Annotated in this window: 49 protein-coding genes and 2 tRNA genes (1 of these 51 running past the window's edge); 13 read left to right on the forward strand and 38 right to left on the reverse strand. The window is 64.1% G+C overall.

The annotated features are described in order from the left end of the window. The 4 genes in view from tuf to rpsL are tightly spaced (at most 39 nt apart) and all read right to left on the reverse strand, a layout consistent with a single transcriptional unit that may run on beyond the window. Nucleotides 1-997, reverse strand: the 5' portion of a protein-coding gene (tuf, locus tag IC762_RS22005) for an elongation factor Tu (RefSeq protein WP_195784322.1). Its footprint begins 194 nt before the window's first position; only the first 997 of its 1,191 coding nucleotides appear in the window; its start codon is at nucleotides 995-997; the stop codon falls past the left edge of the window. Nucleotides 998-1,036: 39 nt separating this feature from the next. Then, nucleotides 1,037-3,109 (reverse strand): elongation factor G, encoded by a 2,073-nt coding sequence (gene fusA, locus IC762_RS22010; RefSeq protein WP_195784323.1) that lies wholly within the window; start codon nucleotides 3,107-3,109, stop codon nucleotides 1,037-1,039. A gap of 29 nt (nucleotides 3,110-3,138) precedes the next feature. Further along, nucleotides 3,139-3,609, reverse strand: coding sequence for a 30S ribosomal protein S7 (gene rpsG, locus IC762_RS22015; RefSeq protein WP_195784324.1), 471 nt, complete (start codon nucleotides 3,607-3,609; stop codon nucleotides 3,139-3,141). 15 nt (nucleotides 3,610-3,624) lie between these two features. Further along, entirely contained in the window at nucleotides 3,625-3,996 is a 372-nt protein-coding gene (rpsL, locus tag IC762_RS22020) for a 30S ribosomal protein S12 (RefSeq protein ID WP_028168167.1), read from the reverse strand. A 685-nt stretch (nucleotides 3,997-4,681) separates the two neighbouring features. On the opposite strand from rpsL, the gene IC762_RS22025 reads away from it, so the two are divergent. Then, a complete protein-coding gene (locus tag IC762_RS22025) occupies nucleotides 4,682-5,896 on the forward strand; it encodes an FAD-dependent oxidoreductase (RefSeq protein ID WP_195784325.1) in 1,215 nt (404 codons plus the stop codon). 30 nt (nucleotides 5,897-5,926) lie between these two features. Here the strand turns inward: IC762_RS22025 and IC762_RS22030 are convergent, their stop codons facing one another. The 13 genes from IC762_RS22030 to IC762_RS22090 form a co-directional block, all read right to left on the reverse strand. Next, on the reverse strand, nucleotides 5,927-8,017 hold the full coding sequence (locus IC762_RS22030) for an ABC transporter ATP-binding protein (protein WP_195784326.1): 2,091 nt from the start codon (nucleotides 8,015-8,017) through the stop codon (nucleotides 5,927-5,929). A 185-nt stretch (nucleotides 8,018-8,202) separates the two neighbouring features. After that, nucleotides 8,203-10,263 (reverse strand): FAD-dependent oxidoreductase, encoded by a 2,061-nt coding sequence (locus IC762_RS22035; RefSeq protein ID WP_195784327.1) that lies wholly within the window; start codon nucleotides 10,261-10,263, stop codon nucleotides 8,203-8,205. A 179-nt stretch (nucleotides 10,264-10,442) separates the two neighbouring features. After that, a complete protein-coding gene (rpoC, locus tag IC762_RS22040; RefSeq protein WP_195784328.1) occupies nucleotides 10,443-14,645 on the reverse strand; it encodes a DNA-directed RNA polymerase subunit beta' in 4,203 nt (1,400 codons plus the stop codon). Nucleotides 14,646-14,769: 124 nt separating this feature from the next. After that, complete coding sequence (gene rpoB / locus IC762_RS22045) at nucleotides 14,770-18,888, reverse strand: DNA-directed RNA polymerase subunit beta (protein ID WP_195784329.1); 4,119 nt, start codon at nucleotides 18,886-18,888, stop codon at nucleotides 14,770-14,772. A gap of 441 nt (nucleotides 18,889-19,329) precedes the next feature. Continuing rightward, the gene (gene rplL / locus IC762_RS22050; protein ID WP_195784330.1) at nucleotides 19,330-19,707 is read right to left on the reverse strand and encodes a 50S ribosomal protein L7/L12; all 378 of its coding nucleotides are present in this window, start codon (nucleotides 19,705-19,707) and stop codon (nucleotides 19,330-19,332) included. Nucleotides 19,708-19,760: 53 nt separating this feature from the next. After that, entirely contained in the window at nucleotides 19,761-20,279 is a 519-nt protein-coding gene (rplJ, locus tag IC762_RS22055; RefSeq protein ID WP_195784331.1) for a 50S ribosomal protein L10, read from the reverse strand. A gap of 565 nt (nucleotides 20,280-20,844) precedes the next feature. Then, on the reverse strand, nucleotides 20,845-21,798 hold the full coding sequence (locus IC762_RS22060; protein WP_195784332.1) for a 2-hydroxyacid dehydrogenase: 954 nt from the start codon (nucleotides 21,796-21,798) through the stop codon (nucleotides 20,845-20,847). 95 nt (nucleotides 21,799-21,893) lie between these two features. After that, complete coding sequence (rplA, locus tag IC762_RS22065; RefSeq protein ID WP_195784333.1) at nucleotides 21,894-22,586, reverse strand: 50S ribosomal protein L1; 693 nt, start codon at nucleotides 22,584-22,586, stop codon at nucleotides 21,894-21,896. Between the two features lie 6 nt (nucleotides 22,587-22,592). Then, nucleotides 22,593-23,021, reverse strand: coding sequence for a 50S ribosomal protein L11 (gene rplK / locus IC762_RS22070; RefSeq protein WP_065748151.1), 429 nt, complete (start codon nucleotides 23,019-23,021; stop codon nucleotides 22,593-22,595). Between the two features lie 131 nt (nucleotides 23,022-23,152). After that, complete coding sequence (gene nusG / locus IC762_RS22075; RefSeq protein ID WP_195790233.1) at nucleotides 23,153-23,686, reverse strand: transcription termination/antitermination protein NusG; 534 nt, start codon at nucleotides 23,684-23,686, stop codon at nucleotides 23,153-23,155. A 20-nt stretch (nucleotides 23,687-23,706) separates the two neighbouring features. Then, nucleotides 23,707-23,898 carry a preprotein translocase subunit SecE gene (gene secE, locus IC762_RS22080; RefSeq protein WP_195784334.1) on the reverse strand — a complete coding sequence of 64 codons (192 nt, stop codon included), beginning with the start codon at nucleotides 23,896-23,898 and terminating at the stop codon, nucleotides 23,707-23,709. 369 nt (nucleotides 23,899-24,267) lie between these two features. Further along, on the reverse strand, nucleotides 24,268-25,557 hold the full coding sequence (locus IC762_RS22085; protein ID WP_246801148.1) for an ATP-binding protein: 1,290 nt from the start codon (nucleotides 25,555-25,557) through the stop codon (nucleotides 24,268-24,270). Between the two features lie 47 nt (nucleotides 25,558-25,604). Next, nucleotides 25,605-26,351, reverse strand: a complete 747-nt coding sequence (locus tag IC762_RS22090) for a response regulator (RefSeq protein ID WP_195784336.1) — start codon at nucleotides 26,349-26,351, stop codon at nucleotides 25,605-25,607. Nucleotides 26,352-26,698: 347 nt separating this feature from the next. On the opposite strand from IC762_RS22090, the gene IC762_RS22095 reads away from it, so the two are divergent. Further along, nucleotides 26,699-27,463 (forward strand): DUF3313 domain-containing protein, encoded by a 765-nt coding sequence (locus tag IC762_RS22095; RefSeq protein WP_433995845.1) that lies wholly within the window; start codon nucleotides 26,699-26,701, stop codon nucleotides 27,461-27,463. Between the two features lie 6 nt (nucleotides 27,464-27,469). Here the strand turns inward: IC762_RS22095 and IC762_RS22100 are convergent, their stop codons facing one another. Continuing rightward, nucleotides 27,470-29,083, reverse strand: a complete 1,614-nt coding sequence (locus IC762_RS22100; protein WP_195784338.1) for an acyl-CoA synthetase — start codon at nucleotides 29,081-29,083, stop codon at nucleotides 27,470-27,472. 116 nt (nucleotides 29,084-29,199) lie between these two features. Here IC762_RS22100 and IC762_RS22105 point away from each other — a divergent pair, with 116 nt between their 5' ends. Together IC762_RS22105 and IC762_RS22110 are read left to right on the forward strand one after the other, a co-directional pair. Then, complete coding sequence (locus tag IC762_RS22105; RefSeq protein WP_195784339.1) at nucleotides 29,200-30,405, forward strand: ABC transporter substrate-binding protein; 1,206 nt, start codon at nucleotides 29,200-29,202, stop codon at nucleotides 30,403-30,405. A 153-nt stretch (nucleotides 30,406-30,558) separates the two neighbouring features. Beyond that, on the forward strand, nucleotides 30,559-30,900 hold the full coding sequence (locus IC762_RS22110; RefSeq protein ID WP_195784340.1) for a hypothetical protein: 342 nt from the start codon (nucleotides 30,559-30,561) through the stop codon (nucleotides 30,898-30,900). 55 nt (nucleotides 30,901-30,955) lie between these two features. Here IC762_RS22110 and IC762_RS22115 read toward each other — a convergent pair. Further along, nucleotides 30,956-31,031 (reverse strand) — tRNA-Trp (locus IC762_RS22115). Nucleotides 31,032-31,124: 93 nt separating this feature from the next. Next, nucleotides 31,125-31,736: a DUF6778 family protein gene (locus IC762_RS22120; RefSeq protein ID WP_246801150.1), complete on the reverse strand. Its 612-nt coding sequence runs from the start codon at nucleotides 31,734-31,736 to the stop codon at nucleotides 31,125-31,127. 216 nt (nucleotides 31,737-31,952) lie between these two features. On the opposite strand from IC762_RS22120, the gene IC762_RS22125 reads away from it, so the two are divergent. Then, complete coding sequence (locus tag IC762_RS22125) at nucleotides 31,953-33,176, forward strand: serine hydrolase domain-containing protein (RefSeq protein WP_195784341.1); 1,224 nt, start codon at nucleotides 31,953-31,955, stop codon at nucleotides 33,174-33,176. 61 nt (nucleotides 33,177-33,237) lie between these two features. Here IC762_RS22125 and IC762_RS22130 read toward each other — a convergent pair whose 3' ends face one another. Continuing rightward, nucleotides 33,238-34,005, reverse strand: coding sequence for an SDR family NAD(P)-dependent oxidoreductase (locus IC762_RS22130; protein WP_195784342.1), 768 nt, complete (start codon nucleotides 34,003-34,005; stop codon nucleotides 33,238-33,240). Nucleotides 34,006-34,057: 52 nt separating this feature from the next. Beyond that, nucleotides 34,058-34,753: a histidine phosphatase family protein gene (locus IC762_RS22135; protein WP_195784343.1), complete on the reverse strand. Its 696-nt coding sequence runs from the start codon at nucleotides 34,751-34,753 to the stop codon at nucleotides 34,058-34,060. A gap of 152 nt (nucleotides 34,754-34,905) precedes the next feature. Between IC762_RS22135 and IC762_RS22140 the strand changes: the two genes are divergently transcribed. Next, a complete protein-coding gene (locus IC762_RS22140; RefSeq protein ID WP_195784344.1) occupies nucleotides 34,906-35,691 on the forward strand; it encodes an SDR family NAD(P)-dependent oxidoreductase in 786 nt (261 codons plus the stop codon). A 740-nt stretch (nucleotides 35,692-36,431) separates the two neighbouring features. After that, nucleotides 36,432-37,604: an acetylornithine deacetylase gene (gene argE, locus IC762_RS22145; RefSeq protein WP_195784345.1), complete on the forward strand. Its 1,173-nt coding sequence runs from the start codon at nucleotides 36,432-36,434 to the stop codon at nucleotides 37,602-37,604. Nucleotides 37,605-37,701: 97 nt separating this feature from the next. On the opposite strand, the gene IC762_RS22150 is transcribed toward argE, so the two are convergent. Then, nucleotides 37,702-38,580, reverse strand: coding sequence for a DMT family transporter (locus IC762_RS22150; protein WP_349629723.1), 879 nt, complete (start codon nucleotides 38,578-38,580; stop codon nucleotides 37,702-37,704). Nucleotides 38,581-38,831: 251 nt separating this feature from the next. Between IC762_RS22150 and IC762_RS22155 the strand changes: the two genes are divergently transcribed. After that, nucleotides 38,832-40,169 (forward strand): hypothetical protein, encoded by a 1,338-nt coding sequence (locus IC762_RS22155; protein WP_195784347.1) that lies wholly within the window; start codon nucleotides 38,832-38,834, stop codon nucleotides 40,167-40,169. A gap of 148 nt (nucleotides 40,170-40,317) precedes the next feature. Here IC762_RS22155 and IC762_RS22160 read toward each other — a convergent pair whose 3' ends face one another. Both IC762_RS22160 and IC762_RS22165 read right to left on the reverse strand, forming a co-directional pair. Next, nucleotides 40,318-41,376: a phosphotransferase family protein gene (locus IC762_RS22160; RefSeq protein WP_195784348.1), complete on the reverse strand. Its 1,059-nt coding sequence runs from the start codon at nucleotides 41,374-41,376 to the stop codon at nucleotides 40,318-40,320. Between the two features lie 133 nt (nucleotides 41,377-41,509). Further along, nucleotides 41,510-42,742, reverse strand: a complete 1,233-nt coding sequence (locus IC762_RS22165) for an acyl-CoA dehydrogenase family protein (RefSeq protein WP_195784349.1) — start codon at nucleotides 42,740-42,742, stop codon at nucleotides 41,510-41,512. A gap of 207 nt (nucleotides 42,743-42,949) precedes the next feature. Here IC762_RS22165 and IC762_RS22170 point away from each other — a divergent pair, with 207 nt between their 5' ends. Continuing rightward, nucleotides 42,950-43,645, forward strand: coding sequence for a TetR/AcrR family transcriptional regulator (locus IC762_RS22170; protein WP_195784350.1), 696 nt, complete (start codon nucleotides 42,950-42,952; stop codon nucleotides 43,643-43,645). 14 nt (nucleotides 43,646-43,659) lie between these two features. Here IC762_RS22170 and IC762_RS22175 read toward each other — a convergent pair whose 3' ends face one another. The 3 genes from IC762_RS22175 to IC762_RS22185 all read right to left on the reverse strand — a co-directional run bounded on the left by IC762_RS22175 (nucleotide 43,660) and on the right by IC762_RS22185 (nucleotide 46,798). After that, nucleotides 43,660-44,055 carry a RidA family protein gene (locus IC762_RS22175; RefSeq protein ID WP_195784351.1) on the reverse strand — a complete coding sequence of 132 codons (396 nt, stop codon included), beginning with the start codon at nucleotides 44,053-44,055 and terminating at the stop codon, nucleotides 43,660-43,662. 256 nt (nucleotides 44,056-44,311) lie between these two features. After that, nucleotides 44,312-45,538, reverse strand: coding sequence for a CaiB/BaiF CoA transferase family protein (locus IC762_RS22180; RefSeq protein ID WP_195784352.1), 1,227 nt, complete (start codon nucleotides 45,536-45,538; stop codon nucleotides 44,312-44,314). 162 nt (nucleotides 45,539-45,700) lie between these two features. Then, nucleotides 45,701-46,798 (reverse strand): acyltransferase family protein, encoded by a 1,098-nt coding sequence (locus tag IC762_RS22185; RefSeq protein WP_195784353.1) that lies wholly within the window; start codon nucleotides 46,796-46,798, stop codon nucleotides 45,701-45,703. A gap of 367 nt (nucleotides 46,799-47,165) precedes the next feature. Here IC762_RS22185 and IC762_RS22190 point away from each other — a divergent pair, with 367 nt between their 5' ends. Then, nucleotides 47,166-47,603: a hypothetical protein gene (locus IC762_RS22190; protein ID WP_195784354.1), complete on the forward strand. Its 438-nt coding sequence runs from the start codon at nucleotides 47,166-47,168 to the stop codon at nucleotides 47,601-47,603. A 9-nt stretch (nucleotides 47,604-47,612) separates the two neighbouring features. Here IC762_RS22190 and IC762_RS22195 read toward each other — a convergent pair whose 3' ends face one another. The 4 genes from IC762_RS22195 to IC762_RS35330 form a co-directional block, all read right to left on the reverse strand. Further along, nucleotides 47,613-48,239 (reverse strand): hypothetical protein, encoded by a 627-nt coding sequence (locus IC762_RS22195; protein WP_195784355.1) that lies wholly within the window; start codon nucleotides 48,237-48,239, stop codon nucleotides 47,613-47,615. After that, nucleotides 48,236-48,742: a c-type cytochrome gene (locus IC762_RS22200; protein WP_246801680.1), complete on the reverse strand. Its 507-nt coding sequence runs from the start codon at nucleotides 48,740-48,742 to the stop codon at nucleotides 48,236-48,238. Before IC762_RS22200 ends, IC762_RS22195 begins: the two co-directional genes overlap by 4 nt. A 116-nt stretch (nucleotides 48,743-48,858) precedes the next feature. Beyond that, entirely contained in the window at nucleotides 48,859-50,631 is a 1,773-nt protein-coding gene (locus IC762_RS22205) for a PQQ-dependent dehydrogenase, methanol/ethanol family (protein WP_246801153.1), read from the reverse strand. A gap of 124 nt (nucleotides 50,632-50,755) precedes the next feature. Further along, the gene (locus IC762_RS35330; protein WP_246801154.1) at nucleotides 50,756-51,508 is read right to left on the reverse strand and encodes a copper chaperone PCu(A)C; all 753 of its coding nucleotides are present in this window, start codon (nucleotides 51,506-51,508) and stop codon (nucleotides 50,756-50,758) included. Between IC762_RS35330 and IC762_RS22215 the strand changes: the two genes are divergently transcribed. Further along, nucleotides 51,492-52,487 (forward strand): phosphotransferase, encoded by a 996-nt coding sequence (locus IC762_RS22215; protein WP_195784357.1) that lies wholly within the window; start codon nucleotides 51,492-51,494, stop codon nucleotides 52,485-52,487. The two genes, IC762_RS35330 and IC762_RS22215, sit on opposite strands and share 17 nt — an antisense overlap. Nucleotides 52,488-52,543: 56 nt before the next feature. Here IC762_RS22215 and IC762_RS22220 read toward each other — a convergent pair whose 3' ends face one another. Next, the gene (locus tag IC762_RS22220) at nucleotides 52,544-53,254 is read right to left on the reverse strand and encodes an NUDIX hydrolase (RefSeq protein WP_195784358.1); all 711 of its coding nucleotides are present in this window, start codon (nucleotides 53,252-53,254) and stop codon (nucleotides 52,544-52,546) included. 122 nt (nucleotides 53,255-53,376) lie between these two features. Here IC762_RS22220 and IC762_RS22225 point away from each other — a divergent pair, with 122 nt between their 5' ends. After that, nucleotides 53,377-54,423 (forward strand): SPFH domain-containing protein, encoded by a 1,047-nt coding sequence (locus IC762_RS22225; protein ID WP_195784359.1) that lies wholly within the window; start codon nucleotides 53,377-53,379, stop codon nucleotides 54,421-54,423. Continuing rightward, a complete protein-coding gene (locus IC762_RS22230) occupies nucleotides 54,407-55,342 on the forward strand; it encodes a sugar kinase (RefSeq protein WP_195784360.1) in 936 nt (311 codons plus the stop codon). Before IC762_RS22225 ends, IC762_RS22230 begins: the two co-directional genes overlap by 17 nt. Nucleotides 55,343-55,355: 13 nt before the next feature. Here the strand turns inward: IC762_RS22230 and IC762_RS22235 are convergent, their stop codons facing one another. From IC762_RS22235 to IC762_RS22255, 5 genes are all read right to left on the reverse strand, one after another. Continuing rightward, entirely contained in the window at nucleotides 55,356-55,538 is a 183-nt protein-coding gene (locus IC762_RS22235) for a hypothetical protein (protein WP_195784361.1), read from the reverse strand. A 92-nt stretch (nucleotides 55,539-55,630) separates the two neighbouring features. Next, the gene (gene plsY, locus IC762_RS22240) at nucleotides 55,631-56,311 is read right to left on the reverse strand and encodes a glycerol-3-phosphate 1-O-acyltransferase PlsY (RefSeq protein WP_195784362.1); all 681 of its coding nucleotides are present in this window, start codon (nucleotides 56,309-56,311) and stop codon (nucleotides 55,631-55,633) included. 53 nt (nucleotides 56,312-56,364) lie between these two features. After that, the gene (locus tag IC762_RS22245; protein WP_195784363.1) at nucleotides 56,365-56,898 is read right to left on the reverse strand and encodes a GNAT family N-acetyltransferase; all 534 of its coding nucleotides are present in this window, start codon (nucleotides 56,896-56,898) and stop codon (nucleotides 56,365-56,367) included. An 88-nt stretch (nucleotides 56,899-56,986) separates the two neighbouring features. Continuing rightward, complete coding sequence (locus IC762_RS22250; RefSeq protein ID WP_246801156.1) at nucleotides 56,987-57,397, reverse strand: DUF6314 family protein; 411 nt, start codon at nucleotides 57,395-57,397, stop codon at nucleotides 56,987-56,989. 101 nt (nucleotides 57,398-57,498) lie between these two features. Beyond that, nucleotides 57,499-57,572 (reverse strand) — tRNA-Gly (locus IC762_RS22255). Nucleotides 57,573-57,671: the final 99 nt, after the last annotated feature.

The following is a 57,671-nucleotide window of genomic DNA, read 5'->3' on the forward strand; positions in this document are numbered from 1 at the left end:
ACTGCGGACGATAGTTCGTGAAGAACGGGGTGTGACGGCCACCCTCTTCCTTGGTGAGGATGTAGGCCTCAGCCTTGAACTTGGTGTGCGGCTTGACCGAGCCGGGCTTGCACAGCACCTGGCCGCGCTCGACTTCCTCGCGCTTGGTGCCGCGGAGCAGCGCACCGATGTTGTCGCCGGCCTGGCCCTGATCGAGCAACTTGCGGAACATTTCGACGCCGGTGACGATGGTCTTCTGGGTGGCGCGGATACCGACGATCTCGATTTCCTCACCGACCTTGACGATGCCGCGCTCGACACGGCCGGTGACGACGGTGCCGCGGCCCGAGATCGAGAACACGTCTTCCACCGGCATCAGGAACGGCTGGTCGATCGGACGCTCCGGCTGCGGAATGTACGAATCGACGTTCTTCATCAGCTCGAGGATGGCGTCGTGGCCGAGCGCCTTGTCCTTGTCTTCGAGGGCGGCCAGCGCCGAACCCTTGATGATCGGAATGTCGTCGCCCGGGAACTCGTACTTCGAGAGCAGCTCGCGGACTTCCATCTCGACGAGCTCGAGCAGCTCCGGATCGTCGACCATGTCGCACTTGTTGAGGAACACGACGAGCGCGGGCACGCCGACCTGGCGGGCGAGCAGGATGTGCTCGCGGGTCTGCGGCATCGGGCCGTCAGCGGCCGACACGACCAGGATCGCGCCGTCCATCTGGGCAGCGCCGGTGATCATGTTCTTGACGTAGTCGGCGTGGCCGGGGCAGTCGACGTGGGCATAGTGACGGTTGGTGGTCTCGTACTCGACGTGAGCGGTCGAGATCGTGATGCCGCGCGCCTTCTCTTCCGGCGCCTTGTCGATCTGGTCGTAGGCGGTGAACGTCGCGCCGCCGGTTTCTGCGAGCACCTTGGTGATCGCTGCGGTCAGCGAGGTCTTGCCATGGTCGACGTGACCGATGGTGCCGATGTTGCAGTGCGGTTTGTTACGCTCGAATTTAGCTTTGGCCATTTGACTCTCCGTTCAGTCGTTGATTTTCGTCAACGACAATCAGGCAAACTTCTTCTGGACTTCAGCCGACACGTTCGCCGGAGCTTCGGCGTAGTGATCGAACTGCATGGTGAAGGTCGCGCGACCCTGGCTCATCGAGCGCAGGTTGTTCACGTAACCGAACATGTTCATGAGCGGCACCATCGCGTTGATGACGTTGGCGTTGCCGCGCATGTCTTGGCCCTGGATCTGGCCGCGCCGGGAATTCAGGTCGCCGATGACCGAACCGGTGTAGTCTTCCGGGGTCACCACCTCGACCTTCATGATCGGCTCGAGCAGAACGGACTTGCCCTTCGTCAGCGCTTCGCGGAACGCGGCGCGCGACGCGATTTCGAACGCGAGTGCCGACGAGTCGACGTCGTGATACTTGCCGTCGACCAATTGCACCTTGACGTCCACCACCGGGAAGCCGGCAACGACGCCGGAACCCATCACGCTGTTGAGGCCCTTTTCGACGCCGGGGATGTATTCCTTCGGCACCGCACCGCCGACGATCTTCGATTCGAACTCATAGCCCTTGCCGGGCTCGTTCGGCTCGACGACGATCGACACTTCGGCGAACTGGCCGGTACCGCCGGTCTGCTTCTTGTGCGTGTACTTGACTTCGGCCTTCTTGGTCACGCGCTCGCGGAACGCCACCTGCGGCGCGCCGATGTTGGCATCGACCTTGTAGGTGCGACGGAGAATGTCGACCTTGATGTCGAGATGGAGTTCGCCCATGCCCTTGAGGATGGTCTGGCCGGACTCCTGATCGGTCGACACGCGGAACGACGGATCTTCCGCGGCCAGCTTGGCCAGCGCGACGCCGAGCTTTTCCTGGTCGGCCTTCGACTTCGGCTCGATCGCGATCTCGATCACCGGCTCCGGGAATTCCATCTTTTCCAGGATGACCTGCTTGTCGGGATCGCACAGCGTGTCACCGGTGCGCGCTTCCTTCAGGCCCGCCAGCGCGACGATGTCGCCGGCATAGGCTTCCTTGATGTCTTCGCGGTTGTTCGCATGCATCAACAGCATGCGGCCGATGCGCTCTTTCTTCTCGCGGGTCGAGTTGACGACGCCGGTGCCCGAGACGAGAACGCCCGAATAGATGCGGCAGAACGTGATGGTGCCGACGAACGGGTCGTCCATGATCTTGAACGCGAGCAGCGCCAGCGGCTCCTTGTCGTCCGCCTTGCGCACGACTTCGTTGCCATCGTCATCGGTGCCCTTGATCGCGGGCACGTCGATCGGCGACGGCAGGTAGTCGACGACGGCGTCGAGCAGCGGCTGCACGCCCTTGTTCTTGAACGCCGAGCCACACAGCACGGGATAGAAGGCGCCAGTCAGAACCGCCTTGCGGATCAACCGCTTCAGCGTCGCCTCATCGGGCTCCTTGCCATCGAGGAAGGCGGCCAGAGCATCGTCGTCGAGCTCGACGGCGGCTTCCACCATCTTCTCGCGATACTCCTTGGCCTGCTCGACCATGTCTTCCGGGATGTCGACATAATCGAACTTCGCGCCGAGCGATTCGTCGTTCCAGATGATGCCCTTCATGACGACGAGGTCGACGAGGCCCTTGAAGTTGTTCTCGGCACCGATCGGAAGCTGGATCGCAATCGGCTTGGCGCCGAGGCGGTCGACGATGTCGGACAGGCACTTGAAGAAATCGGCGCCGGTCTTGTCCATCTTGTTGGCGAAGACGATGCGCGGCACCTTGTACTTGTCGCCCTGGCGCCAGACGGTCTCGGTCTGCGGCTCGACGCCCTGGTTGGAGTCGAGAACGCACACGGCACCGTCGAGCACGCGCAGCGAACGCTCGACTTCAATGGTGAAGTCGACGTGGCCGGGGGTGTCGATGATGTTCAGGCGCTTGCCGTTCCAGAACGCGGTCGTGGCAGCCGACGTGATCGTGATGCCACGCTCCTGCTCCTGCTCCATCCAGTCCATCGTCGCGGCACCTTCGTGCACTTCGCCGATCTTGTGGCTCTTGCCGGTGTAATAGAGGATGCGCTCGGTGGTCGTGGTCTTGCCGGCATCGATATGCGCCATGATACCGAAGTTGCGGTAATTCTCTATGGCATGAACGCGGGGCATGGGCTGTTCCTTGGATCCGTTGGTCGCCGTTACCAGCGATAGTGCGAGAAGGCGCGGTTGGCTTCCGCCATCCGGTGCACGTCTTCACGCTTCTTGACGGCGTTGCCACGGTTGTTCGACGCATCGAGCAGCTCGGCCGAGAGACGCTCCGTCATGGTCTTCTCGTTGCGATCGCGCGCAGCGGTGATCAGCCAGCGCAGGCCGAGCGCCTGACGGCGCACCGAGCGGACTTCCACCGGCACCTGGTAGGTCGCGCCGCCGACGCGGCGGGAACGCACCTCGATGGTCGGCATCACATTCTCGAGCGCCTGCTCGAACACGCCGAGCGGGTTCTGCTTGGTCTTGGACTCGATGATACCGAGCGCGCCATAGACGATGCTCTCGGCGGCAGACTTCTTGCCGTCGTACATGATAGAATTCATGAACTTCGTAATGATGACGTTCCCGAACTTCGGATCCGGGTTCACTTCACGCTTTTCAGCAGAATGGCGACGAGACATCTTTGCTGTTCCCGCTTACTTCGGACGCTTCGCGCCGTACTTCGAACGACGCTGCTTACGGTTCTTGACGCCCTGGGTATCCAGCACGCCGCGGAGGATGTGGTAGCGCACGCCGGGCAAGTCCTTGACGCGGCCGCCACGGATCATCACCACCGAGTGTTCCTGAAGGTTGTGGCCTTCACCCGGGATGTAGCCGATCACCTCGAAACCGTTGGTCAGGCGCACCTTGGCGACCTTACGAAGCGCCGAGTTCGGCTTCTTCGGGGTCGTGGTGTAGACGCGCGTGCACACGCCGCGCTTCTGCGGCGACTGCTGCAGCGCCGGCACCTTCTTGCGCGACTTCTGCACTTCCCGTGGTTTTGCGATCAGCTGGTTGATCGTCGGCATGTAGCCTTCACCCTTTAGTTCGCGCGGAACCTTGAGTGGTCCCGCCAATTCTTCTCGGGAAGAACCGTCCCGTACGGCCCGCTCGGCGCGGAACAAATACCCGCGCAAAGCGAAATCGCGCCAACCACTCATCGCTGAGCGGAAAGCGCTTCGACGCCACAGAGGACCGCGATCCCGAACCGATCAGCGTTCGCTGTTCAGTCCGTCACCGAGGTCATGCATCCGAACCCACTCTCAAGAGCATTTGCTCAAGAGAACCAGTATCGTCCTGGCATTGCCTAGCTATAAGCGACAGCGTTTGAGCGGCATTCGTCGAGGTTGGTGCCCGTCCGGCTGAAAAACGCCTTCGGGTGTTCCGTTCCGACGCTGGCGTTGCTCACCGCCTGTCGTTAAGTGCGCGCCTTGTATAATCGAGAGATAGTGAAGTCAAGCAAAACGACAAGCAAAGAAACGCTTCTGGCGCTTGCGGATTCTGCATTTCTCGATCGTTCGACGCAGAGCGATTTATGACAACCGGCCTGCCCTCTGCAACCTCCTGACGCGGCCGAATCGGAGATATTATATCCGGGTAAAATAAGAATAGAAACAACTCTCCCCAGCTTCGTCGTTAAGGCATTGACCAAAACTAAGCCTTTGTTTGCCATTCGCGGGGCAAAAAATGGGGTCAAAGGTGCGGAAATCCCTGATGCGGTACACGGACATCGCGATCATCGGCGGAGGTCTGGCGGGCTCGACCGCCGCCGCGATGCTCGGGCGCGCCGGCGTCCCGACCCTGCTGATCGACCCGCACCAGGTCTATCCGTTCGATTTCCGGGTCGAGAAGATCGGCGGCGACCTGCAGCTCGATCGATTCGCACGGACCGGCCTTGCCGAATCCGTGCTGCGCTCCGCGACGCTGGATGGCGAGAACTGGATCGCGCGATTCGGCTATCTGCTCGACCGCCAGCCCAGCCGCCAATACGGCATCATGTATGACGCGCTGATCGGCGCGATCAGGGCCGAGATGTCGGGACCGGCCGAGTTCATCTGCGACAAGGTCGTCAATGTCGCCACCGACTTCGATCGGCAGCGGCTGGTGCTCGCCAGCGGCGAGGAGATCTCGGCGCGGCTTCTGGTGCTCGCCAACGGATTGAACGTCGGGCTGCGGCGAATGCTCGGCATCGAGCGGCTGGTGACCAGCGCCTGCCACTCGATCTCGATCGGCTTCGACCTCGTGCCGGTCGGACGCCCGACCTTCCCGTTCGCGGCCATGACCTATTTCTCGGAGCGGCCGAGCGACCTGATCCCCTACATCACGCTGTTTCCGATCGACGGCCGGATGCGCGCCAACCTCTTCACCTACCGCGCCGCCGACGACCCCTGGCTGCGCGCGATGCGGCGCAACCCTGTCGAGACGCTGAACGCGGCACTGCCGCGGCTGCGCCGGATCACCGGCGAGTTCGGCGTCGCCGGCGAGATCAAGATCCGGCCTGCCGACGTCTATGTCTCGACCGGCTATCGGCAGCCCGGCGTCGTGCTGGTCGGCGATGCCTTCGCCAGCACCTGCCCGGTTACCGGCACCGGCACCGACAAGGTGTTCACCGACGTGGCCCAGCTCTGCAACGTCCACATCCCGGCCTGGCTGGCGAGCGAAGGCATGGGCTTGGACAAGATCGCGGCGTTCTACGACGACCCGGTGAAAACCGCCTGCGACGCCTGGTCGAGGGACAAGGCGTTCAACTTCCGCAAGGTCTCGATCGACAAGGGGCTGTACTGGGAGGCCCAGCGCTGGGCGCGCTTCTTCGGCTATCTCGGCCAAGGCTTGCTGCGCAAGGTTCGCAACCGGCCGGCGCCGCCCCCACCCACGCGTCCGGCCAGCCATTTTAGGCGGGCGCCACACGCAACCGACCGGGCGGCGTGATCGGACGCTGAGCTCTGCGACGAGGCTGGATCACGCCTCGTCTTCATCCTCGTCTCCCTCCTCCTCGTCGTCCTCATCCTCTTCGTCGTCTTCCTCCTCGTCATCCTCATCATCGTCGTCCGCATCGGACGCATCATGCAGGCCCTGGTCGTCCCAGAGCTTGCGATAGACGCCGTTCAGGGCGAGCAACTCGGCGTGGGAGCCGCGCTCGATCGCCCGGCCGCCCGAGATCACGATGATTTCGTCCATCTCGACCACCGAGGTCAGGCGGTGTGTCGACCAGATCATGGTGCGTCCCTCCGCGACCCTGAGCAGCGTGCGGTTGATCGCGGCTTCCGTGGTCTGGTCGAGCGCCGAGGTCGCCTCGTCGAGCAGCAGCACCGACGGATTGCGGATGATCGCGCGCGCGATCGCAATGCGCTGGCGCTGGCCGCCCGACAGCGTGTCGCCGCGCTCGCCGACCGGCGTGTCGTATTTCTGCGGCAGGCCCATGATGAAGCGGTGGATCTCGGCCTTCTTCGCGGCGTCCACGACCTCGGCGTCGTCAGCGCCCTCCTTGCCGAGCCGGATGTTCTCGCGGATCGACATGTTGAACAGCATGTTCTCCTGGAACACGACCGCCATGTTCGCCCGCAGCGATTCCCGCGTCACCCGGCGAATGTCGACGCCGTCGATGGCGACGCGGCCTTCGTCCGGCACGTAGAGCCGCAGGATCAGGTTGATCAGCGTGCTCTTGCCGGAGCCGGAGGGTCCAACAACCGCGATGCTCTTGCCGGCATCGAGCTTGAGGCTGAGATTGTCGAGCACCGGCGTCTGCGCACCTTCGTACTGGAAGGTGACGCGCTCGAATGAGATGTCGTGGCTGATCCGCGGCAGGTCGGGGGCGCCGGGACGGTCGGCGCCGCGGGTCGGCTCGTCGAGCAGTTCCTGGATATGGTGCACCGCTGCCGCGGCCGAGATCGACACCGGGATGAAATGCATGACGTGGGCGATGTTGTACGACACCTCCCAGAACGCGCTCTCGAAGGTGACGAAGGTGCCGACCGTGATCTGCCCCTTGGTCGCGAGGTAGGCGCCGATCGCCAGCACCACGAGGTGCAGCAACAGCACCGAGATGGTGACGGTGCGCTCCACCATGGTCGACAGGAACATGGCGGAGGCGGCCTTGGCCCGCACGTCGCGGTTGCGCAGGGTGAACCAGCCGAGCGCGCGGCGCTGCAGGTTGAACGCCTTCACCACCGCCTGCGCCGCGACATTCTCGGTCACAGTGCCGAGCAGCGCGGCTTCGTTCTGTTTCTGCTCGTAGTTCGCCTGCACCGCCTTCGGGGTCAGGATGCGCGGACCGATCAGCGTGATCGGAAACACCAACAGCGCGACCGCGGCGAGCTGCCAGTTCAGGAACAGCATCAGGATGATGCCGGCGATCAATTCCAGGAACGGCAGCGCGGCGCTGTTGGCGAAGATCTTGACGGCCCCCTCGAACGCCGAGAGGTCGATCGAGAAGCGCGACAGGATCTCGCCGCGCCTGGTGCGGGCGAAATAGGCCGACGGCAGGTTCTGGACATGCTCGAAGATCCGGGTCCGCACGTCTGCGATGATGCCGGCGGCAAGCCGGGCATCCCAGCGCTCGTACCAGACCGCGATGATCGAGGTGACGATGCCGGCGACCGCGAGCACGCCGAGGATGATGTAGAGCGCACCGAAATCCTCCTCGCCGAGCGCATCGTCGATCAGGAATTTCAGGCTGAGCGGCATGATGACGTTGAACAACGTCTCGACCACGACACCGAAGGCGACGCAGGCGAGCACGGTTCGGTAGCTCGCCAGATACGGCCTGACGAAGGCAAAGAACGTCGAGAGCGCGCCGGCGGCTTCCTTGGCGGTGAAGACGACGAGGTCCTCGTCGTCATCATCGTCGAGATCGAGCTCGTCGTCCTCATCATCCTCGTCGTCATCATCGGCAGGCGCGGCTTGCGGCTTCGCAGCGGCGGGTGGCTTCGATGATTGGGCAGGCGCAGGCGATCCGGTTGCCGAGAGCTTCTTCTTCAGCTCGGGATCGTCGGCAGCAAGCTTCGGATCGTCAGATGCTGGAGGCTCAGATGCAGGAGGCTTGGACGCCATGAAACCAACCGTTGCTCCACGGCCGGCATGACCGCAAATCGCAGCGTGCGCTGCGGCGGCGATCCTATGCGATCAGGATGAATTCGGCAAAGCGTTTGCAGCCACTGGTGCCGTTTGCGATCGGTGGATTCGGACGGACCACTTCGCAGCTTGACGGTTTGTTGACACGACGCGCGGCGCGCCGGCTAATCGTCGTCGGCGTCGTCGACCTTGTCGAAGAAGGAATAGCGTAGGCTCTCGGAGTCCGCGTACCACTGCCCCGGTCCCTTGTTGGCGGCCAAGGTCAGCGCCCACAGCGCATCGGTGCAGTCGCGGCGGTTCATCGCCAGGTCGAAGCCGCTGTTGAAGAACAACTCCGACCACTCCCACCAGGTGCCGAGCTTCTTCACCCCGCGCAGCAGGTCGTAGCGGTCGATTACGCCGGGTGCCATGTCCGAGGTCACCGACGCGAACACCAGGCCGGTCTTGGCCACGCGGTTGATCTCGCGCACCGCGCGCGCGACCTGCTTCTCGCCGAGATGGCACAGCGACGTCTCGTAGACGAAGTCGAACTCATCGGCCCTGAACGGCATGTCGACGATCGAGCCGAGCTTGTTGTACTTCTTCAGCGCCTTCGGCGTCTTGCCGTGGATATAGCGGTTGTTCTCGATGCCCCAGGCATCGATGCCGCGCTCGCGCAGCGCGCCGACCAGCTCGCCGCTGGCCGAGCCGGCGACCAGCAGCTTGTAGCCCTTGGCCCTGCCCCACACCGTCTTGATCAGGTCGGTCAGATAGGCCGGGTCGGTGAAGTTATGCCAGGTTTCGCGGTACGGACCCGTGCCGCGGTAGTTCTCGAAATAGCCGCGGTCGATCTTGTCGGACAGCTCGCCGGTCTCCTGCGCGCGGGCGCGGCGCAGCCGCATCATCTCGGTGACGACGATGTCGGTCGCGGCATCGGAGGAATCGAGCAGCCCGTTCAGCGTCGAATCGAACAGATAGTCGCCGACCACGACGAGGCCCGGATGCTGCTTCGGCTCGGGGCGATGATTGGTCATGACGTCGCGCACCGGCAGGCCGCCCGGCAGCGCGTTGACCGACGACAACCAGCGGTGGATCTTGCCTTCGAGGAAATGCGCGCGGGCATTGCCGAGCGAAGCCGGCAGCGACTTGATCGCGGCGTCGATCAGCTCCTGGTCGGAGAGATTGGCGAAGGCGAGCGCGTCGGAGCCCGCGATCAGCCAGTTCAGCACGCCGTGCTTGCCGACGTCGTGGCGCGCGCCCTCATTGTAGACGCAGCAGCCGCCGAACGCTTCCGACATGAACCAGGCGCCCGGGATCTTGGCACCCCAGAATGGCGCGTCGAACAGGATCGAGACCCGCAGATAGTGCGCGGGACGATCGAAATAGGCGACGTGCTTGACCATCGACTTGCGCAGCTCTTCGCCGTCCCAGCGCAGCGTCGCGAGCCAGGAGTGCGGCAGGCAGACCAGCACGAGATCGAAGTCGCGCGTCTCCGGCCCCTTGCCGTTCATCATGTTGAGCTGGTAACGGCCATCATCGGTCTTGCCGACCTTGAGGACGCGATGGTTGAGCTGGATGTCGGCGTCGACTTCCGAGCGCAGGCACTCGATCAGTTGCTCGTTGCCGTTCTGGATCGAGTACAGGCCGATATAGCCTTCGACGTCCATCACGAAGTTCTTCAGCGCGTTGAGGCCATTGGTGTTGTGCGGCTCGGTCGCGATGTCGGAGCGCGCCATCACCTTGAAGAAGCGCTTGGCGGTTTCGTCCTTGACCTCCTCGTCGAGCACCTGCTCGGCGGTCTTGTAGGACCACGGATGCTCGTTGTCGTGAGCGCCGACGCCCTCGTAATACTCGATCGGCGTCACCATGCCACTGCAGCGCTTGCGGAACGTCTCGATCGCAGTCGCGGTCGCGGCGCCGTATTTGCGGCGCATGCCCGGTACGTCGGCGAGCAGCTCACCGTCGAGCTGCACCTGCTCGGCGTCCATCGGAATCGTCTGCAGTCCGAAATGCTGGATCAGTTCGCGCAACGGATCGGGGCCGGTCATCGAGTAGTCGTAGATCTCGGCGACGCCGGCTTCATACATCGCGGGCGCGGTCTCGAATTTGCGCGTGACGATCTTGCCGCCGAGCCGGTTCGACGCCTCGAAGATCGTAACGCGGCAGAGATCGCCGAGCTTACGCTTCAAATACCAGGCGCTCATCAGCCCCCCGGGGCCGCCGCCAACGATTGCCAAGTCAAGCATATGAATTCCGTCGTCTCCGGCACTGTGATGCGGCCGGTCTAAGTCACCCTAGCAAAAGCACTTTTGCGCCTGAAGGAAAGATGAACAAAGCGCGTCCCTGCATCGCAGCAAGCAAACAAAGCAGCAAAAAGGCCGGCACAACGCCGGCCTTTCGCCATTTACCGTAGTCTTGCGGATGCCTATTCCGCGGGCGGCAGCGCCAGCGGCTCCGCCTCCGGGGCCGTAGGCACGATCGCCGCCTGCTGCTTCTCGCGCTCGTCGAGGATCAGCTTGTCGCGCTTCATTGCGACCTCGCGAATCCGCGCCATCGAGGCGCCGGTGCCAGCCGGGATCAGACGGCCGACAATGACGTTCTCCTTGAGGCCCTCGAGCGGGTCCACCTTGCCGTTGACGGCGGCTTCGGTCAGCACGCGGGTGGTCTCCTGGAACGACGCCGCCGAGAAGAAGGAGCGGGTCTGCAGGCTCGCCTTGGTGATGCCGAGCAGAACCGGCGTCCCCGTGGCGGGCTTCTTGCCCTCCTCCTTGGCTTTGACGTTGAGCGCGTCGAACTCGATCTTGTCGACCTGCTCGCCCGAGATCATGTCGGTGTCGCCCTGATCGGTGATCTCGACCTTCTGCAGCATCTGACGAACAATCACCTCGATGTGCTTGTCGTTGATGAGCACGCCCTGCAACCGGTAGACCTCCTGGATTTCGTTGACCAGATAGGCAGCGAGTTCCTCGATGCCCTTGATCGCCAGGATGTCGTGCGGCGCCGGATTGCCTTCGACGATGAAATCGCCCTTTTCGACGATGTCGCCGTCCTGCAGATGGATGTGCTTGCCCTTCGGGATCAGGTACTCGCGCGGCTCCTCGGTCTTGTCCATCGGCTCGATCGAGATGCGGCGCTTGTTCTTGTAGTCGCGGCCGAAGCGGATCGTGCCTGCGGTTTCCGCGATGATCGCCGCGTCCTTCGGCTTGCGGGCCTCGAACAGTTCCGCCACCCGCGGCAGACCGCCGGTGATGTCACGCGTCTTGGCGCTCTCGGTCGAGATACGCGCCAGGATGTCGCCCGGCATCACCTTCGTATTGGTATCGACCGACAGAATGGCATCGACCGACAGCATGTAGCGGGCGTCGCCGCCACGCGCGAGCTTCATGATCTTGCCGTCCTTGCCCTTGACCACGATGGCCGGACGCAGATCCGCACCACCGCGCGTCGAGCGCCAGTCGATGACCACGCGCTTGGCGATACCGGTCGATTCGTCGAGCGTTTCCGAGATCGACTGGCCCTCGACCAGATCCTCGAAGCCGATCGAACCCTCGACTTCGGTGAGCACCGGGCGGGTATAGGGATCCCACTCGGCGATACGCTGGCCGCGCTTGACCGAGTCGCCCTCGTCGACGTGCATCCGCGAACCGTACTGGATACGGTGGGTTGCACGCTCGGTGCCGTCGGCATCGACGATCGCAACCACCATGTTGCGCACCATCGCGACCAGATGGCCCTCGCTGTTGCGGGCGATGGCCTTGTTCCTGATCACGATCTTGCCGTCGAAGTTCGACTCGACGAACGACTGTTCGTTGAGCTGCGCCGCACCGCCGATGTGGAACGTACGCATCGTCAACTGCGTGCCGGGCTCGCCGATCGACTGCGCCGCGATGACGCCGACGGCCTCACCGTGGTTGACCGGAGTGCCGCGGGCCAGATCGCGGCCGTAGCACATGCCGCAGATGCCGTTGACGAGCTCGCAGGTCAGTGCCGAGCGGATCTTGACCTCCTGGACCCCGGCCTGCTGGATCATGTCGACATGGCTCTCCTCCATCAGCGTGTCGCGCTTGACGATCACGTTGTTGGTGGCGGGATCGCGCACGTCGTCACACACGGTACGGCCGAGAATGCGCGAGCCGAGCGAGGCGACCACGGTGCCGGCATCGATGATGGCACGCATCTTGATGCCGAGCTTGGTGCCGCAATCGGACTGCGTGATGATGCAGTCCTGTGCGACGTCGACCAGACGGCGGGTCAGGTAGCCGGAGTTCGCGGTCTTCAACGCGGTGTCCGCCAGGCCCTTGCGGGCGCCGTGGGTCGAGTTGAAGTACTCGAGCACCGACAGGCCTTCCTTGAAGTTCGAGATGATCGGCGTCTCGATGATCTCGCCCGACGGCTTGGCCATCAGGCCGCGCATGCCGGCGAGCTGGCGCATCTGCGCCGGCGAACCGCGCGCACCGGAGTGCGCCATCATGTAGATCGAGTTGATGTCGGCATCGGCTCCGCTCGCCGTCTTCTTGGTGGCGGAGATCTCCTTCATCATCGCCTTGGCGATTTCTTCCGTGGCCTTCGACCAGGCGTCGACGACCTTGTTGTACTTCTCGCCATGGGTGATCAGGCCGTCATTGTACTGCTGCTCGAAATCCTTCGCCAGCGTACGGGTCTGATCGACGATCTTCCACTTGCCGTGCGGCACCACCATGTCGTCCTTGCCGAACGAGATGCCGGCCTTGAACGCGTTGTAGAAGCCGAGCGCCATGATGCGGTCGCAGAAGATCACCGTCTCCTTCTGGCCGCAGTGGCGGTAGACCTGGTCGATGACGCCGGAGATCTCACGCTTGGTCATCAGCTTGTTGATGATGTCGTAGGAGATCTTGCCGCTCTTCGGCAGCAGATTGCCGAGCATGACGCGGCCCGCGGTGGTTTCGATCCAGCGCTTGCCCTTCTTGCCGTCCTCGCCGATGCCCTCCCACCGGTACTTGATCTTGGTGTGGAGGTGGATGACCTTCGAGTGCAGCGCGTGCTCGAGCTCGGCCATGTCGCCGAAGATCTTGCCCTCGCCGGGCAGGCCTTCACGCATGATCGAGACGTAGTAGAGGCCGAGCACGATGTCCTGCGACGGCACGATGATCGGCTGGCCGTTCGCCGGATGCAGGATGTTGTTGGTCGACATCATCAGCACGCGCGCTTCCAGCTGCGCTTCCAGCGACAGCGGAACGTGCACGGCCATCTGGTCGCCGTCGAAGTCGGCGTTGAAGGCGGCGCAGACCAGCGGATGCAGCTGGATCGCCTTGCCCTCGATCAAGACCGGCTCGAATGCCTGGATGCCGAGGCGATGCAGCGTCGGCGCGCGGTTGAGCAGCACCGGATGCTCGCGGATCACCTCGTCGAGGATATCCCAGACCTCCGGACGCTCCTTCTCGACCAGCTTCTTGGCCTGCTTCACCGTGGTGGACAGGCCCTTGGCGTCGAGCCGCGAGTAGATGAACGGCTTGAACAGCTCGAGCGCCATCTTCTTCGGCAGGCCGCACTGATGCAGGCGCAGCTCGGGACCGACCACGATCACCGAACGGCCCGAATAGTCGACGCGCTTGCCGAGCAGGTTCTGGCGGAACCGGCCCTGCTTGCCCTTCAGCATGTCGGCGAGCGACTTCAAAGGCCTCTTGTTGGCACCCGTGATGACGCGGCCGCGGCGGCCGTTGTCGAACAGCGCGTCAACGGCCTCCTGCAGCATGCGCTTTTCGTTGCGGATGATGATGTCGGGCGCACGCAGCTCCATCAGCCGCTTCAGGCGGTTGTTGCGGTTGATGACGCGGCGATAGAGGTCGTTGAGATCCGACGTCGCGAAGCGGCCGCCGTCCAGCGGCACCAGCGGGCGCAGGTCCGGCGGGATCACCGGCACGACCGTCATGATCATCCATTCCGGCTTGTTGCCGGAGACGCGGAATGCCTCGACGATCTTCAGCCGCTTGGCGAGCTTCTTGTGCTTGATGTCGGAGTCGGTCTCCGCCATGTCGGCACGCAGCGTCGCCTCGAGCTTCTCGAGCTCGAGACCCTTGAGCAGCTCGCGGATCGCCTCGGCGCCGATCATGGCGGTGAAGCTGTCCTGGCCGTACTCGTCCTGCGCCTTCAGATACTCGTCTTCCGACAGCAGCTGACGGTCCTTCAGCGCGGTGAGGCCCGGCTCCAGCACGACGTAATATTCGAAATACAGGATCCGCTCGAGATCCTTCAGCGTCATGTCGAGCAAGAGGCCAATGCGCGACGGCAGCGACTTCAGGAACCAGATGTGGGCGACCGGCGCCGCCAGCTCGATATGGCCCATGCGCTCGCGCCGGACGCGCGACAGCGTCACCTCGACCGAGCACTTCTCGCAGATGATGCCCTTGTACTTCATCCGCTTGTACTTGCCGCACAGGCACTCGTAGTCCTTGATCGGCCCGAAGATGCGGGCGCAGAACAGGCCGTCGCGCTCCGGCTTGAAGGTGCGGTAGTTGATGGTCTCCGGCTTCTTGATCTCGCCGTAGGACCACGACAGAATCTTCTCCGGGGACGCGATCGAAATCCGGATCTGGTCGAAGACCTGGGCCGGCGTCGTCGGATTGAAAAGATTCATAATTTCTTGGTTCATGGTCTTCTCCTCGCGTGCCGATCGTCACCGGCAGCAAATTCGAAATTTTCTCACCACGCCCCGCTCAACGTCCCGAGCGGAGCGCGAAGGCCCGGCGCTTTCGCGCCGGGCGTAAATCACAGCGTTACTCGGCCGCTTCCGACGTCGGCGCCGGTCCCACCTTGGAATTGTGCAGGTCGACGTTGAGGCCGAGCGAGCGCATTTCCTTGACCAGCACGTTGAACGATTCCGGGATGCCGGCCTCGAAGGTGTCGTCGCCGCGCACGATCGCCTCGTACACCTTGGTACGGCCGGCGACGTCATCCGACTTCACCGTCAGCATCTCCTGCAGCGTGTAGGCGGCGCCGTAGGCTTCCAGCGCCCAGACCTCCATTTCGCCGAAGCGCTGGCCGCCGAACTGCGCCTTGCCGCCCAGCGGCTGCTGGGTGACGAGCGAGTACGGACCGATCGAACGCGCGTGGATCTTGTCGTCCACGAGATGGTGCAGCTTGAGCATGTAGATGTAGCCCATCGTCACCTTGCGATCGAACGCGTCGCCGGTGCGGCCGTCGTAGACGGTCGACTGGCCGGAGGCGTCGAAGCCCGCAAGCTTCAGCATCTCCTCGATGTCGGCCTCCTTGGCGCCGTCGAACACCGGGGTGGCGATCGGCACGCCGTGGCTCAGATTGCGGCCGAGCTCGACCAGCTCGTTGTCGTTCAGCGACTTGATGGTTTCATCCTCGCCGTAGATCTTCTTCAGGGTCTCGCGCAGCGGCTTGAGATCCTGCTTCTGATAGTAGGCGTCGATGGTCTGGCCGATGCGCTTGCCGAGGCCGGCGCAGGCCCAGCCCAGATGGGTCTCCAGGATCTGGCCGACGTTCATGCGCGACGGCACGCCGAGCGGGTTCAGCACGATGTCGGCATGGGTACCGTCCTCGAGGAACGGCATGTCCTCGATCGGAACGATCTTGGACACCACGCCCTTGTTGCCGTGACGGCCGGCCATCTTGTCGCCGGGCTGGATCTTGCGCTTCACCGCGACGAAGACCTTGACCATCTTCATCACGCCGGGCGGCAATTCGTCACCGCGCTGCAGCTTCTCGACCTTGTCGAGGAAGCGCTGCTCGAGGCCCTTCTTGGACTCGTCGTACTGCTTCCGCATGGCCTCGATCTCGGCCATCAGCTTGTCGTTCGGCGAGGCGAACAGCCACCACTGCGACTTCGGATACTCATCGAGCACCGCGCGGGTGATCTTGGTATCCTTCTTGAAGCCCTTCGGGCCGGCGATGCCCTGGCGGTTCTCCAGGAGCTCGGCGAGGCGGTTGTAGACGTTGCGGTCCAGGATCGCCTGCTCGTCGTCGCGGTCCTTCGCCAGACGCTCGATCTCTTCCCGTTCGATCGCCAGCGCACGCTCGTCCTTGTCGACGCCGTGACGGTTGAACACGCGGACTTCCACGATGGTGCCCTGCACGCCCGGAGGCACGCGCAGCGAGGTGTCGCGGACGTCGGAGGCCTTCTCGCCGAAGATGGCGCGCAAGAGCTTCTCTTCCGGCGTCATCGGGCTTTCGCCCTTCGGCGTGATCTTGCCGACCAGGATGTCGCCGGCGCGCACTTCCGCACCGATGTAGACGATACCAGCTTCGTCGAGGTTCTTCAGCGCTTCTTCCGAGACGTTCGGAATGTCGCGGGTGATTTCCTCGGGGCCAAGCTTGGTGTCGCGGGCCATCACCTCGAATTCCTCGATATGGATCGAGGTGAAGACGTCGTCCTTCACGATCCGCTCGGAGAGCAGGATCGAGTCTTCGAAGTTGTAGCCGTTCCACGGCATGAACGCGACCAGCACGTTGCGGCCGAGCGCCAGCTCGCCGAGATCGGTCGACGGACCGTCGGCGATGATGTCGCCCTTCTTGACGATGTCGCCGACCTTCACCAGCGGACGCTGGTTGATGCAGGTCGACTGGTTGGAGCGCTGGTACTTCATCAGCCGATAGATATCGACGCCCGACTTGGTCGGGTCGAGATCCTCGGTGGCGCGGATCACGACGCGGGTGGCGTCGATCTGGTCGATCACGCCCGAGCGACGTGCGGCGATGGCAGCACCGGAGTCACGGGCCACCACGCCTTCCATGCCGGTGCCGACGAACGGCGCCTCGGCACGAACCAGCGGCACCGCCTGGCGCTGCATGTTCGAGCCCATCAGCGCGCGGTTGGCGTCGTCGTTCTCGAGGAACGGGATCAGCGCCGCGGCGACCGAAACCAGCTGCTTCGGCGACACGTCCATGTAGTCGACCTTGTCCGGCGTGATCGGCAGCACTTCGCCGGCGTGACGGCAGACGATCAGGTCTTCGGTGAAGCGGCCCTTGGCGTCGAGCGGCACGTTGGCCTGCGCGACGCGATAACGGCCCTCCTCCATCGCCGACAGATACACCACCTCGTCGGTGACGCGGCCGTCCTTGATCTTGCGATAGGGCGTCTCGACGAAGCCGTATTTGTTGACGCGCGCGAAGGTCGCCAGCGAGTTGATCAGGCCGATGTTCGGGCCTTCCGGCGTTTCGATCGGGCAGATCCGGCCGTAATGCGTCGGATGCACGTCGCGGACCTCGAAGCCCGCACGCTCGCGGGTCAGACCGCCCGGGCCAAGCGCCGACAGGCGCCGCTTGTGGGTGATCTCCGACAGCGGGTTGGTCTGGTCCATGAACTGCGACAGCTGCGAGGAGCCGAAGAATTCACGCACGGCAGCAGCGGCAGGCTTGGCGTTGATCAGATCCTGCGGCATCACGGTGTCGATGTCGACGCTCGACATGCGCTCCTTGATGGCGCGCTCCATGCGGAGCAGGCCGATCCGGTACTGGTTCTCCATCAGCTCGCCGACCGAACGCACCCGGCGGTTGCCGAGATGGTCGATGTCGTCGATCTCGCCCTTGCCGTCGCGCAGGTCCACCAGCGTCTTGATGACCGCCAGGATGTCTTCCTTGCGCAGCGTGCGATGGGTGTCGGGCGCATCGAGCTCGAGGCGCATGTTCATCTTGACGCGGCCGACCGCGGACAGGTCGTAGCGCTCGGAATCGAAGAACAGCGACTGGAACATGGCCTGCGCCGAATCCAGCGTCGGCGGCTCGCCAGGACGCATCACGCGGTAGATGTCGAACAGCGCGTCCTCACGCGTCATGTTCTTGTCCGCCGACAGCGTGTTGCGGATGTAGGCGCCGACGTTGACATGGTCGATGTCGAGCAGCGGCAAATCCTTGTAGCCCTGCTCGTTCAAGAGCTTCATCGACTTCTCGGTGATCTCCTCGCCGGCCTCGGCGTAGATCTCGCCGGTCTTCGGGTTGACGAGATCCTCGGCGAGATAGTTGCCGACGAGCTCCTCATCCGACATCCGCAGCGCCTTGAGGCCCTTCTCCTGCATCTGGCGCGCACTGCGCACCGTCAGCTTCTTGCCGGCCTCCAGCACCACCTTGCCAGTGTCGGCGTCGATCAGGTCGTTGATGGTCGAATAGCCGCGGAAGCGGTTGGCGTCGAACGGCACGCGCCAGCCTTCCTTGGTCCGCTTGTAGGTGATCTTCTTGTAGAAGGTCGACAGGATCTGCTCGCCGTCGAGACCGAGCGCGTACATCAGCGAGGTCACGGGGATCTTGCGGCGACGGTCGATGCGCGCGAACACGATGTCCTTGGCGTCGAACTCGATGTCGAGCCAGGAACCGCGATACGGGATCACGCGCGCGGCAAACAACAGCTTGCCGGACGAATGGGTCTTGCCCTTGTCGTGGTCGAAGAACACGCCGGGCGAACGGTGCATCTGCGAGACGATGACGCGCTCGGTGCCGTTGACGACGAAGGTGCCGTTCATCGTCATGAGCGGGATATCGCCCATGTAGACGTCCTGCTCCTTGATGTCCTTCACCGACTTGGCGCCGGTCTCCTCGTCGATATCGAACACGATGAGGCGCAGCGTCACCTTGAGCGGCGCGGCGAAGGTCATGCCGCGCTGACGGCACTCGTCGACGTCATACTTCGGCTGCTCGAACTCGTAGCGGACGAACTCCAGCATCGAGGTGCCGGAGAAATCCGAGATCGGGAATACCGAGCGGAATACGGCCTGCAGGCCCTCATCCAGGCGTCCGCCGACCGGCTCGTCAACCATCAGGAACTGATCATAGGATGCCTTCTGAACCTCGATGAGGTTCGGCATCTCGGCGACTTCCTTGATGTGACCGAAAAACTTGCGTACGCGTTTGCGACCGGTGAATGTCTGCTGCGCCATCGTGGCCTCTCATTTTCGTCGCCTTTGTCTGGCGAACCTTCCGGAACACGACTGCTGCCGGCCCGGGTTGAATTTCGAATCGTCTCGAAGGAACGAAGCTGAAGTTCAGGAATTAAATCCCCGGACCTTGTGCTGCTGCCCTCAAAACGCAAAGCGACGCGCGGGGCGCATCACTGCACCCGCCCGTCCGAACGTTCCGCTTCACGGACTGAAAAAGCCCGAAATCTGACTGTCTCCCAACGGCTTCCGCCGGGAGCCCTGCCGCCCCCGCCGCCTACCGTGTTTTTCCGCTGCCTTCCCGATATGGGATAGCAATAATGGAGATTCGAGGGGTAAGTCCACGAATCCCCACACTTTTTTGTGTCCGGCACACAATGCGACAACCTGCCGCACGCCGTTCGCCCGGCCCGGGAGCGCCCTGCGGCGCCCCCGGATCGCGCATTACTTGAGTTCGACCTTCGCGCCAGCCTTCTCGAGCTGGGCCTTGATCTTGTCGGCTTCGTCCTTGTTGACGCCTTCCTTGACCGGCTTCGGAGCGCCTTCGACCAGGTCCTTGGCTTCCTTCAGGCCGAGACCAGTGATGGCACGGACTTCCTTGATGACTTCGATCTTCTTGTCGCCGGCGGCAGCCAGCACGACGGAGAATTCAGTCTTCTCTTCCACCGGAGCAGCGGCAGCGCCGCCACCAGCCGGGCCGGCCACCGCAACGGCGGCAGCGGCGGACACGCCCCACTTTTCTTCGAGGAGCTTGGCGAGTTCAGCCGCTTCGAGCACGGTGAGGCTCGAGAGGTCGTCGACGATTTTCTGCAGATCAGCCATTGAATCAGTTCCTTAAACGTTTGGTTCGAACCAGGTTTGAGATTAGCGAAGGGTCAGGCCGCTTCGCCCTTTGAGGCATGAGCCTGAATGACGCGTGCGAGCTTGGCCGCGGGCGCGTTGGCGAGCTGAGCGAGCTTGGTCGCCGGCGCCACGATGAGGCCCACGATCTTGCCGCGCAGTTCGTCGAGCGACGGCAGTGAGGCGAGCGCCTTCACGCTGTCGACATTCAGGACGGTTTTACCCATCGAGCCGCCGAGGATGACGAACTTCTCGTTCGTCTTGGCGAATTCGATGGCAACCTTTGGCGCCGCGACCGGATCGTTGGAAGTAGCGATCACGGTCGGCCCCTTCAGCAGGGAGCCGATGGCTGCGACGTCAGTGCCTTCAAGAGCAATTTTGGCGAGACGGTTCTTCGAGACCTTCACCGACGCGCCCGCCTGCTTCATCTGCATGCGCAGCTTCTGCATCTGGGCCACAGTGAGGCCGGAATAGTGAGCGACGACCGCAACCCCCGTGGTCTTGAAGACCTCGTTGAGTTGTTCGACCGCCTCTTTTTTTGCCGCTCGTTCCACAGCAAGCTCTTTCCGGTTGGCGGCCTCTCCGCGAGGACAGGACCGCCGGGTTGCACCCATCGTCCTGCCCAAACCTGATTCCTTCGGGCTTGAAGCCGTCGGGATACGTCGGGCAAGACGACATCTAGAAGCCTGCCCTCCCACAACCTTGCGGCCCTGGGCTGTCGAGGTTCGAACCAAATCAGCCTTCCGCCGCGAACATGCCGCGACCTGAAGTGCGAAATCCGGTCTTCACCCGTCTATGCAGGCCATGCGATTAAGCCGTTGAAAACGCTAGTTCTCGCGGGCGCCTGCAGTCTTGGACAGGATCGGACTATCGGCCGAAGCCGAACGCCCTGCGCGCATTCCAACAGAGGCGACGGGTTTCCTTCCTTTCGAGCATCCTTGCGGGCATGCGGAAAGGAATGATCTCCTATCATCTCAGGTTTTCGGAATACGAGCACGGACATGCCAGCAAGTGCCAGCACGCCCGGAAGGGGCTATGTAGCCGCTCTTGTCCGACTTGCCAAGAGCAAATTTCAGACCAGTTCAGCCCCTTTCGTCGAGCGGAGGACCGACCGGAATTTCAACGTTCCCTCACCGGGTGGGGCAGCGGCTTGCCGGCGAAAAATGCGTCGAGATTGGCCAGCACGCAGTGCTGCATCGCGACGTGGGATTCCAGGGTATGGCCGCCGAGATGCGGCGACAAGGCGACGTTCGGCAGTGCCGTCAGCGCGTCAGGCGCATGCGGCTCCCTGGCGAACACGTCGAGGCCGGCGCCGGCGATGGTTCCGTCGCTCAGCGCCCCGACCAGCGCATTTTCGTCGACGACCGAACCGCGTGAGATGTTGACCACGAAGCCGTCACCGCCGAGCCGGCGCAGGATGTCGGCATTGACCGCGTGGGTGTTGTCGGCGCCGGCGCGGACCGCGATCATCAGCACGCTGCACCAGTCGGCGAGCGCCTCCAGGCTCGGCAGGTAGTGATACGGCAGGTCGTAGCGGGTGCGGCTGAAATAGCCGACCTCGGTCTCGAAGGCCGCAACGCGCGCGGCGATCTTGCGGCCGATCTCGCCCATGCCGTAGACGCCGACCTTGCGGCCGCGCATCCCGGCCTGCGGGCGCATCATCGGCGACGGTTTTGCACCGGCCCAGTCTCCGCTCCTGACATAATTGTCGGCCACTGGCAGACGCCGCACCGATGCCAGCATCAAGGTCACCGCGATGTCGGCGACCGAGGCTGCGTTGGCCCCCGGGCTGTGCCCGACCGCGATGCTCCGCTTCGCCGCAGCGGCGAGATCGATGCCGTCATAACCGGTGCCGTAGCAAACGATCGCGCCGAGCTTCGGCAGCATGTCCATCGCATCGGCGCTGAGCGACGTGCCACCCGCCGTGATCATGGCCCTGACGTCGGCGAGTTCAGCCGCCGGGAACGCCTCGTTCAGCCGCTTGCCGGCGGCATTGAGGAGCTCATATCGCTCGCCGAAGCGCGTCAGGTTGGCCTTGGGAAAGCGCGAGTAGACCAGGACCTTGTCGGGCATTGTTATTGTTTCCTGCGAGACGCTTCACCCACCAAAACAAAGGGCGGAACCGGTTGCCCGATCCCGCCCTCTTTATCTCATGACTGCGACCAGTCTCAGCCCAGGATGGTGCCCGGCTCGACCTTGACGCCCGGGCCCATGGTCGAGGACACCGCGACGCGCTGGATGTAGGTGCCCTTGGAACCGGCCGGCTTCGCCTTCGAGACCGCATCGGCGAGCGCCTTGACGTTCTCGACCAGCTTGTCCTCGGTGAACGAGGCCTTGCCGATGCCGGCCTGCACGATGCCGGCCTTCTCGACCCGGAACTCGACCGAGCCGCCCTTGGCACCCTTCACGGCCGAGGTGACGTCCATGGTCACGGTGCCGATCTTCGGGTTCGGCATCATGCCGCGCGGACCGAGCACCTTACCGAGACGGCCGACCAGCGGCATCATGTCGGGGGTGGCGATGCAGCGGTCGAAATCGATCGTGCCGCCCTGCACCTTCTCGACCAGATCCTCGGCGCCGACGACGTCGGCACCGGCAGCCTTGGCTTCCTCAGCCTTGGCACCACGCGCGAACACGCCGACGCGCAACGTGCGGCCGGTACCGTTCGGCAGGTTGACGACGCCGCGGACCATCTGGTCGGCGTGGCGCGGGTCGACGCCGAGATTGATCGCGATCTCGATCGTCTCGTCGAACTTCGACTTGGCGCGCTCCTTGACCATCTTGATGGCCTCAGCGAGCGGATAGAGGTGCTCGCGGTCGACGCCCTCGCGGGCCTTCTTCAAACGCTTTCCGATCGACATGGCCCGTTACCCCGCAACTTCCAGACCCATCGAGCGGGCAGAGCCCTCGACCATCTTCATGGCCGACTCGATCGAGTCGCAGTTCAAGTCCTTCATCTTCTTCTCGGCGATCTCGCGCACCTGCGCCTTGGTCACCTGGCCGGCCTTGTCGCGGCCCGGCGCCTTCGAGCCGGACTGAATCTTGGCGGCCTGCTTGAGGAAGAACGACATCGGGGGGGTCTTCATCTCGAAGGTGAACGAACGATCGGCGTAGATCGTGATCACCACCGGAATCGGGGTGTTCTTCTCTTCCTTCTGCGTCTGGGCGTTGAACGCCTTGCAGAATTCCATGATGTTGAGACCGCGCTGACCAAGCGCGGGACCGATCGGGGGCGAAGGATTCGCCGCACCGGCCGGGACCTGAAGCTTCAGGTATCCGGTCACTTTCTTTGCCATTGATCACTCCTGTTGTGCCGGCAGGTCGCCGGCGGTTTCAGGTTCCGTGGTTCGGTCGAAGGGGCTGGCAACCCGCCTCCTCCCTCCCACGGCCTTTATGAGCGCGAGGCCGTATACCTCACGTCGTCCGGTCAGACCACCTTTTCGACCTGACCGAATTCCAGTTCCACCGGGGTCGCGCGGCCGAAGATCGACACCGCGACCTTCACGCGCGAGCGCGCCTCGTCGATTTCTTCCACCACGCCCGAGAACGAGGCGAACGGGCCATCCGCGACGCGGACGTTCTCGCCGATCTCGAACGACACCGACGCCTTCGGCCGCTCCACGCCCTCCTGCACCTGGTGCAGGATGCGCATCGCCTCGGCCTCGGAGATCGGCATCGGCTTGTTTTCCGCGCCGAGGAAGCCGGTCACCTTCGGGGTGTTCTTGATCAGATGGAACGCCTCGTCGGTCAGCTTCATCTTCACCAGCACGTAGCCCGGGAAGAACTTGCGCTCGGCGTCGATCTTGCGGCCGCGGCGCACCTCGGTGACCTTCTCGGTCGGCACCAGCACCTGCTCGAACAGCTCTTCCAGTCCGCGCTGCTTGGCCTGCTCGCGGATCGATTCCGCGACCTTCTTCTCGAAGTTCGAGTAGGCGTGGACGATGTACCAGCGCCTGTCGATCAATTGGGTTGCGGTGTTCATCAGTGGATGCCCAGGATCAGGGTAACCAGATAGCGGATGATCTGATCCGCCGCGAAAAAGAAGACCGAAGCCAGCGCCACCATGACGAACACCATGATGGTGGTGATCGTGGTCTCGCGGCGGGTCGGCCAGGTGACCTTGGCGGTCTCCGAGCGCACTTCCTGCAGGAATTTGAACGGGCTGAAGGCCATCGTTGGGTCCACGTCCGTCGCCGGACGCCGTTGCTCTGTTTCAAGGAATCCGAACAGCCGCTCTCGCGGACCCAGCCCTCGTTTGGAAGGTTGAGCCGATCGACGAGCTCGAATGTTCGGGGGAATTTTGGCCGCGCCGGATATCCACCATCTAAGGGGGCCGGCTGCGAGTGGGCGGTATCTACTGCGCAACCGGCCAAAGGTCAAGGTCGGCGAGGCCACACCCCGTCCCGGCCGGGTTTGGCACACACCAGCATTGGCCGCCTAAAATCAGGGGCTTAGCCGGCATCCGGCCCGATCCAGGGTTTCCCGCCGACGAAACCAGCGGCGCGCCCTCACAGGTAGGCCGTGCTGCCCGTTGCGGCCAATCTAGCCCGAGACGGGCTCTGGTGGCAGCAGCATCGATACCCGCAACCCGCTCGGCTCCCGCGGCTTCAATTCGATGCTGCCACCATGACGTTTGGCAATGTCCTGGGCGATCGACAATCCCAGCCCGAAGCCGCCGCTGTCCTGCCGAGCGCTGTCGGCCTTGAAGAAGGGCTCGAACACCTTGTCGCGCAGCGCGGGCGGAATGCCGGGCCCGTCGTCGATGACCTCGATCTCGATGTGGTCCAACTCCGTGAGCCGGAGCGCCACCATGACGGTGCTGCCGTGCTTGACCGCATTCTCCACGATATTTGTGACGGCGCGCGACAACGCTCGGGGTCGGCAGAAATACGGCAGACGCATGGGGCCGGCATAGGACACCGCATGGCCCGTGTCGGCGAAGTCCGAACAGATGGTCTGCAGAAAGCTCGGAAGATCGATGCGCGAGACCGCCTCCGAGCGCGCATCCTCGCGCAGATATTCCAGCGTCTCGTTGATCATCCGCGTCACCTTGACGATGTCGCCGAGCATCGCCGTGCGCAAAGTTTCGTCAGCGACGCGCTCGGCGCGCAACCTGAGCCGCGTCAGCGGCGTCCGCAAATCATGGCTGATGGCAGCCAGCATACGGGTTCGGTCGTCGAGCAGCGCACGAATCCGAGTGCGCATGTCGTTAAGGGCGTCGGCGACTTGAGCGATTTCGAGCGGACCGCGCCGGCGAAGCACCTCCGTGGCCCGCGGCGAACGGCCGAACGAGGTCGCGGCGTTCGCGACTTCGGCGAGCGGAGCGATCACCCAGCGCACGGCATAGACCGACAGCAACAGCATGGAGATCAGCACGATGATCAGCATTGCAGCGGCCGGGCGCAGCAGAAAGGGCCAAAAGCCGTCTTCGACCCTGACGTCGGCCATCAGGGCTTGGCCGTCGTCGAGCTTCACGATCACCTGCGACGACGAGCCGGTCGGATGACGCACGTCCTCCAGCAACTCGATTCCAGGCTCGGCCGCCAGCTGCCGAAACGCTCTCATGGAGAACGGCCGCGTCTCTCCGGCCGCTCGCGGCACGAGTTCGCTCAGGGCGACCCGCCTGACGTCGAGACCGCCGCGCCTGGCCGCGGCCAGCAGCCCGTCCACCTCGGCCGGCGTATGCGTCGAACGCAAGAGCTGCGTGAGCTCCGCGACCCGGCCTGCCAGAAACTTCTGCGTGTCGTTGATCGAGGGTGAGTCGAACAGGAAGATCAGGGTCACCGCCGCGAGCATGATGCCGATCAATTCCGACAGCGCGACCAGGCTCATGATCTGCGCAGCGATGCTGCGCGGCATGAGCCGCTGCGCCCATCCCATCAGATCTGCTCGACCGCGGGCGTGAACACGTAGCCGCCGAGCCGCACCGTCTTGATCATCGAACGGTCCCTTGGATCCGGCTCGATCTTCTGCCTGATGCGGCTGATATGAACGTCGACGCTGCGCTCGACCGACGCGACCAGGCCGCCGAAGGCCTGCTCGATCAGTTGCTCACGCGACAGCAGCTGCCCCGGATTGCGGCAGAACGCCAGCAGCAGATCGAACTCGGCGCCGGTCAGCATGATCCTGACGCCGGCGGGATCATGCAGTTCGCGGGTGGTGGGATTGATGCGCCATCCGGCGAAGGTCAAAGGCCGCGGTCTGGAGCGCGACTCGGAGCCGCTCTCGACACGGCGCAACAGCGCGCGGATGCGCGCCACCAATTCGCGCGAGTTGAAAGGCTTGGTGACATAGTCGTCGGCACCGAGCTCGAGGCCGAGGATGCGGTCGATATCCTCGCCGCGTGCCGTCACCATGATGATCGGAATCGAGGACGAGGTACGTAGCCGCCGGCAGATGCTCAGTCCGTCCTCGCCCGGCAGCATCACGTCGAGCACGATGAGGTCGAAGCTCTCGCGCCTGAGGAGCACGTCCATCTCGACGGCCGAACCGACGAGCAGCGGCCTGAAGCCGCTATCTTCAAGCACTTCGGCCAGCATGCGCGCGATATCGGCGTCGTCCTCGACGCAGAGGATGCGCGCGTTGGTGACGGGGAAAGCCACGCGGTCATGTTCCAGGATTTGCATCACGACATTTTAGAGGCGTCTGCCGCAGACGCGCAGCGCGCAAATATTGCGTTTTGTTAAGCGTGCGAGTGTAAATGTGGCTCAAATAGGTCGCGCGGTTTCGCGATCTACATCTGACTTAATATCTCTTAATCCCGGCCTGGGCGGGCCTGCTCTACCGTGACGTGCGATCGTTAAGGGGTGAGCGGTCGTTCGAGGGGGATATGGAAATCCAATTTCAGTCGGCTGCTGCGACCGGTGCGCGGAGCACGGGCCGTGCGTTGCGCTGTGATGGGTACAATCGGTCATCCGCGCTTGCCGGGGCGGCGCTCGCGATGGCGTTGTTGTCGGGTTGCGCCAGTGCGCCGATGACGACGGGCGGATCGCTGGCGTCCTACGACGAGCTGACGCCGTCCGACGGGCTGCTGGCGAAGTCGCTGGTTCACGTCAACAAGGACGACGTGCTTGCCGCAAAGACGGTACGGATCGTGGCGACGACGTTCTCGCACGCGGCCTCGCCGACACTGTCGCCGGAACAGCGGCACCTGGTCGCCAACGCGATCGACCGTTCGCTCTGCGTCGGCCTCAGCGAGCGGCTTGAAGTCGTTGATCCCGACCGGCCCGCGGACCTGACCGTGCACGCGCTCGTCACCCAGGCGGCGCCCACCGACGAAGTCGCGGCGGGTGCCTCCATGGTGATCGGCTTTGTGCCGACCGCGCTCAACGCAAGCGTACCGGTGCCGGTGCCGCGGTTGCCGGTCGGTCTCGGCAGCCTGACGGTCGAAGCCGAAGTGCGCGATCCGGGCAGCCGCCAGCAGGCGGCGATGGTGTGGGCTCGCGGCGCCAATTCGTTCACCAACTCACCGCGGGTGTCGAGCGCCGCCGACGCCTATGATCTCGCCTCCTCGTTCAGCGACGATTTCAGCAAGCTCGTCGTTACCGGCGCTACGCCGTTCGGAACGGTGCCAGAGCTGCCGTCGCTCGACAAGATCGGCGCCTCGCTCGGCGGCAAGCCGAAATATGCGGCCTGCGAGGCGTTCGGGCGCAATCCCGGCCTGATCGGCATGGCCGCCGGCAAGCTCGGCATGCCGCCGGAGTGGTCTGACAAGCCGCCCGCGACGCCTGGCCAATAATCGGCCCTACCCCGCAAAACTCTTCTGCACCGCCTGGTCGAGCGTGGCGGCGCCGGCATGGCGCTGGCGCAGCTCGCGCTTCAGGAGCTTGCCGCTCGGGTTCTTCGGCAGGCTGTCGACGAAGATGACCTGTTTCGGTACCTTGAAATGCGCCATCGCCGCCGCGCAGTGTTTGATGACGGCGTCCGCATCGAGGCTTGCGCCTGCCTTGACCACCACGATCGCGGTCACCGCCTCGATCCAGCGCGGGTCGGGCAGCCCGACCACCGCGACCTCCGAGACTTCAGGCAGCCGGTAGATCATCTCCTCGACCTCGCGGCTCGCGACATTCTCGCCGCCGCTCTTGATCATGTCCTTCACGCGGTCGACCACGGTGATGTAGCCGTCGGCATCGACGGTCGCGAGGTCGCCGGAGTGGAACCAGCCGCCGGCAAAAGCCGCCGCAGTCTTGGCCGGATCGTTGTAATAGCCGGACAACAGATGCGGCGAGCGGTGCACGATCTCGCCGACCTCCCCGACGGCGACGTCGGTCATGTCGGGATGGACCACCCGCGTCTCGACATTGATCGCGGGCTTGCCGGCGGAACCCGCCTTCGGCAGTTGATCCTGCGGCGTCAGCACGGTCGCAAGCGGCGCGATCTCGGTCTGGCCGTAGAAATTCCAGAACTTCACGTCCGGCAGCCGGCGCTGCAGCTCGAGCAGCACCTCGACCGGCATGATCGAGGCGCCGTAATAGCCCTTGCGCAAGGACGATAGGTCGGTGCGATCGAAGGCGGGCGAGCGCAGCATCGCGATCCAGATCGTCGGCGGCGCGAAGAACGCGTTGATCTTGTGGGCCGCGATCAGGGAGAGGACATTGTCGGGCACCGGCTTGCCGGTGATCAGGCTGGTGGCGCCGAGATAGATCGCGGGGCCGAGAAAGACGTCGAGCTGCGCGCAATGATACAGCGGCAGTGCGTGCAGCACGGTGTCCTCGGTCGCCATGCCGCCGTCGATGATGCAGCTGACATACTGCCACATCACGGCCTCATGGGTGAGGATCGCGCCCTTCGGCAGCGACTCCGTGCCGCTGGTATAGATGATCTGCGCGGGATCGCGGCTGTCGACCGAGGCGTCAGGCGCCGATGCATCGCTGCGCAGCAGGCCGTCGAACGTCCTGATGCCGTCAGGCGCCACAGCCTTGTCCTCGCCCGGCAGCCAGATCAGCGTTTCGACCGCCGAGCCCTTGGCGGCAGCGGCGCGCGCCGTCTCCACGAAGTCGGGACCAACCGCGAGCAGCTTCGCGCCCGAATTGGCGAGGATGAAATTGATCTCGTCCGGATTGAGCATGAAGTTGATCGGCACCAGGACGGCGCCGATCCGCGCCACCGCGAAGCGCAACGCGGCGAAGGCGTGCGAATTGCGCGACAGTACCGCGACACGGTCGCCCTTGGCGATGCCGAGCCCGAGCAAGCCGCGCGCGAGACGATTGCAGATCGCGTCCATCTCCGCGAAGGTCCAGCTCACCTCGCCGCAGATCAGCGCGGTCTTGCCGGGATAGCGCCGCGCCGACCGGCGCAGGAGATCGCCGATGCCGTGCTCGCGGGCGCGCTGGATGGTGGCTGCGATATCTCCGCTCATGTTCCCCCCGTCGTGCCGCGGTTCTTTGCCTGCCCGCGGCCAAATTGACTCTCATATCGCTCAAATCTAGCCTCCTCCCACAAATCGATAAAGAAAATTGGGGGAGGCACGACATCATGAAAACCATCGCCAGGACTCTGTCCGCCGCCGGCCTGTTGGCCGCCGTGCTGGCAGCACCCGCGGTCGCGCAGCAGGCGCCGCTCAAGATCGGCGTGCTGACCGATTTCCAATCGGTCTATTCCGACATCGGCGGTGCCGGGAATGTCGAAGCCACCAAGATGGCGATCGAGGATTTCGGCGGCAGCATGTTCGGCAAGCCGATCGAACTCGTCAGCGCCGATCCGCTCAGCAAGGCCGACGTCGCCGCCAACATCACCCGCAAATGGTACGAGGCCGAGGGCGTCGACATGATCATCGACATGCCGACCTCGGCAACCGCGCTCGCCGGCATGGAGATGTCGAAGCAGTTCGAAAAGATCATGATCGTGACGGATGCGGCGAGCTCCGACATCACGGGCAAGTCCTGCTCGCCCTACACCCTGCACTGGACTTACGACACCTATGCCAACGCCCACACCGTCGGCAGCGCGATCGTGAAGAACGGGGGCGATACCTGGTTCTTCATCACCGCCGACTATCTGTTCGGCCATTCGATCGAGCGCGACACCGGCGACGTGGTTCGCGCCGCCGGCGGCAAGGTGATCGGCAGTGCCCGGCATCCGCTCAACACGCCGGACTTCTCGTCGTTCCTGCTGCAGGCCCAGGCCTCGAAGGCCAAGATCGTCGGCATGGCCAATGGCGGCGGCGACACCATCAACACCATCAAGCAGGCGGCCGAGTTCGGCATTGTCGCGGGCGGCCAGAACCTCGCCGGCATCGTGATGTTCATCTCCGACATCCACAGCCTCGGCCTGAAGCTGGCGCAAGGCCTGATCATCACCGAGGCCTATTATTGGGATCTCAACGACCGCACCCGCGCCTTCGGCAAACGCTTCTTCGAGCGCAGACAACGGATGCCGACCATGAACCAGGCCGCGACCTACAGCGCTACCCTGCACTACCTCAATGCGGTGAAGGCCGCCGGTACCCGGGAGACCAAGCCGGTGCTGGCCAAGATGCGGGAGACCCCGATCCGCGACGCCTTCACCGACAACGGCGTCGTGCGCGAGGACGGCCGCATGGTGCACTCGATGTTCCTGTTCGAGGTCAAGAAGCCGGAGGAATCGAAGGGACCGTGGGACTACTACAAGCTGCTCGCCGAGGTTCCCGGCGACCAGGCGTTCCGGCCGCTGAAGGACGGTGGCTGCCCGCTCATCAAGTGAGCCGGAATGACAATCGCCGGGGTCCGGGATCTCGGCCGATTGCGCGAGGCATGACGCCCGTACGTCTCTATTCAGAACGGAGTTGGGTCGCCTATGATCGCAATGTCGCCGCGCCCATCCGGCGCTTGATTCGATCAGATAGAGAGATGCGTCATGCCCGACGTCGAAGCCAAACCACCCCTCATGACGATCATCCTGATTGCCGTTCTCGTGTTCAACGTCCTGGGGATTGGGCTGTCGGAAATTCAGCGCAGACAACTGGGGCAGCAGAGCTTTCTTGCCGTGCTCGAACTGCGGGACATTGAAAAACAAAGGCTCGCGCAGCAGACCGTGGAACTGGACCGCATTCGCAATCTGATCGATGACGTCGACCAACGGATCAACAAGGTGCAGATCGTGCTCGAATCTGGCCCGATTGCCCTCCAGGTGAAGGGGATTGAAGCGCGGGTGAATGCCCTCCAGATCAAAATGGAGGAAGCGTCGACCAGCAAGTAGCGGTTCGGAGGCGTACGCCGTCCTAGCGAAATATCGGCTAAGTATTTGATTTAGCTGGCAGGAGTGGCAGGGCTCGAACCTGCGACCCCCGGTTTTGGAGACCGGTGCTCTACCAATTGAGCTACACTCCTGCAGGGAACCGGCGTCGCCGCCGGTTCGCGCCGTTTCAAGCACAGGGCATGGCCGCTTTGCAAGGGCGAAGCGAACCGGCGGCGGCGCGCCGATTAAACTCCGTTGTGCAGAAGCCAGACGCGGTAGGTTTCCCCGTAGCGCGCGATCACCTTGTCGGCCGGGCTCTGCTTGTCGGAATTGTCGATCGCCGCCTGCACGATCGAGCCGGCGATTCCTTGCCCGGTGAAAAGGAACGCATTCAGATTGGGATAGGCAAGGATCACCGCACCGGTCCGCGCATCGACCAAATTCGCGTCCGCGGTCATCCCGCGGTGTCCGCCGATCAACACCCGCTGCACAGCCGAGGGCAGGTCGAAGCGTTTGACCACGATATCGAGCCGCACCGGCCGCGCGCCCGCAAGCTGGCCGGCCATCGCCTGCTCGACGCCAGCCTTGATACGCTGCGCCAGCAGGCCCTGCACATAGGCCTTGCCTTCCGGCGTATTGGCCGCAGCCGATATCTGATCGTCGCTGATCGTCTTTGCGTTGGCATAGGCCCGGATGCCGTCCTCCCATGTGATCCAGACATCTGGCGCAAAGCTGACGGCTACCCCCGTCAGTTTGAAACTCGCGAGATCGTTTTGCGACAGAGAATTCTCTGTGGTCACGCAGCCCGCAAGCGCAAGCATAGCTCCGAGCGCGACGATGCGCGCCAGCCACGGCAATAGCCTCAAGGAAACCCCCATACCCCAATCCATCAGCCCGCATGCAGCAATAGGAGGTCATGGGGGCGACTGTCTACCTTTAATTGTATTGCAGGGCCGCGAGCCCGGTTCCCCTATGCCCGCCCAACGCTGCGTTGCGTCCGGATACCTGTTCAGGGCTTGGCTTCCGCGCCAAACTGCACCTATCAACCAACGACAAGAACCTAGGGAGAGACCATGAACGTCCACACCTCCGCCACGCCCGCGGCCGGCTCGAAAACTCCATCGCTGCCCGAAGCCAGGCCGGAGACGATCGGTTTGTCGCGTCACCGCCTGCAAACGCTGTCCGACACGTTCAAGCGCGAGGTCGACCGCGGCAGCGTGCCCGGCGTGACGGTGCTGGTGGCGCGGCGCGGCCAGATCGGCTGGTTCGACGCGATCGGACGGCAGAGCCCGCTGGCTCCGGCGCCGATGGCGCATGACACGATCTTCCGCATCTTCTCGATGACGAAACCGATCGTCTCCATCGGCATCATGATGCTGCTCGAGGACGGCCACTTCCTGCTCAACGACCCCGTCGCGAAATTCATCCCGGAATTTTCCGAGACCAAGGTCGGCGTCGAGCGCAACGGCACGCTCGACCTCGTGCCGGCGAAGCGGCCGATGACGGTCCAGGACCTGCTCCGTCATACCTCCGGGCTGACATATGACCATACCGGCAACGGCCTGGTGCAGCGGCTCTATCAGCAGTCGCGGCTGCGCAGCCGCAAGATCACCAATGCCGAGCACGCCACCATGCTGGCCGCGATGCCGCTGATCTGCCAGCCCGGCGCCGAGTGGAACTACAGCCGCTCCACCGACATTCTCGGCCGCATCATCGAGGTCGTCAGCGGCAAGACGCTCGGCGCGTTCTTGACCGAGAAGATCCTCGCCCCCCTGCAGATGAACGAGACCGCCTTCTCGACCGGCGACCAGAATGCCGGCCGCCTCGCCGAGGCGTTTGCGCTCGATCCGTGGAGCCGCGAGAAGGTGCAGCTGTTCAACATGCTGGAGCAGCCGGCGATGGAATCCGGCGGCGGCGGGCTGGTGTCCACCACGATGGACTATGCGCGCTTCGCCCAGATGCTGCTCAATGGCGGCACGCTCGACGGCACCAGGATCATCGGCCGCAAGACGCTGCAGCTGATGGCGGCCAACCATCTCGCTGCCGAGGTCAAGATCCAGGGCACGCTGGTCTCGCCCGGCCACGGCTTCGGCCTCGGCTTCGCGGTGCGCACCGAGCAAGGCATCGCCCCGTTCTCCGGCTCGATCGGCCAGTTCTTCTGGAGCGGCATGGCCGGCACCTTCTTCTGGATCGATCCGAGCGAGGAGCTGATCGCGGTCTTCATGATGCAGGGCCCCAACCAGCGCGAATATTTCCGCTCGCTGGTGCGCAACGGGGTGTACGCGGCGGTGGATTAGCTGCATCGCGGATCGAGATCCCGGGTTCGCGCTCGCGCGCGCCCCGGGATGACCCTTCGGGTCAGCTGATCGTCGCGCCGCCGTCGATCACCACGGTCTGGCCGGTCATGAAGTCGCCGGCGCGCGAGGCCATGAACACCGCAGCGCCCGCGATCTCGTCGGGCACGCCGATCCGCAGCAACGGCGAGCGCGCGGTCGAGGCCTTCAGATTCTCCGGATTGTCCCACAGCGCCTTGGCGAAGTCGGTCTTGATCAGGCCGGGCGCGATGCAGTTCACGCGGATATTGTGCTTGCCGTATTCGCAAGCGAGGTTGCGCGCGAGCTGCATATCGGCGGCCTTCGAGATCGCGTAGGCGCCGAGGATGGTCGAGCCCTTCAGGCCGCCGATCGAGGAGACGATGATGATCGAGCCGTCCTTGCGCTCGATCATCTGCGGCACCACCATCGAGATCAACCAGTTGTTGGCGACGATGTTGTTGTCCAAGATTTTGCGGAACTGGTCGTCGGAGATGCCGGCGAGCGGACCGTAATACGGGTTCGAGGCCGCGTTGCAGACCAGCACGTCGATCTTGCCGAAGGCGCGGTTGCTCTCGTCGATCAGGTTCTGCAAATTTTCTTTCGACGAGATGTTGGCCGCGATCGCGACCGCGGTGCCCTTGCCGTAGGTGTCGTTGATCTCCTTTGCGACCTGGTCGCAGACATCGGCCTTGCGCGAGGAGATCACGACCTTGGCGCCATGCTCGGCCATCCGCTCGGCGATCGCACGCCCGATGCCGCGCGTCGAGCCGGTGATGACGGCGACTTTTCCCTTCATGTCGAACAAGTTCATGTTTCTCTCCCTGATGTGAATTGTTGAATTCTGCGACGGGCCGGGCTGCTGTTCACGCGAGCTTGACTTCCGGCCCCGCCGGCTGATGCATCGCTGCGTGCTTGGGATCGGCAAGCCACGGCTGCTGGTTCACCATCGGCAACCGCCAGGTCGATATGCCGGGCGCGGCGAAATGATCGAGCCGCGTCACCGAGACGTTCTCGACGTCGAAGGACAGTCCCCGCTCCGGCTGGCCGCCGAGCGCGAGGCCGATCGCGGCTTTGATCACGCCGCCATGGCCGGCGACGATGACGTCTTTACCGGCCTCCGCGGCGGTGATGCGCACGATCGCACGGCAGACGCGGGTGTAGAGATCCATGAAACTTTCGCCGCCCGGCGCGGGCTCGTTGACGTCGGCGAACCAGGCACTCCCGGGCGGACGGCTCGCGAGGATCGCGGCGCGGTTCATGCCCTGCCATTGCCCGAGATGCTGCTCGGCGAATTCGCGCTGCTGCGTCATCACGGCAGGCCTGGGAAAGCCCGTGGCCCAGATCGCTTCCGCGGTCTTGTGGGTGCGCTTCAGATTGCTCGCGTACCACACCGCGTTGCGCGGCAGGATCTTTGCGACCGCCTCGAATACCTCGGTATCGCTGGTGTCGCAGTCGATGTCTTCCTGGCCGTAGATGTTGCCGCCGTCGCTGCGCACCGGCGCATGGCGCACCCACCACCACCGCGTCACCGTCGTCATTGGCTTGTCTGCATCGGACATTCGCAAAAGCCCTTCCATCCTGTCCCGCGTCGCTGTACGTCAGAGCATACATCGTCTCAAGTGCTGCGGACGTTTGAAATTCTGTTTGAATTCCGTCGCGCGGCACGCACGACGACGCACATGATCAAGTGGACATGACCAGGGAGAAACGCATGGGCCGCCTCGAAGGCAAATCCGTCATCATCACCGGCGCCGGCAGCGGCATCGGCCGCGCGGCCTCGCTGCTGTTCACCAAAGAGGGCGCGAAGCTGATCGCGGTCGATCGCACCGACGGCGTGAAAGAGACGGCAAAGCTCGTCAGCGACGCCGGCGGCACGGTCGAGGCCGTCATTGCCGATGCCGGCTCGGAGAGCGACGTGAAGGCCTTCATCGACAAGGCGGCCAGCAAATACGGCAAGCTCGATGCGATCTGGGCCAATGCCGGCGTCAGCGGCGGCCTGGTGCCGCTTGCCGACCAGACTCCTGAACATTGGCAGGAAGTGCTGCGCGTCAACCTGATCGGCCCGTTCCTCGCCATCAAGCACTCGATCCCGCACATGACTAAGCAAGGCTTTGGCTCGATCGTCTGTACCGCCTCGGTCGCCGGCCTGAAGTCGGGCGCCAGCGGACATCCCTATGGAGCGAGCAAGGCCGGCGTCATCAGCCTGGTGCAGACCACCGCCTACTCGCTGTCCGGCACCGGCGTGCGCATCAACGCAGTTTGTCCCGGCTTGATCGAGACCGGCATGACCAAGCCGGTGTTCGACCGCGCCAAGGAACGCGGCACGCAAGACAAGATCGGCCAGCTCAATCCCCTGAAGCGTGCCGGCCAACCGCACGAGCTCGCCGCGATGGGCTTGTTCCTGGCGAGCGACGAGGCGTCCTACGTCAACGGCCAGGCGATCCCGGTGGATGGCGGGTTGACGGCGTCGATGCCGTATACGGGGAAGCCGATTTGATGCCGTAGTAGCGGTCTGGATTGTTGACGCACAACTTTCCGCACACGTCGTCCCGGCGAAGGCCGGGACCCATAACCACAGGGTTGCGTTGTTGAAGAGAGCTGCGGCCTCAGGGTCGCGCAATAGTATGCTTCGGTGGTTATGGGTCCCGGCCTGCGCCGGGACGACAATGAATTTGTTGCACCGCTTGTGAATCATACGTTCGCGTTCTCGCGACATGATTTGTCCGAGTCTTGCTGTTCGTTTCGCCGCTCTGAGAACAGAGGGCGCAGGGAAAGCCGGGTGCCGATTGCACCCATGGGTCCCGTGCAACAAAAAGCACGGGAGTAGGACCACAGGTGTAACCGGGACAACCCGGCTTTCCCTGCGCGATGGGTTACGGCTTATACGTGCTCGCCCCGGCGAGACTGGGCTTTTGTGTCACCGCGCTCGACAAGACGCTTACGCGTCTTGCGAGGGACACCTGCCACTAGGGCGTCAGGCCTGCACGACTTCACCGTCCGCCTCGCGTGCTGTCGTCACCGACACGCGCTGCGTCCACCGCATCTCACCACAACACTCCAGACGATGCGCGAGCGCCCCTCGATCGGATGAGACGCCGACATTAAACATCTGAGTTGGGGTCGGCGTCAACAACTAATTCGGAAAACACGAACACCTGCACGGCGAGGACTTGACCCGGCCGGCAAATCGGTGCCTTGAGGAGGCAACAACCTCCGCCCTCACCAGCGAGCCGGACCATGCACAGCCAACGACCCGACCGCATTCGCAAGCTATTGGCCGATCTCGTCGCCTTCGACACGGTCAGCGACCGCTCCAATTTGCCCTTGGTCGGCTATATCGAAAAATATCTCGGCTCGCTCGGCGTCGACAGCGAGCGGATCACGGACGAGACCGGGCAGAAGGCCTCGCTGTGGGTCACCGTCGGACCCGCCGACAGACCCGGCCTGGTGCTGTCGGGGCATACCGACGTGGTGCCGGTGGTGGGCCAGGACTGGACGCACAACCCGTTCGAGCTGGTCGAGCGCGACGGAAAGCTCTACGGCCGAGGCACCACCGACATGAAGGGTTTTGTCGCGGTCTGCCTCGCCATGGTTCCGGAGATGCTCGAGGCCAAGCTTGAAACGCCGATCAATCTCGCGATCTCCTATGACGAGGAGATCGGCTGCGTCGGCGTGCGGCCGATGCTGCGCGAGGTCAGCCGCAAACCGATCAAGCCGCTCGGCGCCTTCATCGGCGAGCCGACCCGGATGCAGGTGATCGTCGGCCACAAGGGCAAGCATGGCGTGCGCGCGTCCTTCCGCGGCCTCGCCCGCCACTCCTCGATCGCGCCCGACGGCGTCAACGCGATCGAATATGCCGCCGAGCTGATCATGGAGATCCGTCGCCGCGCCACGCTGCTGGCCGCAGACGCCGAGCGCGACAGCCTGTACGACGTGCCGCACTCCACCCTGCTCACCAGCATCGTGCATGGCGGCGCCGCGCTGAACATCGTGCCCGACACGTGTGTGGTCGAATTCGAATGCCGCGGCATCGGCATCACCGAATCCAGAGCAGTGACGGACGCGATCATCGCCTGGGCCAGGGCCGAGATCGAGCCGGCGATGCACGCGCGGCATCCGGACTGCGGCATCGATTTCGAGGAGATCCTCGACTATCCCGCGCTCGACACCAAGGCGGACGCTGCGATCGTCACGCTGGCAAAACAGCTCGCCGGCCGCAACGACCACGCCAAGGTCGCGTTCGGCACCGAGGCCAGCCTGTTCGTCAGCATGGCCGACGTGCCGTCGGTGGTGGTCGGCCCCGGCGGCATCGCGCAGGCGCACACGCCGGACGAGTTCGTCGAGATGTCAGAGCTTCTGAGCTGCGGCGAATTCGTCGCGCGGCTGATCGGACATTGCGCGAAGGGCTAGCGCAGCTTCGTAGGGTGGGTTAGCGCAGCGTAACCCACCGCCTTCGCGACGCGGGAAAGATATGGCGGATTACGCTTCGCTAATCCGCCCTACGCATTCACAACCCATCCGGCGGCAACCCCGGCCCGCTCGCCGCGGGGCGGAGCTTGTCGCGGATGCGCTCGCGGTAGAAGGCGTAGAGGCCGGAGGCCGTGATGATCGCGGCGCCGGCGAGCATCGCGGTGTCTGGCTTGTGGCCGAAGGCGAGATAGCCGGTCAGCATCGCCCAGATCAGCGCCGTGTAGCGGAACGGCGCGACCGACGAGATGTCGCCGGTGCGCAGCGACACGATGATGCATTGATAGCCGATCAGGATCAGCACCGCGGCGAGCGCCAGCAGGCCGGTCGCGTGACCGGATGGCGGCGTCCAGCCGCCGAGCGGGACGAGCACGAGCGCGCCCGACGTGCTGACCGTCACGGTGGTGAGCAGCGTGATGAACACCGTCGGCAATTGTTTCGGAATGACCCGGGTGGCCAGATCGCGCACCGCGCAGAAGCCGACCGAGGCCAGCGCCAGCAATGCGGCCTGGCTGAACCCCGCAGCGCCCGGCCGCACGATCACCAGCACGCCGATGAAGCCGGCCGCGATCGCGAGCCAGCGCCGCCAGCCGACCGGCTCGCCGAACACCAGTGCCGCGCCGAGCGTAATGACCAGCGGCAGCGCCTGGAAGATCGCCGAGGCATTGGCCAGCGGGATCTGCGAGATCGCGGCCATATAGGTCAGCGTGCCGCCGATCTCGCCGATCACGCGCAGCGCGACCGGGCGAATGAACAGCGTGCGGACCGGGCGCAGTGCCTTCCGGTGCACGGCGAGCGCCGCGATCAGCACGATCGCGAACAGGCCGCGGACGAGCAGGATCTCCCCGATGTTGAGCTCCGCCGACACCGCCTTGGTGATGGTGTCGTTCAGGGTGAAGGTGGCCATGGCCGCAGCCATGAACAGGCTGCCGCGGATATTCGCAGAGAGTTTCAAAATGGAGCGTCCGATAGGACAAGGGCAGGTTGACTGACCCAATCCCCTTGCCAAAGCGGAACGGCAAACTCAAGCCGTACGGCCTCATTTTGTCACGCCCTGCCCTCCCCGTGCGCGAATCGTGAGCCTGATCACATTACGATCGCTACGGGCGAGCTAGTCTTCCTTGCACGACGCCTGGTTGAGCGTCATCGCGCAAGCCAAAGGGGGTAGCCATGTCACAGCTCATCAGTGATCAGATCCTCAGCGACGCCGTTCTGCGCGCGATCTCCATCGCCACCTTCGCCCTGCTCGTTCCGCTCGGCGTCTATGTCGGCCGGATGAACGTGCGGGCCTCGCGCCGCGAGGTCGTGCTCGATCTCGAACGCCCGTTCCAGTTCGCTAAATCCGACGGCCGCCCGATCATCCTGCCGTCGTTCGAGCTGGTGAAATACAAATACGACCCCGAGTCCAACCCCGAGCGTGCCGGATCGAACAACGCCAATTCGGTCCGCTACTATCTGTTTCCGGTCGCGGTCTACGTCCTGATCGCGTTCCTCGGCTTCGAGTTCGCCTTCGCGCCGCATCCCGCCGACGGCATCGCGAACTACTTCGCGCAGCCGAAGGGATGGCAGGGCATGGTGACCTACACCTTCCTCAGCGCCTACATCTGGACGCTGCAATATCTGGTGCGAAGGATCGCGAATTTCGACCTGTCGCCGATCTCGTTCTTCGCCTCCTTCCAGCACATCGTGCTGGCGCTGTTCGTCAGCGCGGCGGTGGCGCAGAGCGGCCTGCTCGACATCATGGGCGACAAGCTCAAGATCGCGGCCGGCTTCGTGATCGGCTTCGTGCCTGATCTCTTCATCAGCGCGCTGATCGCGAAATTCCCGTGGATCCGGCTGCGCCGCGTCAGCCCGGCCAGCAAGGCGCTGCAGGAGGAGCTGCCGCTCGACATGATCCTCGGCATCGACCCCTTCATGAAGTTGCGCCTCGGCGAGTTCGAGATCGAGGACGTGCAGAATCTGGCGACGATGAACCCGATCCAGATCTTCGTCGAGACGCCCTATGGCCTCTACGAGGTGATCGACTGGGTCGCGCAGGCGCAGCTGATCCTGGCGGTGGGCCCGGCCCGCACCATCGCGCTGCGCGACATCCATATCCGCACCATCTTCGATCTCGAGCGCTGCATGGACAATCCGCTGTTGAAGGAGCGCGTCGCCTTCATCCTGCTCGGGCTCGATATCTCCAACCTCGGCAGCAACACCGCCCCCGGCGCGCTCGGCGTCGCGACCGGAAGCGAGCGCCCGCTCGATCCGGCCGACATCCTCGGCGCCGTGATCTCCTATGTCAGGGACGATCTCCATGTCCGCCGCCTCAGGCAGATCTGGGACGTCATCAACAGCAGCCTGAACGGCCGCTATCGCGAAGAAGACAATCGCGAGCTGGTTGCGAAGCCCGGCGACGGCGCCAAGGGACTGCGCAAGCCCGCGCTGGATGCCATCACGCAGCTGAAGCCGAAGAACGGCAGCGTCGACAAGGCGCCGAGCCCGATGCCTGGCGGCACGCATTGATGGCTTGACGTCGTGATGGCCGGGCTTGTCCCGGCCATCCACGTGTTCTGACGTGGCCCCAAGACGTGGATGCCCGGGACAGGCCCGGGCATGACGAGTTTGTTGGACGATCGCTCTTCGTCAACTCGACCGAAAGCATCGCCGAGCGTTACACCGCGCCGGCCTTCTGCGCGTACGCCCATGACGCCTGCGAGAGCGGCACGGTGCGCTTGGCCGACTCGATGGCCTTGGCGTTGGCGGCGGTGCCGTCGCGAATCCGGCCGGCGATACCCTGGGTGATGCCGGCGAGGCGAAACAGATTATACGAGAAGTACCAGTTGAGGTCGGGCACCTCGGTGCCGGTGACATCACAGTAGATCTGCGCGGCCTCGGCCTGGCTCGGGATGTTCAGCGCCTTGAGGTCGGCGTCGGCGAGACCCGGCATGGTCCACTGCATCAACAGATAGGTGAAGTCGGCCATGGGATCGCCGAGCGTCGACAATTCCCAGTCCAGCACCGCCTGCACGCGCGGCTCGGTCGGGTGGAAGATCATGTTGTCGAGGCGGTAGTCGCCGTGCACGACCGACACGCGCTTCTGTTCCGGCACGGTCCGCGGCAGCCACTCGGCAAGCTTCTCGAACTCGGGAATGTGCTGTGTCTCGGACGCCCGGTACTGCTTGGTCCAGCGATCGACCTGGCGCGCGAAATAATTGCCGGGCTTGCCGAAGTCGCCGAGGCCGATCTTCTCGGGATCGAGGATGTGCAATTTCGCCAGCGTCTCGATCTTGCTGGTGAAGATCTTCCGGCGCGCGTCCGGCTCCTGGCTCGGGAGTGCCGGATCCCAGAACACCCGCCCCTCTTCCATCGACATGACGTAGAATGCCGAGCCGAGCACCGCATCGTCGGTGCACAGCGCATAGGCTTTGGCGACCGGGAAGTTCTGCTTGCCGAGGGCGGCGATCACGCGGAACTCGCGATCCACGGCGTGGGCCGACGGCAACAATTTACCGAATGGCCGGCGGCGCATCACGTAGTTGCGGCCGGGGGTTTCGATCTTGTAGGTCGGATTCGACTGGCCGCCCTTGAACTGCAGGACCTTCAGCGGGCCCTGATAACCCTCGACATGTTCCCGCATCCAGGCGTCGAGACTGGCCTCGTTGACGCGATGGCGCTCCTCGACTTCCCTTGTGCCGGAAAATTCCTCGTCTTTCCTGACGCCGTCCGCCACGCTGACGCTCCCTCAACCATTGCTTCGAAAGCGCCGTTGCGGCGCTTCCTCAATCAGGCCGGCCGACCGGCCTGATTGCGCTTTTCATTGTGAGCACGATGTGCGCGCGAACGCCATGCGTTCCGCATCATGCTCAGTGCGACGTGTTTGCATACTTCCGAAGCTCGAGCCTGGCAATGGCGCGATTGTGCACCTCGTCCGGACCGTCCGCGAGACGGAGCGTGCGGATATGGGCGTAGTCCTTGGCGAGCCCGGCATCGTCGGAGACGCCGCCGCCGCCATAGGCCTGGATCGCCTGGTCGATGATCTTCAGCGCCATGTTGGGCGCTGCGACCTTGATCATCGCGATCTCGGCCTGCGCGGTCTTGTTGCCGACCTTGTCCATCATGTCGGCGGCCTTGAGGCACAGCAGGCGGTTCATCTCGATGTCGGTGCGGGCCTCGCCGATGCGCTGCTCCCACACCGAATGCTCGATGATCTTCTTGCCGAACGCGGTGCGCGACGCCAGCCGCTTCACCATTTTCTCCAGCGCCTCCTCGGCCTTGCCGATGGTGCGCATGCAGTGATGGATGCGGCCCGGACCGAGCCGGCCCTGTGCGATCTCGAAGCCGCGGCCTTCGCCGAGCAGGATGTTCTCCTTCGGCACCCGCACGTTCTCAAGCAGCACCTGGGCGTGGCCGTGCGGCGCATCGTCGAAGCCGAACACCGGCAGCATCTTCTCGACTTTGATGCCGGGGGTGTCGAGCGGCACCAGGATCTGCGACTGCTGCTGGTGCTTGGCGGCGTTGAAGTCGGTCTTGCCCATCAGGATCGCGATCTTGCAGCGGGGATCGCCGACGCCGGACGACCACCATTTGCGGCCGTTGATGACGTAGTGATCGCCGTCCTTTTCGATCCGGGTCTCGATGTTGGTGGCGTCGGAGGAGGCGACCGCGGGCTCGGTCATCAGGAAGGCGGAGCGGATCTCGCCGTCCATCAGCGGGCGCAGCCATTTGCGCTTCTGCTCCTTGGTGCCGTAGCGGATGAACACTTCCATGTTGCCGGTATCGGGCGCCGAGCAGTTGAATACTTCGGAGGCCCAGGAGATGTGGCCCATCTCCTCCGAAAGCAGCGCGTATTCGAGATTGGTCAATCCCGCGCCGTGGAATTCATCGTCCTCATGCGAGGACGGCGGCATGAACATGTTCCAGAGGCCTTCGGCCTTCGCCTTCTTCTTCAGTTCCTCGAGGATCGGGATCACCTTCCAGCGCGAGCCTTCGGCGTCCTGCTTGTCGTAGATCGGAACCGCCGGACGGACGTGCGTTTTCATGAAGGCCTGAACGCGCTCCAGCCACTCCTTCTGCTTCGGCGACAGCGTGAAATCCATGGGACGCTCCTCGTTTCCTAGACCTGGTCTTGCCTTTTGGGGCCGCACTGTCCACCCCGCCCCCACGACCCGCAAGGGCATTCACGGCGCGGTTGGCGGTGGTGTGCCAGAACGTCACCCGCTTTCTTGCGGATTGACATTTCCGGCTCTTCAAACGATAGTTTCATACAAATGTTTGAAATGCAACCGCAGCATCGGGGGTAACCCATGCCGAGCGATCAGACCCGATCCGCCATCCTCGCCGCCGCCGAGCGGCTCTATGCCGACCGTGGCTTCGGCGACGTCACGCTGCGCGACATCGTCGCCGAGGCCAACGTCAACCTCGCCGCGGTGAACTACCATTTCGGCTCCAAGGACGAATTGATCGCGGAGCTGTTCGTCACCCGCAGCATCCAGACCAACCGCGAGCGGCTCAATGAGCTGAAGGCGGCGGAGGAACGTGGCGGCGGCCGCGCTGGAATCGAGGATATCATGCGCGCCCTGGTCGGCCCGACCCTGCGCGGCTGCCTCGGCCCCGACCGCGAGGGCTCCACGGCCGCGCGCTTCATGATCCGGGCGTCGATCGAATCGGTGCCGCCGATCCGCCGCATCAAGAACCGCGAGGTCGACCACTTACGCAAATTCGCCGCCGCGATGCGCCGCGCGATGCCTGGTCGCAACGATACCGAGCTCTATTGGGGGCTGCACTTCGCGCTCGCGATGGCCCACCACACCATCCGCGACAAGGAGCGGCTGCTGCGTCTGTCGGAGGGCAAATGCGACCTCGACGACGTCCAGGGGATCATCGACCGCGTGGTGGCGGTGACGGTGATGGCGCTGACCATGGGCGAGGCCCCCGCCGGCAAGCCACCGGCGGCACGGCCGGTGGCGGTGCATGGACGGCTGACGCGGCAGGATCTTTGAGGCGCGCGCAGCCCTCACACCATCGCGATGCAGTCGATCTCGATGTCGAACGGCCCGGTCCATTCCGGGATGCAGACGAAGATCCGCGCCGGCAGATCATCCGGGAAATACTTGCGGTAGATCGTGTTGAAGGTGGCGAAGTGCTTTGCCGAGGTGCAGAAGATGTTGCACTTCATCACGTTGTCGAACGAGGCGCCGGCGGCCTCGAGGCACGTCTTGAGCTGCTCCATCACCAGTTCGCTCTGGCGCTCGATCGAGGCCCCGGCGGCGATCTCGCCGGTTAGGGGATCGAAGGGCGGCAGGCCGGAGACGAAGACCATGTTGCCGGCCCGGGTGACCGCGGACGCCGGCGCCTTCCAGCGCTCCAGCCAGATCGAGATCGGTTCGACGCGGACGACTTCTCGTTTCATGATTGACACCTTCGAACAGAGGGATCGATGGCGCCAGACTAGCACCATCGTGTCAATCATGTTTCGATATTGGTCGAAGTGTTGTGGCCCGAGGCGACGGCCCCTCCCCGTCATCCTGAGGTGCGAGCCCTTGCGAGCCTCGAAGGATCGACGGCCACCAGCCGGGCCGTGCATCCTTCGAGGCTCGCCGAAGAGGCGAGCACCTCAGGATGACGGTCTGAGGAGGGGCGCGTGATGCGCCCCTCAATAGGTCGCGTCAGACGATGCCCTGCGCCTTCAGTCCCTCGACCTTGGCGTCGTCGTAGCCGATGGTCGCCAGCACGTCCTTGGTGTCAGCGCCGAGCAGCGGCGGGGCGCGGTAGTCGGTGATCGGGGTGCCGGAGAAGGTCAGCGCGTTGCGGATCAGCGACAGGTCGGGCTCGAACGGATGATCGACCTTGACCCGCATGCCGCGCGACTGCACGTGCGGATCGGAAAACACCTGCTCGAAATTGTTGATCGGGCCCGACGGCACGCCGGCCTCCTCGAGCTTGTCCAGCCAGTAGGCGACCGGTTGCTTGAGGAACAGGCCGGCGAAGATCGCCATGATCTCCTTGCCGTGCACGACGCGGTCGTTGTTCTTGAGGAAGCGCTTGTCGCTCGCGAGCTCCGGCTCGCCGAGCACCGCGCAGGTGCGCTGGAACTGGCCGTCATTGCCGACCACCAGCATCAATTCGCCGTCGGTGCAGCGGAATACGCCGGCCGGCATGCCGCCATTGCCCCAGGTGCCGCGGCGCGGCGGCGTCTTGCCGTTGACGAGATAGATCTGCAGCCAGTGCGACAGCGATGCGATCACGGTGTCGAACAGGCAGACGTCGATATGCTGCCCCTCCCCGCCATTGGCGTCGCGATGATAGAGCGCCGAGAGAATACCGATCGAGGTGTTCATGCCGGTCATGTAGTCGACGATCGAGGGGCCGACCTTCATCGGCCCCGCGCCCGGCTCGCCGTCGAGATGGCCGGTGACGCTCATCAGCCCGCCCATCGCCTGCAAGATCGCGTCATAGCCGGCGCGCGGCGCATAGGGGCCAGTCTGGCCGAAGCCGGTCACCGAGCAGTAGATGATGCCGGGATTGATCGCCTTGATCGCTTCGTAATCGAGGCCGTAGCGCTTGAGGTCGCCGACCTTGTAGTTCTCCATCATCACGTCGGCGGTCTTGGCGAGCTCGCGGATGATCGCCTGCCCCTCGGGCCTGGCGACATTGACGGTGATCGACTTCTTGTTGCGATTGGCGCAGAGGTAGAACGAATTGTTGTTGTTCTGCTTGCCGTCGGGATCGGTCAGATAGGGCGGACCGAAGGCGCGGGCGTCGTCGCCGGTGCCGGGGCGCTCGATCTTGATCACCTCGGCGCCGAGATCCGCCAGCATCTGGGCCGACAGCGGGCCCGCGAGCACCCGCGTCAGGTCGAGAATCTTGATGCCCGAGAGTGGCAGAGCCGACATGAAAGCTTCCTCCGAATTCTTGATTGTGGCGCCGGGCCGCTGCCCGCGCGTGCCGGGACTGCGGATACACCATTTTGGCGTGGCGAGCACTGCATTGTCGGCATGAGGCCATCCGCTTGCGGCTGATGTGCGGCGCGGCGGCGGTATTGCGCCGGAACCGCTCTAACCGGCGGCCGCGGCAACCGGCAGCGACGGCGCGGGCGACGGGGCCCGCAGCCGCCGGCTCATCACACGCAACAGCGGCCGTTCGATCGCGTAGTGGATCGCACAGCCGACCACGACGGCAACGGCGATGCCGCAGACGAAGAACGCGACCGGCGACCAGGCGCCGTCGATATGCCGCACCCAGACGTCGCGGAACGGGCGCAGCACGATGGTGTGGCTGAGATAGATGCTGTAGGAGGCATCGCCCAGGATCGTCAGCCAGCGCGTCGCGGCGATATCCTTGAGTTGCGGCCCGAGCACGAGGCCGCCGACGATCAGCATCGCGGGCAGGCCTGCCGAGAACACTGCCGGCCAGTTGAATTCGGGATAGCCGAGCGCGATGCCGCCGAGCACCAGACCTGTCGCGCCCAGCCACCCGACGCGAAAGCCGCGCTGGTAGATCAGGCCGAGATGGACGCCGAGGATGAATTCAAGGATCAGGCCGTCGGTCCAGGTGAATAGTTTTGGCGTGGAGATATCGAGGTTGCGGCCGAGGATCGCGAGCGCAAGGAAGCCGATGGTCAGGATCGTAACCCCGATCCGGCGCGGCCACAGGATCGCAAAGGCAAAGGCCACGTAGAAAAACATCTCGTAGTCGAGCGTCCAGCCCTGCCCCAGGATCGGCCGCAGATCGTCGGCGGCGCGCAGCACCGGAATGAACAGATAGCAGCTGAGGATGTAGTGCCATTTGTCGGCGGGCAATTCGAGCGAGCGCGGCGCCATCAGCACGCCCACCACCATCACCGTGGTCAGGATCCAGTACAGCGGCACGATCCGGACAAAGCGCCGAAGCAGGAACGATTTCCACGCGCCCGGCGCGCCGAAGTTCTTCGTGGTCAGGATCATGATGAAGCCCGAGATCACGAAGAAGATGTGGATCCCGAACGACCACGGCATCTGCGCAAAATACGACGACGCGACGCCAGCCTTCTCGCGCAGCCATTCGGTGTGGAAATTGAGGTGATGGATCACGACCATCATCGCCGCGATGCCGCGCAACCATTGCACCGATGGAAGGATGGAAGGACCTGCACGGTCCGGAGCCTGTGCCTGCACGGACCGCGTCTCCCGCCAGTTTGCGTCTCGTTTGACCCTGGCCGTCGACACGCTATCCGCGCTGCCACTTCGTGCCAACGCGGAACGGCCCTTAACCTTAAGTGGCCTGATGTTAACTATGGCGTCCACCTGTGAAAGGTCGCGGCAACCGCGTGGAACAGTCTTAATTTTCGGTCAAGCGGCAGAATAAAATGGCACCGTCAGAGCTGCGCGTTCGGCAATCTCTGTCTGCCATAGTCAGATGCTCTGAACGACAGCACAGCGCGAGTTAGGTCGCGACCGTTCGGCAAACGGGCGCAATCGGTGCGCTTGGTGTAGCCCCGTTGAAAACTCCTCTGCGAAGCGCGATCATACCGGAGCCGGGAAGATGAATACAGCGGCGAGGTTGGCGGCATTCCTGGCTGCATGTCTTGTCGGGTTCTTCGTGGTCGCCTACCGGCATCACGGGGCGACGATCGATGCCTACCTCCATACACGCCATCTCCATGTCATGGATTGGGTGCTGCTGATCTTCGGATCGCTCTGCGTCGGTGGCCTCACGTACAACCTCTTGGCGCAGCCGGACACGTTCGATTGGCGCGGGGGCGTCTGGCTCATCATCGGCGGGGTCATGATCTACGCCGCGCTCGCAGGCAACCCCTGGCTCAAGGAAGAGGCCTGCCAGATGCTCGGCAGCCGCCATCATCACTACGACCAGCCGTGCTACTTCTGGGACAGATCGCCGGCGTCAGGCTCGGGTCAAGGGCTGCCGATGACGACCGCGCCCCACGACGTCCGCTTTGCCCGCGGAAGCGAAAGTTCATGAGCACACGTCTTACGACCCCGCGCGCCGGATCGTAATCCTGGTCTCGTCGGTGAAATCCTTCAGGTCCTTGTTCGGCTCGCGGTAGAGATGGCGTTCGATCTCGATGGCGCGGCCGTCGGTGGTCTTGGTGCAGCGCTCATCGACAAAGACGCCGCCGACCTCCTGCTTGTCGCCGGCCGGCTTCGCGTCCGCGCAGCTCCAGCCATCCTCGCCGTAGCGCGATTTGGCCTGCAAGCCGAGCAGGAACGCCTTCTTCTTCATGTAGAGCCGCGCCTTCGGATCGGTCTCGATCGTCAGCGACGCGATCTTGGCGTCCTGGTCGATCATTACGGTCAGGACCGCGGGATGGCCGGCCACCATGGTGCCTTCGCGCGCGGTGGCGCGATCGTAGTCGAAGCGGATGCCGGTGAGCTTGTCCGGACCGGCCGGGCAAGCCGACCATTGCGACCATTCCGCCAATCGGTGCGTCCTGTCGCCGACGCAGGTCAGGTTGATGTATCCCGCGTCGGGAACGCCCGTGATCGCCATCCCGACATTGATGTCGCGCAGATCTCCAGCCGTCGCCATCGCCGGCACCGCCGCCATGACGGTGGCCGCGAACACGAGGCCCCGGATTGCCGATCGCTGCTTGCTCATGGTTTTGCCTTGTCGTTTGAATCGGACGGCGCGGCGGCGTGGCCGGCCTCCTTGTAGATGTTGCAGACGCGCGAGCCTTCGCCGAAGAAGGCGATGCATTCGTCATAGCTCGGCTCGCCCTTGCCCTTGACGTGGGCCAGCACGTAATCGGCCACCGCCTCGATCTCGTTCGGCCGCAGGAAGACGTTCGCCTCCGGCGGCTTTTGGTTGCCGACGTCCTCGCGGGTCATATCGTAGCATTTCGTGGTGTCGTAAGAGCCGCGGACGAAGAACGGCATGCCGGTGCCGGGCCGACCGCAGGTGACGGTTTCGATGATCTGCTCGCGGGTCAGCTCGGTCTTGCGCAGCGACAGCGCGTCGCCGCCGTAACCACCACCGCCATTGCCGTGCCACTTGTGGCAGCCCATGCAGTTACCGCGCTTGAACACCGCCTTGCCTGCGTCGGTCGGATCGCTCGCGGATGCGGACTGCGCGCACACGGCGCCGCTCCACGCCAGCATCATCAGCGCAACAAACCATGCGCAAGTCAGCCTTGCCTGTTTCATTTTCTGCTTTCTTTCGGCGAAAACGGACGCGGGAGGCCGGCCGGGCGAACCCAAGCCTCCCGCGCTAGCGATGGTCAGAGCGCGAACACGTAGAGCATCGAGCCCGGCTGCATTCGCTTCAGCTCGGGCGTGGCGTCGATGAACCACTTGTCCCAGGCGCCGCCGAGGCCGACCAGGATCGCGACATACTGCTTGCCGTCGACCGAGAACGTCATCGGCGGCGCGTTGACACCGCCGCCGGTGTTGAACTCCCACAGCTTCGCCAGCGACTTGGCGTCATAGGCGATCACCTCGCCGGACGGCTGTCCGGAGAACACCAGATCGGGCGTCGCCAGGATGCCGCCGAGGTTCGGGAAATCGGTCTCGGCCTTGCCGGCGATCTTGCCGGTGGTAACGTCGATCGCGGTCACGCTGCCCGTGATCTTGACCGGCTGGCTCGGTCCGCCGCCGGTGAAGAACTCGCGCGCCTTGACCTTGTCCGGCGTCATCTCCTCGACCTTGATATGGTTGCAGCTCTCGATCACCGGGATGTACCAGAGCTTCAAGGTTGGATTATACGCGGTCGGCGGCCAGTTCTTGCCGCCCATGTTGCCCGGGCAGATGTCAGTTTCCTTGTTGGTCCGGCTCGGCGTGACCGACGCGTTATACTTCTGTACGCCCTGCTTCGGATCATACTCCACCGGCTTGCCGGATTCGGGATCGAGCCCCTTGGTCCAGGTCACCTTCTTCACGAACGGCAGGCCCCAGATGAACTTGCCGGTGGTGCGATCGATCGCATAGGCAAAGCCGTTGCGGTCGGCTTCCAGCGCGAGCTTCAGCGTCGTGTTGTTCGGACCGGGGACGTCGGCCAGCACGTTCTCCGCCACGCTGTCATAGTCGTAAGGGTCGTTCGGCGTGTGCTGATAGTGCCATTTGATCTTGCCGGTGTCGGCATCGAGGCCGAGCGACGAGTCGGTGTAGAGGTTGTCGCCGGGGCGATACTCGTTGTCCCAGTCGGGACCGGGATTACCGACGCCCCAGACGATCGTGTTGGTCGAGGGGTCGTAGCTGCCGGTGACCCAGGTCGAGCCGCCGCCGCTCGCCTTGGCGTTCTTGTCGTCCTTCCAGGTGTCGGCGCCGGGCTCGTCCTTGCCGGGGATGGTGTGGGTGCGCCAGACTTCCTTCTGGCTCTTCAGATCGGTCGCCGCGATCCAGCCGCGGATGCCGTATTCGGCGCCGGCGACGCCCGAGATCGCCATGTCCTTGACGATCAGCGGCGCGCCGGTGATCACCTCGCCCTTATCGGGGTCGGCGACCTGACGCTGCCAGGCCACCTGCCCGGTGTCCTTGTTGGTCGCGATCAGGCGGCCGTCGAGCGTGTGCGAGATCACGAGGTTGCCCCACAGCGCGACGCCGCGGTTATCGACGCCGCAGCAGGCGACCGCGCCGGCCCAGTCGTGGTCGGTCTTCGGATCCATCTTCCAGAGCAGCATGCCTTTGCCGCCATGGGCGTCGATCTTGTAGACCGAGCCCCAGCCATCGGTGACGTACATGAAGCCGTTCTCGACGATCGGCGTGCCTTCGAGGCCGCCATGCGCCCAGATGCCGCCGCCCTCGACGCCGCCCAGCGCCATGGTCCAGGCGACCTTCAGGTTCTTCACATTGTCCTTGTTGATGTCACTCAGGCTCGAGAAGCGGTTCGCGGAATAGTCTTTGTGGTGGTGCAGCCAGTTGCCCGTTTCCTTGTCTGCATTGAGCAGACGATCCTGACTGACGTCGTCGGCGAAGGCGAATGAGCCTCCGATGGTGCCGGCTGCCGCTACCACAGCGGCCAGCAGGGTTGGTTTGGACCAATGAAACCTTGTCATTTTTATTTCCTCCGGATCTAGCATCTTCGTTGAGACGAGCCGCCGCCATATGCGGACGTTCGCATGAGAAGCCTTTTGTCCTTCAGCGGATCGCGATCCGCCGTTCGTCGCGGGTACGTCTGGGTCACTTCTGGACCTGCACCTCCGTCTCGATTGTGCCTGCCTTCTGAAACACGATGGCACATTTGAACGTCTCGCCGGGCGCGAGCGCCTGGCGCAGCTGCAGCAGCATGACGTGATAGCCGTCGCGCTTCAGCTCGAGCACGCCCTTGGCCGGAATCGGGATGTTGGGGATCGAGCGCATCGCCGGCGCACCCTCGCCGCGATCAACGATGTGACGCTCGGAAAAGTTGGCGACCGGACAACGGACACGAAGCAGCGCATCGGCGCCGTCAGCCTCGTTCTTGATCGTCATGGTCAACGGAAGGTCCCCGCCCGCTTTGTCGGCCGCCGGCACGTGTGCGTCGATGATTTGCACGGATTCGTTCGCGGCAGCACTACGCCCTACTCCGAGCGCGCTGATCAGGCAGAACAATGGCAGCGCGATCCATCTCTTGCATGTTGCAACGCACCGCAACGTTTGCTCCAATTCCATCAAATGTTCTCCCGCCATGTGCGTTGGGTTCCTCCTCATGATTCCTATGATTGAAAGATCGGGAACCCGGCGGGCCGGGTCTTGGCATCGGCTATACCAGGCAGCACGGGATGATGGACGAAACGCCGGCGCGACAGCAGGCGTGGGTCTACGCTCCGTGCGGAAGCTTAACGTCATCGCCGCATGATGCAAAACGACAATGAGGTCGGCATGGATAGTTGCATCGGACCTCGGTTCGCCGAAAAGCTGTGCTAGCTTTTCGCACATGACCGATTTCGACACGCTTCCACCGGCCGAGCATGACGCAGCACAGGCGGCGCTCCGCGACGTCCTGGGCGCGACGCCGATCGATGCAGTGACGCCGGTCTCGGGCGGCGCGACGACGGCACGGTTGTTCCGAATCGATGCCGGCGGCCATTCCTATGTGTTGCGGATCGAGGGCGAGCCGAGCCCGCTGCGCAATCCGCATCAATATGTCTCGCTGCGCATCGCCGCCGAGGCCGGCATCGCACCGCGGCTCCATTACGTGAACGAAACGTCGCGCATCGCGGTGATGGATTTTGTACGGCGACGGCCGCTGGCGAGCTTCCCTGGCGGCTTGCCGGCGCTGACACGGGCGCTCGGCGAATTGCTGGCGCGGCTGCAGGCGACCCCGACCTTTCCTTATTTCGTGCGCTATCCCGATATCGTGGGCCGGCTCTGGGCCCATGTCTGTCGCACCGGCCTGTTCGCGCCCGGTGTGCTCGACCGCTACAGCGAACATCTCGAGCGCATCCGTGCGGCCTATGTTTGGGACGACGCGCACTCGGTCTCCTGCCACAACGACTCGATTCCGGCCAACATCCTGTTCGACGGCGAACGGCTCTGGATGATCGACTGGGAATCCGCCTATCGCAACGATCCGCTGACGGACATCGCCATCGTCAGCGGCGGCATCGCGCGGACGCCGGAGCTGCAGGAGATCCTGCTGCGGGCCTGGCTCGGCCGCACGCCCGATGACGCGCTGCTCGGACGACTCGCGCTCCTCCGCGCCCTCGCCCGCCTCTTCTATGCCGGCGTGTTGCTCAGCGCATCGGCCATCACACCGCGCGCGGCGCCCGACACGGAGACCGCGGCACCGACGCTTGCCGAATTCCAGCATGCCGTCGACAGCGGTCGGCTGAAGAGCGGCACGCCGGCGTTTCATCACGTGTGCGGCAAGATGCTGCTTGCCTCCTTCCTCACAGATGTTCTCGCGCCCGGGTTCGATCTGTCGGTGTGAAGCTTATTTGTCTCTGAGCATGATCTCCTCGACAAACCGCTTCACACTCTTCCGGATCATGCTCCCGGCGGATTGAACGTCCGCGCGAAGAACACCGGGGCTTTGGCCTTCTTCAGCCGGTAGAGTTGCGCGGGGCGGTTCGGCCCCTTGCGCATCTTCGCGATCGGCTCGATCAGGTCGGCTGACAGCATGCGGGTGCGGAAGGCGCTCTTCTCCAGCGGGCGGCCGAGCACGACCTCGAACGTGCGCTGCAATTCCGGCAGGGTGAACTCCGCCGGCATCAGATAGGCCGGCAGCGAGGTATATTCGACCTTGGCGCGCAGGCGCTGGATCGCGGCCTGCAGGATCTCGGCGTGGTCGAAGGCAAGCTTCGGCCGGACCTTCTCGCCCTCGACCGCGAACCATTGCGCATCCGCAGCGAGCGCGCGGCCGGCGGCGTGCTCCGGAAGCAGCGCGAAGTACGCATGGGTGGCGGACCAGCCGCGCGGATCCCGGTCGGCGCCGCCCCAGCTGCCGAGCTGCTCCAGATAGGGGCTGACCATCCCGGTCTTGTCCTTCAGCTTGCGCACCGCGCAGGCTTCGAGGTCGCGATCGGTGTCGACATCAACAAAACCGCCCGGCAAGGCCCAGCCGCCGGGAAACGGCTCATGATCCGCGCGGGGGCGTTGAACCAGCAGGACCTGGAGCGCGTCTCTCAAGATCGCGAAGATGGCGACGTCGACCGTCGTCAACGGCCTCGGGAAATCGAGGTCCGGCCTGATTGACATCTTTTCCCGCTCCCCTGCCATGCGTCGTGAACCTTTTCGCCGGTCGGCTTGACAATAGCATACTTAGTTGTACAGTCCAACTAACTTAGTTGTCTAGACACACTTACTCAGGAGTAAACGCCATGTTCGGGTTCCGCTTCATCAAGGCCCAGCCGACCACCTATCTGATGAAATACCGCCGCGGCGCGGTGACCCAGCAGGGTGCCGGACTATCCGCCTTCTATTATGGCCCGGCGACCTCGCTGGTCGCGGTCCCCATCTCCAGCCGCGACGCCGCCTTCATCTTCCAGCAGATCGCGCGCGACTTTCAGGCGCTGACGATTCAGGGCCATGTCACGTACCGGATCGGCGAGCCGCAGAAGGCGGCAGCGATGCTGAACTTCACCCTCAAGCCCGACGGCAAGACCTACGAGTCCGACGACCCGGAAAAGCTGCCGCAGCGGATCCTGTCGACCGTCGAGGTGCTGGCGCAGCAGGCGGTGAAGGAATTGACCTTGAAGGAGGCGCTGCAGGCCTCCGACCGCATCGCCGCGCTGATCGAAACCGGCTTGCGCGGCCGCGCCGACATCGCCGCCCTCGGCCTGGAAATCCTCGGCGTCTCGATCCGCGGCGTGAAGCCCGCGCCCGACACCGCCAAGGCGCTGGAAGCGGAAGCGCGTGAAGCCATTTTGAAGAGTGCCGACGAGGCGATCTTCGCGCGCCGCAACTTTGCGGTGGAGCAGGAACGCGCCATCCGCGAGAGCGAGCTCGACACCGAGATCGCGGTCGAGCAGAAGAAGCGCTCGATCCGCGAGACCCAGATGGATGCCGAAGCCAGCGTCGCGGCCAAAAAGGCCGAGCTGCGCGAGGCCGGCATGATCGCCGACATCACCCTGGAGGGCAAGCGCAAGGATTTCGTCGGCCTCAATGCCGAGAACACCCGCACGCTGGCCGATGCCGAGGCCTATCGGGTCGGCGCGCTGATGAAGATCTTCGAGGGCGTCGATACCCGCGTGATCCAGGCACTGGCCGCCGCCGGCATGCAGCCCGGCCAATTGATCGCGCAGGCGTTCAGCGGCATCGCCGAGAAAGCCGAAAAGATCGGCCAGCTCAACGTCTCGCCGGAACTGCTCAACGCGCTGATGGAAAAGCCCGCCGCCGCGGAGGCTGCCCGTGTCCGCCGCCAATGACCGCAAGGTCGTCCTCGTCACCCGCAAGACGCGGCTCGAGGAGCTGATCGCAAAATACCTGACGGCGGCGCAGGCGCGCTTCTATGTCGAGCATCTCGGCGCCGACTTCTCCGACTACCAGCGCGAGCACGATGTCTATCAGGCCGAGCGCCACACGACCGTGCAGGCGCTCGAGCAATGGGGCCGCTACCAGATCATCGACCGGAGCTTCTTGCCGAACTTCATCTTCGGCCCCTCCGACATCGTGGTGGCGCTCGGCCAGGACGGCGTGGTCGCCAACACGATGAAATATCTCGACGGCCATCCGCTGATCGGGCTCAACCCTGACGCCAGGCGCTACGACGGCATCCTGCTGCCGTTCGTGCCGCGCGATCTCCCTGCCCTGCTCGGCGAGGTCGCCGCGGACAGGCGCGGCCACAAGGCGGTGACGATGGCCAAGGCTGAGCTTGCCAACGGTCAGGTGCTCTACGCCGTCAACGAACTCTTCATCGGCGCGCGCAGTCACACCTCGGCAATCTACGAGCTCACGCTTGCCGAGCAGAAGGAGCGGCAATCCTCCAGCGGCCTGATCGTCGCGACCGGGCTCGGCTCGACCGCCTGGTTCAAGAGCATCGTCACCGGCTCGCTGGCGATCGCAGGCGCCTTTGGCAGCGGCGGCAGCGCCCCGCCCTACCTGCCGCAGGCGTGGGACGACGGCGCGCTGCGCTTTGCGGTGCGCGAGCCGTTCCCGAGCCGCACCTCGGAGGTCAACCTGGTCTGCGGCAGCATCGATCGCACGGAGCGCCTCAGCGTGCGCTCGCTGATGCCCGAGAACGGCGTCATCTTCAGCGACGGCATCGAGGCCGACCGGCTCGACTTCAATTCCGGGACGGAAGCGCAGATCGCGGTCGCGGAGCGCGAGGGGCGGCTCGTGGTGTGACACCTCCGTCCACTCAGCGAGGGACTGGATGCAACCTGGCCAATTGGTCGAGCGGCAATTCGGCTTCACGCTCGTTCAGCGGAAAACGGACAATGATGTCCTGTCGTCCGAGCTGTCCCCACAGCCCGTCCGATGACCATTTCTGCGGCTCGGGCCCGCGCGGGCCATCGAGCCAAACAAAATACCATTCCGTCATGGGACGCGTCCGGGATCAAACACATCAGGGAACTTGGCGTTTCGGCGGCGCATCCGCAACAGCCGATCGAAGATTCGTTTCGCCGCGCAGCGCTAGATTTTCGATGCTGTGTTCGATTCCGGGCTGCTTTGCCGCAGGCGCGGCTCCGCCCCGGACAGCAGCCGCTGAATATTGGCGCGGTGGCGCATGATCACGTAGAGGCCGCCTGCGATCACCAGCAATCGATAGGGCAACGGCTGGTCCATGATGCAGATGAAGACGATCGCGGTCAGCGCCGCGAGCATCGAGCTCAAGGAGACGATCCGGAAGATTGCCAGCGTCACGCCAAAAATGGCTGCTGCGCCCAGAGCCACCGGCCAGGACAACGCCAAGAGTACGCCGAGCCCCGTCGCGGCGGATTTGCCGCCGGTAAAATTCAGCCAGATCGAGCGGCCATGCCCGAGCAAGACGGCAAGTCCGGCCAGGCCGACGGCCCAGGGCCCCAGGGTTTGCAGATCGAGCGTCGTGGGTGGCGTGATCCGTGTCGCGAGCCAGGGATAGAACCCGCGGGCAAAAGCGATCGCCGCGGCGCCTTTCAGCACATCAACCAGCAGAACCACCAGCGCCGGCCATTTGCCCAGGGTCCGCAACACATTCGTCGCGCCGGTCGATCTGGAGCCATGCTCCCTGATGTCGATGCCCCGAAGCAGCTTCCCCGCCAGATAGCCCGTCGGCGTCGCACCGAAGAGATAGGCGATCGCCAATCCCGCCGCACTCGCGATCCAGAACATCACGGGGGGTCACCTCGACGCTGTTGTTTCGTTCCTCGCATAGGCCCGCACTGATACTATGTCGCGTCAACGCGGCTGTTCCCATCCGACGTCAGCTGCTTCGCCATCAGGATCTCGTCGTAATAGCGGCCGTCGATCTTCAGGGCATGGCGCTCCAGCCCGTACTCGATGAAGCCTGCGCTCTGGTAGAGCCGCAAGGCCGCGTCGTTGCCCTTCGTCACGCCCAACTGGACCAGCTCGACGGACTGCGCCGCAAGCTCCAGCGCGGCGTCGATGAGCCGACGGCCAACCCGCGCGCGACGCGCCGCTGATCGCACATACATGCTGACCAGCAAGCCCTTGTGGCGCTTCTTCGGTCCGTCATCCACCGAGAGGCCGAGGATTCCAACAAGCTCGCGCCCGTCGAACGCTCCCAGCACCGTCGCGCGTTCGAGCCGCTCGGCGAACCAGCCGACGGGCAGGAGCTTTTCGGTCTCGAACGCGCTGGCGAACGCCTCGGGGCTCGAGCGCAGTGCCTCGAGCCGGATGTCGCGGAACAGCGCGACATCCGCTGATGTCAGGCGCCTGATCTCGATCTGGACTTCAGTCATGCGTGTGCTCCAGCGCCGAAGCGGCGGCACAACGCATACCGCGCGCCGCCCGCGACGTCACGTCCAGCCGATGGCTACGAAGTCCCGCTCAACTGCGCGAATAGGCCGTCGTCATCGTGTAGTCCTTGCGCGGACCCGACACGACATGGCGGATGATGAATGTCCCGTCCGGCAAAAAGCGGTAGCTCGACCGATAGGTATCCAGATTGCACAGATGGCTCGCCTCTCCGGCAAGCTCGCCCGCCCCGTGCAGCGAAATCGCGTGAAACAGCCGGGGCGGATCCTCTTTGAAGAGCACGTCGAAGCCGCCCTCACTCTCGCGGAAAACGTACTCGCGCGCGGCCTCCAGCTCGGTGCCGTTCGAGAGCCTGAGCGTGCCCTGTTCGCGATAGGCCAGGCTTCCCCCGGCCAACGGCGTGAAGCTCGCGCGTCCCTGCATCGTGCCCTGGCCTTCGATGACGCGGTCGAACGACCAAGCGCCGGCGAGCCGCTTCGCCACCTGCGAAGCATCACCCCAATGATCGGCTGTGGTTTGGTTCATGGCTCAGGTCCGAAGCGCCCGCGCGAGGCAATCGACAACGCGCTCTACCGGCCGGACAATGGAGCGGGTGAAGGGAATCGAACCCTCGTATTCAGCTTGGAAGGCTGCTGCTCTACCATTGAGCTACACCCGCATCGCTCGCTCACCTAACACGGCCGGGCGGCAGCCTCAACTCTTACCAACTCGTGCCGCGGACGCCGGTTTTGGCCACCGATGCGTCTGGTTCGTGCAA

It is taken from the genome of Bradyrhizobium genosp. L (assembly GCF_015624485.1).
Lineage (GTDB): Bacteria > Pseudomonadota > Alphaproteobacteria > Rhizobiales > Xanthobacteraceae > Bradyrhizobium.

Excerpts from the sequence above, each read along its gene's own strand:
- IC762_RS22225 (WP_195784359.1), top strand. The coding sequence starts at position 53,377 with ATGTTCGGGTTCCGCTTCATCAAGGCCCAGCCGACCACCTATCTGATG.
- IC762_RS22195 (WP_195784355.1), bottom strand. The coding sequence starts at position 48,239 with ATGAGCAAGCAGCGATCGGCAATCCGGGGCCTCGTGTTCGCGGCCACC.
- rpoB (WP_195784329.1), bottom strand. The coding sequence starts at position 18,888 with ATGGCGCAGCAGACATTCACCGGTCGCAAACGCGTACGCAAGTTTTTC.
- IC762_RS22175 (WP_195784351.1), bottom strand. The coding sequence starts at position 44,055 with ATGAAACGAGAAGTCGTCCGCGTCGAACCGATCTCGATCTGGCTGGAG.
- IC762_RS22155 (WP_195784347.1), top strand. The coding sequence starts at position 38,832 with ATGTCACAGCTCATCAGTGATCAGATCCTCAGCGACGCCGTTCTGCGC.
- IC762_RS22100 (WP_195784338.1), bottom strand. The coding sequence starts at position 29,083 with ATGAGCGGAGATATCGCAGCCACCATCCAGCGCGCCCGCGAGCACGGC.
- IC762_RS22165 (WP_195784349.1), bottom strand. The coding sequence starts at position 42,742 with ATGGATTTCACGCTGTCGCCGAAGCAGAAGGAGTGGCTGGAGCGCGTT.
- IC762_RS22150 (WP_349629723.1), bottom strand. The coding sequence starts at position 38,580 with ATGGCTGCGGCCATGGCCACCTTCACCCTGAACGACACCATCACCAAG.
- IC762_RS22085 (WP_246801148.1), bottom strand. The coding sequence starts at position 25,557 with ATGAGCCTGGTCGCGCTGTCGGAATTGATCGGCATCATGCTCGCGGCG.
- rplA (WP_195784333.1), bottom strand. The coding sequence starts at position 22,586 with ATGTCGATCGGAAAGCGTTTGAAGAAGGCCCGCGAGGGCGTCGACCGC.
- rpsG (WP_195784324.1), bottom strand. The coding sequence starts at position 3,609 with ATGTCTCGTCGCCATTCTGCTGAAAAGCGTGAAGTGAACCCGGATCCG.
- IC762_RS22190 (WP_195784354.1), top strand. The coding sequence starts at position 47,166 with ATGAATACAGCGGCGAGGTTGGCGGCATTCCTGGCTGCATGTCTTGTC.
- IC762_RS22125 (WP_195784341.1), top strand. The coding sequence starts at position 31,953 with ATGAACGTCCACACCTCCGCCACGCCCGCGGCCGGCTCGAAAACTCCA.
- fusA (WP_195784323.1), bottom strand. The coding sequence starts at position 3,109 with ATGCCCCGCGTTCATGCCATAGAGAATTACCGCAACTTCGGTATCATG.
- IC762_RS22215 (WP_195784357.1), top strand. The coding sequence starts at position 51,492 with ATGACCGATTTCGACACGCTTCCACCGGCCGAGCATGACGCAGCACAG.
- IC762_RS22205 (WP_246801153.1), bottom strand. The coding sequence starts at position 50,631 with ATGACAAGGTTTCATTGGTCCAAACCAACCCTGCTGGCCGCTGTGGTA.
- IC762_RS22130 (WP_195784342.1), bottom strand. The coding sequence starts at position 34,005 with ATGAACTTGTTCGACATGAAGGGAAAAGTCGCCGTCATCACCGGCTCG.
- rpsL (WP_028168167.1), bottom strand. The coding sequence starts at position 3,996 with ATGCCGACGATCAACCAGCTGATCGCAAAACCACGGGAAGTGCAGAAG.
- IC762_RS22035 (WP_195784327.1), bottom strand. The coding sequence starts at position 10,263 with ATGCTTGACTTGGCAATCGTTGGCGGCGGCCCCGGGGGGCTGATGAGC.
- IC762_RS22025 (WP_195784325.1), top strand. The coding sequence starts at position 4,682 with ATGCGGTACACGGACATCGCGATCATCGGCGGAGGTCTGGCGGGCTCG.
- IC762_RS22060 (WP_195784332.1), bottom strand. The coding sequence starts at position 21,798 with ATGCCCGACAAGGTCCTGGTCTACTCGCGCTTTCCCAAGGCCAACCTG.
- IC762_RS22110 (WP_195784340.1), top strand. The coding sequence starts at position 30,559 with ATGCCCGACGTCGAAGCCAAACCACCCCTCATGACGATCATCCTGATT.
- IC762_RS22135 (WP_195784343.1), bottom strand. The coding sequence starts at position 34,753 with ATGTCCGATGCAGACAAGCCAATGACGACGGTGACGCGGTGGTGGTGG.
- IC762_RS22140 (WP_195784344.1), top strand. The coding sequence starts at position 34,906 with ATGGGCCGCCTCGAAGGCAAATCCGTCATCATCACCGGCGCCGGCAGC.
- IC762_RS22220 (WP_195784358.1), bottom strand. The coding sequence starts at position 53,254 with ATGTCAATCAGGCCGGACCTCGATTTCCCGAGGCCGTTGACGACGGTC.
- IC762_RS22105 (WP_195784339.1), top strand. The coding sequence starts at position 29,200 with ATGAAAACCATCGCCAGGACTCTGTCCGCCGCCGGCCTGTTGGCCGCC.
- rplL (WP_195784330.1), bottom strand. The coding sequence starts at position 19,707 with ATGGCTGATCTGCAGAAAATCGTCGACGACCTCTCGAGCCTCACCGTG.
- IC762_RS22030 (WP_195784326.1), bottom strand. The coding sequence starts at position 8,017 with ATGGCGTCCAAGCCTCCTGCATCTGAGCCTCCAGCATCTGACGATCCG.
- secE (WP_195784334.1), bottom strand. The coding sequence starts at position 23,898 with ATGGCCTTCAGCCCGTTCAAATTCCTGCAGGAAGTGCGCTCGGAGACC.
- IC762_RS22170 (WP_195784350.1), top strand. The coding sequence starts at position 42,950 with ATGCCGAGCGATCAGACCCGATCCGCCATCCTCGCCGCCGCCGAGCGG.
- IC762_RS22095 (WP_433995845.1), top strand. The coding sequence starts at position 26,699 with ATGACGACGGGCGGATCGCTGGCGTCCTACGACGAGCTGACGCCGTCC.
- argE (WP_195784345.1), top strand. The coding sequence starts at position 36,432 with ATGCACAGCCAACGACCCGACCGCATTCGCAAGCTATTGGCCGATCTC.
- rplK (WP_065748151.1), bottom strand. The coding sequence starts at position 23,021 with ATGGCAAAGAAAGTGACCGGATACCTGAAGCTTCAGGTCCCGGCCGGT.
- rpoC (WP_195784328.1), bottom strand. The coding sequence starts at position 14,645 with ATGAACCAAGAAATTATGAATCTTTTCAATCCGACGACGCCGGCCCAG.
- IC762_RS22235 (WP_195784361.1), bottom strand. The coding sequence starts at position 55,538 with ATGACGGAATGGTATTTTGTTTGGCTCGATGGCCCGCGCGGGCCCGAG.
- IC762_RS22180 (WP_195784352.1), bottom strand. The coding sequence starts at position 45,538 with ATGTCGGCTCTGCCACTCTCGGGCATCAAGATTCTCGACCTGACGCGG.
- IC762_RS22090 (WP_195784336.1), bottom strand. The coding sequence starts at position 26,351 with ATGCAAATCCTGGAACATGACCGCGTGGCTTTCCCCGTCACCAACGCG.
- IC762_RS22200 (WP_246801680.1), bottom strand. The coding sequence starts at position 48,742 with ATGATGCTGGCGTGGAGCGGCGCCGTGTGCGCGCAGTCCGCATCCGCG.
- IC762_RS22245 (WP_195784363.1), bottom strand. The coding sequence starts at position 56,898 with ATGACTGAAGTCCAGATCGAGATCAGGCGCCTGACATCAGCGGATGTC.